The sequence below is a fragment of the Streptomyces sp. NPDC054813 genome (genome assembly GCF_053611365.1).
In genome coordinates this window covers 8,680-64,463 of the sequence record NZ_JBSHAF010000009.1, presented here as the reverse complement: position 1 = coordinate 64,463, position 55,784 = coordinate 8,680, and the positions used below count along the sequence as shown (strand labels likewise).

Genomic DNA, 55,784 nt, shown 5'->3' with positions numbered 1-55,784 from the left:
GCCAGTGCCGGGGCTGGTCGACATGGCCGTACATCATCGTGGACGAGGAGCGGATGCCCACCTCGTGGGCGGTCGTGACGACCTCGATCCAGGTGGCGGTGGGCAGCTTGCCCTTGGTCAGGACCCACCGCACCTCGTCGTCCAGGATCTCGGCGGCCGTCCCGGGGATGGTGTCCAGGCCCGCCTCCTTCGCCGCGGTCAGCCACTCCCGGATCGACATGCCGGTGCGCGTCGCGCCGTTCACGACCTCCATCGGCGAGAAGGCGTGCACGTGCATGCCGGGGACCCGCTCCTTCACCGCCTTCGCGATGTCGAAGTAGGCCGTGCCGGGCAGGTCCGGGTGGATGCCGCCCTGCATGCAGACCTCGACCGCGCCGACGTCCCACGCCTGCTGGGCCCGGTCGGCGACCTGGTCCAGGGAGAGGGTGTAGGCGTCGGCGTCCGTGCGGCGCTGGGCGAAGGCGCAGAACCGGCAGCCGGTGTAGCAGACGTTGGTGAAGTTGATGTTGCGGGTGACGATGTAGGTGACGTCGTCGCCGACCGCCGCCCTGCGGACGTCGTCGGCGATCCTGGTCAGCGCGTCCAGCGCCGGACCGTCCGCGTGGAACAGGGCGAGGGCCTCGGCGTCGGTCAGCTTCGTGGGGTCGTCGGCCGCGGTCGCCAGGGCCTGGCGGACGTCCGTGTCGATGCGCTCGGGCGCCATGCCGGGGGCGGCCGCCTCGCGCAGGGCGCCCCAGTCGCCGTACACCTCGTCGAAGTCGTCACGGCGGTCGCCGGTACGGCCCTCGGTGTCGATGGTGGTGTGCAGATCGGTGCGGCCGGTCGCGACGAAGACCTCCTCCGGCTCCTGCCACGGGCGACCCTCGACCACCGCGTCCGGGACCGCCAGGCCGGTCTCCGGGTCCGCCAGCGCGGCCACGTGCGGGCGCAGCCGCGGGTCCAGCCAGGGCTCGCCGCGGCGGACGAACTCCGGGTACACGCAGAGACGTTCCCGCAGCTCGAAGCCGGCGGCCGCCGATTTCGCCGTCAGTTCCTCGATCTGCGGCCAGGGGCGTTCCGGGTTGACGTGGTCGATGGTGAGCGGGGAGACCCCGCCCCAGTCGTCGATACCGGCCGCGATCAGCCGCTCGTACTCGCTGTCGACCAGGTTGGGCGGCGCCTGGATGTTGCCGGCCGGGCCCATGACGAGCCGGGCCACCGCGACCGCCGCGACCAGTTCGTCCAGTTCGGCGTCCGGCATCCCGCGCATCGCCGTGTCCGGCTTGGCGCGGAAGTTCTGGATGATCAGTTCCTGGACGCCGTGGTACGAGCGGGCGACGCGGCGCAGCGCGAAGAGGGACTCGGCCCGCTCCTCGTACGTCTCGCCGATGCCGATCAGGATCCCCGAGGTGAACGGCACCGAGGAACGGCCCGCGTCCTCCAGGACCCGCAGCCGGACGGCGGGTTCCTTGTCGGGGGAGCCGTGGTGCGGGCCGCCGGGCTCGGACCACAGGCGGGTCGCCGTCGTCTCCAGCATCATGCCCATGGACGGGGCGACCGGCTTCAGCCGCTGGAAGTCGGTCCAGGACAGCACGCCCGGGTTGAGGTGCGGCAGCAGGCCGGTCTCCTCCAGGATCCGGATGGAGATGGCCCGGACGTAGGCGATCGTGTCGTCGTAACCGTGCGCGTCGAGCCACTCGCGCGCCTCCGGCCAACGGTCCTCCGGCTTGTCGCCGAGGGTGATCAGGGCTTCCTTGCAGCCGAGGGCCGCGCCCTTACGGGCCACGTCGAGGACCTCGTCCGGGGACATGAACATCCCGTGCCCGGCCCGGCGGAGCTTGCCGGGGACGGTGACGAAGGTGCAGTAGTGGCACTTGTCACGGCACAGGCGGGTGAGGGGGATGAAGACGCTCTTCGAGTACGTGATGACGCCCGGGCGGCCCGCCTGTTCCAGACCGGCGTCGCGCACCCGGGCGGCCGACGCGGCGAGGTCGTCGAGTGCCGCGCCGCGCGCCTGGAGCAGCACGGCAGCCTCGGAGACGTCGAGGGCGACGCCGTCCCGGGCGCGTTTGAGGGCGCGACGCATGGAGTTCTCGGTGGGGCCGCCGGTTCCGGGAGTCGCGGAAGTCGTCATTCTTTGAGCATACGTAGGACTCCGCCGGTACAGCCGGGACGGGGGTTCCGGGGCTGGGCTGCGGTGCACGGCCGGGTGCGGGCGCGTTGCGGCTGGTCGCGCCCACGCGGCGGCAGCCGCAGATCGATACAGCCCCGACCCGCGGCCGCCCACCACCCCGCCCCGGCAGACAAGTCCGCACAACCCGCTCAGAGGTACTCCGCGTAACCGTCCAATGCCCCCAGTACTTCGGCCTCCCCCGCCGGAGGCAACTGCACCACGACCTCCTCGATGCCCAGTTCGGCGTAGTGCGCGAGCTTGCCAGGGGTCGGGAAGACGGCGTACGGGACGACCTGGAGCGCGGCCGCATCCCGCCCCGCGTCGGCCCACACACCCCGCAGGACCGGCATCGACTCCGACAGCCCGCGCCCCCCGATCGGCATCCACCCGTCCGCATACTCCGCGATGTGAGCGAACAGCTTCGGCCCCGCCGCCCCGCCGACCAGCGTGCGGGGACCGGCGACCGGACCGCGCGGCTTCTGGACGGGCTTGGGATACGCGGACGACGCCCGTACGCTCCCGAACTCCCCTTCGTAGGCGGTCGGTTCGTCCGCCCACAGCGCCCGCATCAATGCCATCCGGTCCCGGGACAGCTCCCTCCGTGTCCGCCAGGCCACGCGGTGATCCGCGGCCTCCTCGACGTTCCAGCCGAAGCCGACGCCGAGCGTGAAGCGGCCGCCGGACAGGTGGTCGAGGGTGGCGATCTGCTTGGCGAGGTCGATCGGGTCGTGCTGGGCGACCAGGGTGATGCCGGTGCCCAGGCCGAGGCGCCCGGTGACGGCGGCGGCCTGGCCGAGGGCGACGAAGGGGTCGAGGGTACGGCCGTACTCGCGGGGCAGGTCGCCGCCGGCCGGGTACGGGGTGGTCCGTTCGACCGGGATGTGCGTGTGCTCGGGCAGGTACAGCCCGGCGAAACCGCGTGCCTCCAGTTCACGGGCGAGCCGGACGGGGGTGATGGTCTCGTCGGTGAGGAAGATCGTGACGGCTATGCGCATGGGCCATCTGTACCGGGGGTGGCGCGATCTGTCCATACCGACCGGTCGGCATCATGCGCCCCATCTTTCACACAGCTATGCACATGACATAAGGATGCCTGTGGATTCCCTTTCCTTCCATGGGAGTTCACGTCGGGAGAGGAGAGTCACCGGCATGGGTGAGGACACGCACGGCATCGGCAGACGCGCACTGTTCGTGACGGGCGCGGCGGCAGCCCTTACGTTGGGAACCGTGAGCTTCGCAGCGGCGGACGGGCAGGGCCCGGGGACCCAGGAGACGAAGACGGTGAGCGGCACACTGCCGCCCGGCTGCCCGGACTTCGTGTACGTCCCGGTCGAGGTCCCCGCCGGCGTCCGCGAGATCAAGGTCTCCTACACCTACGACCGGCCGAGCGTCCCGGCCGGCACCGCGGGCAACGCCCTCGACATCGGCGTCTTCGACCAGCACGGCACCGAGCTGGGCGGCAAGGGCTTCCGGGGCTGGTCGGGCGGGGCGCGCACGGAGTTCTTCGTCCGCGCCGACGACGCGACCCCCGGCTACCTTCCCGGCCCGGTCCACGCCGGCACCTGGTATGTCGCCCTCGGCCCCTACACGGTGGCCCCGCAGGGCCTGACCTACGAGCTGACGATCACGCTGACGTACGGCGAGCCCGGCACCCCCGTCCGCCCGGTGTACCCGCCGGAGCGGGCCAAGGGCCGGGGCCGGGACTGGTACCGGGGCGACTGCCACCTGCACTCCTGGTACTCCGACGGCCGCCGCACCCCGGCCGAGATCGCGGCGCTGGCCCGCGCCGCCGGCCTGGACTTCATCAACTCCTCGGACCACAACACCCACTCCTCGCACGCGCACTGGGCGGACCAGGCCGGCGACGACCTGCTGATCATGCTCGGCGAGGAGATCACCACCCGCAACGGCCACGTCGTCGCCCTCGGCACGGACCCCGGGACCTTCGTCGACTGGCGCTACCGGGCCCGGGACAACCGGTTCGGGAAGTTCGCGCACCAGATCCACAAGGCCGGCGGTCTGGTCGTACCGGCGCATCCGCACGCCACGTGTGTGGGCTGCGCCTGGAAGTTCGGGTTCGGGGACGCGGACGCCGTCGAGGTGTGGAACGGCCCCTACACCCCCGACGACGAGGTGGCCCTGTCCGCCTGGGACGCCACGCTGGTCGCCTCGGTGCGCGACAACAAGGCGTGGCTGCCGGCGATGGGCAACAGCGACGCGCACCGCGACCCGGACCCCGTCGGCGTGCCCCAGACCGTCGTCCTCGCCGACGACCTGACCCGCGAGGCCGTCCAGGAGGGCCTGCGCGCGGGCCGCTCCTACGTCGCCGAGTCGAAGAACGTGCAGGTGAGCTTCACGGCGACGGGCGGGCGCGGCGAGCAGGCCGGGATCGGCGAGCGGCTGGAGGTGGCGGCCGACACCCGGGTGACCGTCCGCCTGGAGGCCTCCGGGGTGCCACGCTGCACGGTCCGCTTCATCACCGACGAGGGCGTCCTGCTGACCAGCGACCCGCTCCCGGTGACCGGCTCGGGCGTGGTCGAGTGGCAGACGACCCCGCAGTACGCGGCGTACGTGCGCGCGGAGCTGCGCCACGAGACGGCGGCCGGCCCGGTACCCGGCGCCCTGGCGGCCCTGACGAACCCGATCTTCCTGGGCCGGTGAGAGAGCACACCGACTTCAACGCGCTTTCAAAGCGCGACGGGCGGCGTTGACGACGTCGTGGGCACCGGGGCCGTCGTGAAAGACGGACGTGCAACCGCCTCCGCCTGAGGCACCGGGGGCAATGAACCGTGCACCCCGTCCGTGGCGTCTCAACTCACGTGACGTGCACAAGTCCCAGCGCAGGGACGGAAGTTGGGCACGCCAGCAGACACTCGGACTCATCCCCGCCGCACCCGCCCCCACCGCGCCTACGACCATCATGTCGATGGCGCCCTGAGAATCCCCCGGGTAGGTTGTCGATCTTCGGATGGCAGAAGCTGCCGGAGTCCCTGAATGCGAACGCCATGACGAACCCCGCCCAGCCCCCCGCACGACTTCACCTCGCTACCGCGCTTGACGGCCTGGCCGCGGCCTTCGGCGGCATGACGGCCCACCCCGACGAGCACAACTGCGAGTGCCACTGGGGCAGCCCCGAAGAACTCGCGCAGCTCAAGGTTCCGGACACGGAGCTGGACCCTGACCTCCTACGCCGCACCTGGCAGGCCCCCGACTGGAGCGACCACGCATCCGTACTACGCCGGATCCTGCCCCAGTTCGCCACGGCCCTCGTCGAAGGCTCCGTCGAGCCGCTCTTCGGCTTGGAGGAAGCCGGCCGCTCGTTCGCTCGCGGTCATTGGCAGCAGTGGCCCCCCGTGCAAGCCGCAGCGGTCAGGGACTTCCTGCACGCCTGGTGGGCCCACACACTCACCGATCCCGATCCCGCGGTACCCGCGTACGAGGTCCTGGCATTGATCACCGAGGCATCCGCCACGCTCACCCCGTGGCTCACCACATGGGAAGCACTGACCGGCCACCCCGCCGACGACCATCTGGCCGAGGCGGCGGCGAAGTGGGAGTACGACCTGCTCGGAGACCAACTCCCCTGGAGCTTCTGGGAGAACGAGAACGAGGAAGAGACACGCACCGAGCTGACCGGCTGGCTGGTCCGCAATGCCCCTGCCCGGCTCCGGGCCCACGGCGTATCAGGGGAGCTGCTCCACCGCATACGGCTGCTCGGCCTCACCGGTGACGATCGTTGGGAGGACCCACACTGGCCCGGCCACCGTTACTGATCCTCCGGACCGTGCGGTGCTCCCTGCCCTCAGCAGGGAACTGAGGCAACCCTGGTCACCCGGTGCCCCGCTGGGCGGACCACATCATCCCGAGGCCGACAACGGCCGTCATCGTGGTCACGGCCGTCATCACGGCCGGCCGACGGGCCCCGTGCGATCACGCTCAACGCGTCCCGCACCACTTCCCGCTCCCCCTCCGTCCTCACCGTCAGCGCCGAAGCCTTCGGCGCTCTTCTCCGTCTGCTGAAGTCAAACGCCGGACAGTGAGCCTGCACGGCTGCCCTCGGCCAGATCCGCGACGACCGCCGCATGGTCCGACGGCCACACCCCGTCGACCGGGCCGTCCCCGGCCCGTCGCACCCCCTTGATCGTCCCGATGCCGTCGGGGCCGGCCGGTGCGCCGACGTGGATGTAGTCGACGCGGACGCTGGGGCCGAGGCCCGGACTGACATACGGGTTGGCGTTGTCCCAGGTGGCGGAGGGGGCGGCCGGGTCGGCGTACTCCCAGGCGTCCAGGAAGACCTGGCCCGGTACGACAGGTGCGGTGCGGACCCCGCCGAACCGGCGGATCTCGTCGGAGTCCGGCCAGGCGTTGAAGTCACCGGTGACGACGGGCGGGAAGTCGGTGCCCGCACGGTGGGCGGCGACGAACTCGGCCAGAGCAGTGACCTGTTCGCCGCGTACGGCCGACAGGTGCAGTTGTGAGGTCAGGTGGACGGTGAAGAAGGGCACGTGGTGGGCGGGGGTGGCGAGGCGGGCGTAGAGAGCGAGGCGGCCGTCGTCGAGTTCCGGTGGCGCCGGCAGGTGCAGCACCGCACTCTCCACCACCGGCCAGCGGCTGAGCACCGCGTTGCCGATCTCGGTGCCCGGCTCCCCGATCCGCCGCTGCCAGCGCTCGGAGGCCGGGGAGGCGGCCCAGGCCCAGTGCAGACCGAGTTCACCGGCGAGCCACCCGGCAAGGTTCTCGCCGTCGGCCGCCCACACCTCCTGCAAGCCGACCACGTCCGGCCGCAGCTCACGCAGCACGGCGCGGATCGCCTTCTGCCGTTCCGCCCAGGGCCCGAAGCGCCACCACAGGTTCCAGGTCATGATCCGCACGGGCCACCGTCTCTCCTCGGGGAGGCGTAAGAGACATTGAAGAGGACACCGGCGTCGAAGGACGGCAGAAGAGAAAACCGAGGAACCGCGTCGGACCGGACCCCTTCCAGACCCTGCTGGAGACCACCGGCCGGGTCTCCGGGAGCCCCGGCGCATCCCGCTGGGTGCGGGTGCGGGTGCGGATCGGTGGGCGGTGGCACCACGGCACCGCCCACCTGCTGCCCGACGACGACCCGGTCGCCGGCTGCGCACCCTGCGCCGGGGCGACACCGCGGCCGTGAAAGCGCTGGGGACACGGCTGCTGACGATCCGGGTCGATCTCGGCGACTAGTGACCAGCGACCAGCGGCCAGGTCACACGGTCGCCTTGTAGAACGCGTACGTTGCCGAGTACGGCACCGACACCTGGTAGGTGCCGGTGCAGGCGGCGGCCGGGGCGACGCCGCCCTCCGTGTTCAGGCGCTGGACGTAGGTGACGCCCTCGAACGTACCGGCGCCGCGGGTGGCCGTGGCCTTCAGGAGCAGTTCGGGGATGGTGCCCTCCTTGGGGGAGGTGACGAGCGCCGAGGCGTTGACCGCACTGCCGTCGACCGTGGAGACCCAGACGGGGCCGCGGGAGTGCAGGGCGACCGGGCGGTGGGCGCGGTCCCTCTTGTCGGAGAGGGTGGCGGCGGGCTCCAGGAGCTTCCAGGCGCCGTCGGTGCAGGTGTAGGTCTGTACGCCGTGCGCGGAGTAGACGCCGGTCAGCTTGTTGCCGTCGGGCACCGCCAGCGCGACGGGGGCGTGCACCGCCGGGAGGGCGGCGGGCTTCGCGGACGAGGCCTGGACGGCCGTCGTGCCGAGCAGGGTGGCGGCGGCTGCGGCGGCGACGGCCGTGGTGGTCAGGGCGATTCTCTTGGCGTGCTTCATGGAGTGGTCTCCAAGGATTTCGTGCGTGGCAGAAGAACAGAAGAGGGGAGCGGCCGGACATCGACAAACCGGAAACCGGCCGTCCCCCTTGTCATGTCCGGATGCTACGGATCCGCCACCGCTTCCGGAGCCGATTGCCCGATCCCTGCCCGCGCGGGACGCCTCCTGGACCCCAAAGGGCAAGCAAACAGGCCTCGTTGGCACCTCACCCCGACCAGACCGAGGTGTGGCTCAGTTGCCCACGCGACGCAGGGAAGAAGACCCCGGAAGCCGAGGGCTAGTGCTGAACAAGGCGGGCGGGGGCCGTGTTGCTCACCTGCTGGAAAATGACCGACGTGCGAAAGCCGGTGATTTCACCGCGCTTGCTGAGCCGGTCGGTCAGGAAGGCGTGCAGGTGGTCGAGATCCTGCACCGCGACGTGAAGGAGGAAGTCGTCGCCTCCGGAGAGCACGAACACGTGCAGGACCTCCGGCAGACCGCTGGCGAAGTTCTTGAAGGCGTCGATGACAACGCGGCTGAGAGGACGTACCTGAACCGACACGAGCGCCTGAACGCCGCGATTGAGAGCCGCGGGGTCGATATCGGCGTGGTAGCCGCGGATGACGCCCCGTCGGTGGAGCGCCCGAACCCGCTCCAGGCAGGTCGAGGGGGCGATGCCGAGCCGCCGGGCGAGTTCGCGGTTGGACTGCCGTGCATCTGTCTGGAGAAGCCGGACAATCTCCGAATCAAGTTCGTCCATGGCCGACAACCGTAGCCCATTTTCACTCAGACGTTCGGTGTGATCGGTTTACGTTGAATCATTCGTGCAGCATGAACGCCGTCAGCCCGAACAGATGAAGGGACGGCAGGCTCATGCTCCATCACGAGCAGGTCGCGATCCACACCGGTCCGCGCTCGCGGCTTGCGGTGATCGTGGCTGTTCACTCCACAGCACTCGGTCCGGCAGCCGGTGGCCTCCGGTTCTGGCACTACCCCGATTGGCGGGACGGCCTCACCGACGCCCTTCGCCTGTCGGCCGCGATGACCTTCAAATTCGCCGTGGCCGGGCTGCCCAACGGCGGAGGGAAGGCCGTCGTGGTCCTGCCCGAGGAAATAAAACTTGATACTGGCCGACGTCGCGAGGTGCTGCGTGACGTGGCAGATGTCATCGACTCGCTCGGCGGGGCGTACGCCACCGGACCGGATGTCGGGACCGGCCCCGACGACATGGCACTGATCCGGGAAACCACCCCTTACGTGTTCTGCCGGCCGACGCATCTGGGCGGCAGCGGCGACTCGTCCCCGCACACCGCGCAGGGGACGCTCGCCGCGCTGCGGGCCGTCAGCCGACGTCTGTACGGCACCGCGCGTCTGGACGGCCGCAGGCTCGCCGTGGTCGGTCTGGGCCGCGTTGGCGCCGCCCTCGCCCGCCTCCTCGCCGCGGAGGGCGCCGCCCTGACGGTCACCGACATCGATCCCGAAAAGCGCAGCACCGCCGACGAGCTCGACGCTGTCTGGCGGTCGCCGGACGAGATCCTCGCCGCGAACGTGGACATCATGGTCCCTGCGGCCCTCGGCTCCGTCCTGAACAGGCAGACCGTGGCGGAGCTGCGCTGCCGCGCTGTGGTTGGGCCGGCGAACAACCAGCTCGCCACGCCCGATGTCGCAGACCTGCTGCACCACCGCAACATCATCTGGGTGCCGGACTATGTCGCGAGCGCAGGAGGAGTCATCAACGCCATCAGCACCGAACTCCACCAGGTCGGTGCCGACGAGGCCCACGCACGCGTCCGCGCCATCGAGGACACCGTCGACGACCTGCTGGACACCGCGCAACGCCACGGCCAGACCCCGGCGCAGGCGGCCGGCGAGCTGGCCATGCGCCGCCTGCGCGTCGCCTCGGCCCCGGTCGGCTCACCAACACCGAGCGGGCGCTGACCGCGGTGACGACCTCGCGGAGGGCCGCAGTCTTCGGCGAGGTTCCATCTCGGGCGGCGAACAGCAGGTGCGCAACGCCGCCCAGAAGCGATGGCAGACGGTTTCACGATGCGGTACGCGACCCTGGCGGTCACGGCCGCGCGCACCGGTGCGAACCGAAGGGCGGACATGAGCGACCCCACCAGAAGAGGCGGAACGGACGTCACCGCTGTCCAACCGCTCCATTCGCCGACCCGGCGCACCTATGGGTCACAGCACTAGCCGTCGGCCCACTTGCGCAGCAGCGCCTCGCGTTCCTCGCGGGGCGGGGTGCCGTCCGCGTGGTCCCGGCGCCATGCCAGCAGGTCGGCGACGGTCGTGCGGCCGTCGGCGAGCCTGGCCAAAAGGGTGCGGGAGAGGTCGTACTCGACCGGCTGGTAGATGCCGCCGGCGACGGCTGACAGGACGCTCACCTCGACGGTGTCCTCGGCGGTCTCCACGCGCACGGTGTAGGCGGGCGGAAGCTCGCCGTCGCCGGTCACCACCACGAGCAGCGAGTCGAGGGCCACGGACACCAGGCGCCGGCCGGCGGACCGCACGGGCACGTCACGGACGTCGATCCGCCGCACCTCGCTCCAGCTCCGGTACGTGCCGTGGCCCATCCCGAGGACTTCGACGCCGTCCTCCGTCAGCCGTACCCCGGACGCCGTACCGACGGGCTCGGCCCCCAGGTACACGGCGTCCTCGGTGATCCAGAACAGGCCGACCAGGGCCATCGGTGCCTCCAACAAAAGTGCCTGCTGTCGGCATGAGAGACGGCATCGGCGGCCACCAGGTTTCCCGATGCCGCAAGCACCTCGCGTGCGTGTCCGGGACCATGGAAGCAAAGGCAGCTACGGCAGCTACGGCAGCAACCATGAGGAGTCGCACGGACCATGCCCCGCCCCACCGACACCCGTTTCCGCGCCACCACCGCCTTCCAGCGTCATGTCGCCAATCCGCTGACCCGGCTCCTCCCCTTCCAGACCCTCCTGGAGACCACCGGGCGCACCTCCGGGCTGCCCCGCCGTACGCCGCTGGGCGGCCGGCGGGTCGGCGGCGTCTTCTGGCTGGTGTCGGAGTTCGGCGAGCACTCGCAGTACGTCCGCAACATCAAGGCCGACCCGAGGGTGCGGGTCCGCATCGGGGGGAAGTGGCACGCGGGGACGGCCCATCTCCTGCCCGACGACGACCCGGTGGCCCGGCTTCGCACGTTGCCCCGGGGCAACAGCGCGGCCGTACGGCTGCTCGGGACGAACCTGCTGACGGTGCGGGTGGACCTGGACGGCTGAGCGGGCCCGGGTGCCGGCCACCGGACCCGACCCGCTCTGCCGCCGCCCTGGCGTCTACCCCTGCCCTGCCCGCAGTCCGGGCGTGGCGTCGAGCAGGCTGTCGAAGCCCGACGGCGGGCGGCCCAGGAGTTCCGTCACGTCGTCGGTCGCCCGGTCGTAGCGGTTCTCCCCGTGCAGCCGGGCCATCGTGGCGATGTGGTCGACGAGATGCGGCGTCAGGCCCAGCGGCTTGAGGTCGTGCTCGACCCATTCGTCGTACGGCACGTCGACGTACGTCACGGTGCGGCCCAGCGCCTCGGAGATCTCGGCGGCGATCGCGGTCATGTCGCGGGCGGTGGCGCCGGTCAGTTCGTAGACCCGGCCGGCCTGCGGTGAAGGGTCGAGCAGCAGTCGGGCGACCACCGCGGCCACGTCGCCTGCGGCCACCGGCGAGGTGCGTGCGGTGCCGAAGGGGAGGCGGATGGTGTCGTCACGGCGGACGGAGGCCACGGCGAGCATGCCGAAGAGCGGGTTCTCCATGAAAACCGTCGGCCGGACGTGGACGACCGGCAGCCCGGACCAGTTGAGGACGTGTTCGCACAGCCAGTGCAGCCGCTGCTGGTGCGACTCCGCGGTGCTGGTGAGGGTCATCTGGGAGACGGTCATCTGCGACATGTGCACCAGCAGTTCGAGGTGCCCGCCCGCAAGGGCCGCCGCCGCCACGGTCGCCGTGGCCTCCAGGTAGTCGGGCGACGGGCTCATCCCGAAGTAGGCCCTGCGGCACCCCTCCAGGGCCGCCACCACGTCCGCCCCACGCGTGAGGTCCCCGACGACCACCTCGACGCCGTCGACGGCCCGCAGCGCGGTGGCACGGTCGTCGTCGTGGTGGACGAGGGCCCGGACCGGCAACCCGTGTCGGCGCAGCTGCGTGAGGACCCTCCCGCCCACACCCCCGACGCCGCCGGCGGCACCGGTGACCAGGATCGGATCAGTACTCGGCAAGACGTCCTCCCGCAGTCGGCAACCGGCCCCGCCTTTCTACGGCACGCCGACCGCCTCCCGGCGCACCGCACCGCGCGGACCACACGGCAGGAGCAGCGGCCATCACCGACGCGGTCCCCTCACCCCGGCCAGACGATCGCCTGCACCTCGCTGTAGGCGTGCAGGGCGTACGAGCCGACGTCCCGGCCCACCCCGCTCTTCTTGAACCCGCCGAAGGGGGCCTCCATGTTCCGCCCGACGGTGTTGATCCCGACGCCCCCCGCCCTCAGTCGCCGCGCCACCCGGAAGGCGCGGGCCACGTCCCCCGACCAGACGTAGTCGATGAGGCCGTAGTCGGAGTCGTTGGCCAGGGCGATGCCCTCTTCCTCCTCGTCGAAGGGGATGACGGCGACGACCGGGCCGAAGATCTCCTCGCGGGCGGCCCGCATGTCGTTACGGCAGTCGGCGAGCACCGCGGGCCTGAGATAGAACCCCCTTTCCAGGGAGGGTCGTTCGCCGCCCGTCACCACCGTCGCGCCCTCCTTCCCCGCGAGTTCGACGTACGACTCGACCCGCGCCCGGTGTTCGGCCGTGATCAGCGGTCCGACCACCGTGTCCGGTGCCGCCGGGTCGCCCACCGTCAACCGGTCCGCGAGGGCTGCGAGTTGCTCCACCAGCCGGTCGTACAGCGGCCGCTGCACCAGCACCCGGGTGGGTGCCGTGCAGATCTGTCCGCTGTAGAAGGAGAAGGTGGTGCCGATGCCCGCCACCGCCGAGCCGACGTCCGCGTCGGCGAAGACGACCGCCGCGCCCTTCCCGCCCAGCTCCATCAGCTGCCGTTTCATGTCCCGCCCGCAGACTTCGGCGATGCGCTGCCCGACGGCCGTGGACCCGGTGAAGCTCACCATGTCGACGTCGGGCGAGGCCACGGCGGTCTCGCCGACGCCGGCCGACCGGCCGGAGACGACGTTCACCACGCCCGGCGGGGCGCCCGCCGCCTCCAGTGCTTCCGCCATGCGGTAGACGGAGAGCGGGTCCTGCGGGGCCGGTTTCACCACCACCGTGTTGCCCATGGCCAGCGCGGGCGCGACCTTGCCCGCCGGGTTGGCCCAGGGGTTGTTGTACGACGTGATGCAGCTGACCACGCCCACCGGCTGGCGCACGGCCAGCGCGCCCATCACCCCGGCCCGGCCCATCGGCCCGGCCTCGTTGATCTGCGGCGGGATCGCCCACTCGGCGGGCTCGACGGTGGCGTACCGCCGGAACCGGGCCGCCGCCACCCCCACCTGCATCGCCCGGGCGGTCCCGGTGGTCGCGCCGGTCTCCGCCCGGGCCAGGTCGGCGTGCTCCTTCAGCCGGCCGCGGATGATGTCGGCGGCCCGCCCGAGAACCGCCGCCCGTTCCGCCGCCGGTGTCCGTGACCAGCCGTCGAAGGCCTCCCGGGCGGCCGCGCAGGCGGCCAGGACCTGCTCCCCGGAGGCCTCGGGAGCCCAGCCGACGGTCCCCTCGGTCGCCGGGTCGACGACCGCGTAGTGCCCGCCGTCGGGGTCCACCCAGCGCCCCCCGACGAACAGCCGCTGCCCGTCCGCCGCATCGCTCACCGGGTGCTCACCGTCCTGGTGTCCCGCCCGGACCGCAGCACCTTCCCGGGTACCGCCCCGCTGACCACGTCGTCGCGGATGGCCTCGACCCCGTTCACCCAGACCGCCCGTACCCCGATCGCCTTCGAATCCAGGCGGGGGCTGTCTCCCGGCAGGTCGTGCACCAGGGTGGCCTGGCCGGCGGCGATCCGCTCCGGGTCGAAGAGCACGAGGTCCGCATGCCAGCCCTCCGCGATCCGGCCCCGCTCCCGCAGCCCGAAGAGCCGGGCGGGATCGTCGGTCAGCATCTTCACCGCCTGTTCCAGGCCGAGCAGCTTCCGGCCGCGCAGACAGTCGCCGAGGAACCGGGTCGTGTACGGCGCCCCGCACATCCGGTCCAGATGCGCCCCCGCGTCGGACCCACCGAGCAGCACGTCCTCGTGCTGCCAGGTCTCGGCGCGCAGCGCCCAGGAGGCGGGGTCGTTGTCGGTGGGCATGGGCCACAGGACCGTACGGAGTCCGTCGGCGGCGCAGATCTCGACCAGGCAGTGGAAGGGGTCCAGCCCGCGCTCCGCCGCGATGTCCTTGACCACCCGGCCCGACAGCCCGGCGTTGGCCTCGCTGTAGGTGTCGCCGATGACGTACCGCCCGAAGTTCGCGAGCCGCCGGAAGACTCCGGCCTCCTTCGAGTGGGCGCGCTCCAGCATCTGGGCGCGTACGTCCGGGTCCCGGAGCTTCTCGATCCGCTCCGGGACCGGCAGCGCGAGGATCGGCCCCCACCCGGGGATCAGGTTCAGCGCGCAGAAGGTGCCCAGGGACATGTTCATCGGGGTGAGGATGGGCATGGTCAGCGCCACGACCCGGCCGCCCGCCTTCCGGGCCCGCTCACTGGCCTGGAGCTGCCGCGGCACCCGCTCCGGCACGGCGGCGTCGACGGTCAGCACGTTCCAGTTCAGGGGCCGCCCGGCCGCCGCGCTCATCTCGGCGAACAGCTCGATCTCGGCGTCGCTGAACTGGTCGAGGCAGCCGGCGACGATCGCCTCGATCTGCGTCCCCTCGTGCTCCCCGACGGCCCGCGAGAGGGCCAGCAGCTCCTCCGGACGGGCGTGCCGGGAGGCGACCGGCTGTCCGTCGCCGTCCGAGTGGGTGGAGGACTGGGTGGTGGAGAAGCCCCACGCACCCGCGTCCATGGCCTCGTGCAACAGCCGTACGATCTCGGCGAGTTGCTCCTCGCTGGGCTGCCCGCCGACCGCGTCCGGCCCCATCACGTACCGGCGCAGGGCACAGTGCCCGACCATGAACCCGGCGTTGACGGCGATCCGCCCTTCGAGCGCGTCCAGATACTCCCCGAAACCACGCCAGCTCCAGGGCGCCCCCTCCTCCAGCGCGACCAGCGACATCCCCTCGACCTTGGACATCATCCGGCGCGTGTAGTCGGCGTCCCCCGGTTTCAGCGGGGCGAGGGTGAACCCGCAGTTCCCGGCGGCGACCGTCGTGACCCCGTGGTTGAGGGAGGGCGTCGCGTACGGGTCCCAGAAGAGCTGCGCGTCGTAGTGGGTGTGGGGGTCGACGAAACCGGGGGCGAGCACGAGCCCGGCGGCGTCCTCGGCGGTACGGGACTCCTCAGTGACGGTTCCGACGACGGCGATACGGCCGTCGCGTATGCCGACGTCGGCCGTGTGGGCGGGCGCGCCGGTCCCGTCGACAACGGACGCACCCTTGATGACGTGATCGAGCATTCGGCTCACCTCTTGGTATGCGGCGGGACTGTTTGCCTAGGGGCGCGGGGCTGTATCGATTTGCGGCTCCGCCGCGTGAGCGCGGCCAGCCACACACGACGCGCACCCGCCTACGACGCTCAAGCCCCTTGGCGGAACCGCGAAGTCCGGTGCACCGGATCCGTGTCGATCTTCGGAATGACGTGCTCCCCGATCAGCCGGATCGTCTGCAGCGTCTCCTCCTTCGGTACCCCCACCGGCAACCCGAAGCTCAACTGGTCCGCCCCGGCCTGCTCCCACCGCTTGCACTGCCGCAGCACCTCGTCCGGATCCCCGCAGATCAGCAGCTCCTCCTCGACGAGCAGTTCCACGAACTCCGGCGTGTACTCCGGCAGCGTCTCCGGCCACACCGGGAAGCCCTCGGGCCGCGGGAACGTGTCGTGGTACCGGAACACCAACGACGGCAGGTAGTGCAACCCACCGGACGCGGCGATACGGATCGCCTCGTCGTGCGTCGGCGCACAGATCGCCGTCGTCGTCACCATCACGTTGTCGTTGACGAAGTCACCCACCGGCTCCGCGTTCACGATCGCCGTCTTGTACTGCTCGAGCACCCACTCCATGTCGGAGACCTTCTGGATGCTGAAGCCGAGGACCCCGAGCCCCTTCTTCGCCGCCATGGCGTACGACGGCGGTGACCCGGCCGCGTACCACATCGCCGGGTGGGACTTGCCGTACGGCTTCGGCAGGACCTTGCGCGGCGGCAGCTGCCAGTGCTTGCCCTGGAAGCCGGCGTACTCGTCCTGGAGCCACATCTTGGGGAACTCGGCGATGGTCTCCTCCCAGATCTCCTTGGTGTAGTTCATGTCGGTGATGCCCGGCAGGAACCCGAGGATCTCGTGCGACCCGGCTCCTCGCCCGCTGCCGAACTCGAAGCGGTTGCCGGTGAGGTGGTCGAGCATGGCGACCTTCTCGGCGACCTTCACGGGGTGGTTGACCTGGGCGAGCGGGTTGAAGATCCCGGAGCCGAGATGGATGCGGTCCGTCGCGTGCGCCAGGTACCCCAGGAAGACGTCGTTCGCCGACAGGTGCGAGTACTCGTCCAGGAAGTGGTGCTCGGAGGCCCAGGCGTACTTGAAGCCGGACTTGTCCGCCTGGATGACGTACTCGGTCTCCTCCATCAGTGCCTTGTGCTCGGCCAGCGGGTCGGTCTCGGCTCGCTTGCCCACGTATCCCTGTACAAAGAGCCCGAATTCCAAGGCGGTTCACCGTCCCATATTTCCTGACGCTCCGTCAGATACCGTTCGTTGGCCGACTGTCGCACCGGCCGCTGTCACCGTCAATAGCTGATGAGCCGTCAGATTACCGAGACCCCGGCCAGCCAGCCCCCGTCGATCACGAACGGCTGCCCGGTGATGTACGAGGAGTCGTCCGAGGTCAGGAAGAGCGCCAGCCTGGCCACCTCCTCCGCCCGCCCGATCCGGCCCAGCGGCACCAGCTTGCGGTACAGCTCGTCCAGGGCCCGGCTCATCTCCTCCGGGTCGGCGGTGGGGTCGAGCCGCGCCGGATTGGACATCGCGGTGTCGATGGCACCCGGGCAGATCGCGTTGACACGTATCCGCCGGTCGGCCAGTTCCAGCGCGGCGACCCGGGTGAGCCCGAGCACCGCGTGCTTGGTCGCGGCGTACGTCCCCACCGCGGCCATCCCCGTCAGAGCCGTGTAGGACGCCGTGTTGACGATGGTCCCGCCGTCGGCCAGCTCCGGCGCCACCGTCTTCATGCCCAGGAAGCAGCCGACCTGGTTGACCTGTACGACCTGCATGAACTCGTCGAGTGGCGTGTCCACGAGCGCGTTGAACCGCAGGATGCCCGCGTTGTTCACCAGCCCGTCGAGCCGGCCGTACGCCTGCTTCGTGGCGACGACGGCGGCCTGCCACTCCTCCTCCACACCCACGTCCAGGTGGACGTAGCGCGCCCCGATCTCCTTGGCGAGCGCCTCGCCCAGGTCGTCCAGCACATCCGCCACGACCACGCTCGCGCCCTCCTCGACGAAGAGCCGCGCCTCCTGCTCGCCCTGTCCGCGCGCCGCCCCGGTAACGATGACGACCCGCCCGTCCAGCTTGCCCATGCCACCCGCTCCTCAGCTCAGCCGGGGCGCGACGTCCGCCCCGAACACGCCTATCTGGTCGATGAGTTCGGCCCGGCTCCGGCTGCGGAACCGTACCTGGACCTGGTGCACGCCCATCTCGCCGTAGGCCCGCAGCGACTCGGCGAGGGCCTCCGGGGTGCCTGTGAGGGTGCGGCGGCCCACCTCCCACCGCGGTGTGCCGACGTACAGCGGCTCGGCGATCGCGCCGACCGTGATCGGCTCCGTCACCCCGGCCTCCTCGCGCAGCCGCCGCAGCCGGGTGATCTGGGCGGGCAGCCGGTCCCTCGGGTCGCCCTGCGGCAGCCAGCCGTCGCCCTTGAGCGCGGCCCGTCGTACGGCGGCCGGTGACGAGCCGCCGACCCATACCGGCACCCGGCGCTGCGCGGGCCGGGGCCGCTGCCCGAGCCCCTCGAAGTCGTAGAACTTCCCGTGGTGGGCGGGGAACTCGTCCGGGCCGAGGGCGGCCCGCAGCGCGTCGATCGCCTCGTCGAGGACCGCGCCCCGCTGCCCGAAGTCCACCCCCAGCACCTCGAACTCCTCCCGCACGTGCCCCGCCCCGACGCCGAGGATCAGCCGGCCGCCGGAAAGGTGGTCGAGGGTCGCGTACTGCTTGGCGGAGAGCAGGGGGTGCCGCAGCCCGACGACGGCGACATGGCTGAGCAGCCGTACCCGCTCGGTGACGGCGGCCAGGTGGGCGAGGGTCGCCACCGGGTCGTACCAGACCGTGCTCATCGCGTCGGCGAGCCGGTGCGGGATCGCCACGTGGTCGCAGACGGCGAGGTAGGCGAAGCCGGCCCGGTCCACCGCGCGGGCGATCTCGACCAGGTCCGCGGCGCCCGCGCCCGCCTCCCACTCCTCGGCGTAGATCGTGGACTGGGACTGGACGGGGAGCTGGATGCCGTAGTCGGTCACTTCGTACCGCCCCACAGGCCCTCCGGGGTGAGGCCCAGCAGCTCGATCGAGTTGCCGCGGACGATGCGTTCGATCACGTCCGGGGCGAGGTGGCCCATCTGTGCCTCGCCGACCTCCCGTGACTTCGGCCAGGTGGAGTCGGAGTGCGGGTAGTCGGTCTCGTAGAGGACGTTGCCGAGGCCGATGGCGTCGAGGTTCTGCAGGCCGAAGGCGTCGTCGAAGAAACAGCCGTAGACGTGCTCGGCGAAGAGTTCGGAGGGCGGCCGGGTGACCTTGTCGGCGACACCGCCCCAGGCGCGGTTCTCCTCCCAGACGACGTCGGCGCGTTCCAGGATGTAGGGGATCCAGCCGATCTGGCCCTCCGCGTACATCACCTTCAGGTTCGGGAAGCGCTCGAACTTGCCGCTCATCAGCCAGTCGACCATCGAGAAGCAGCAGTTGGCGAAAGTGATCGTGGAGCCGACGGCCGGCGGGGCGTCGGCGGAGGTGGAGGGCATCCGGCTGCTGGAGCCGATGTGCATCGCGACGACCGTGCCGGTCTCGTCGCAGGCGGCGAGGAACGGGTCCCAGTCGTCGGTGTGGACGGAGGGCAGCCCGAGGTGCGGGGGGATCTCGGAGAAGGCGACGGCGCGGACGCCCCGGGCGGCGTTGCGGCGGACCTCCATGGCCGCCAGTCCGGCATCCCACAGAGGGATGAGGATCAGGGGTATCAGCCGGCCCTGCGCCAGCGGGCCGCACCACTCCTCCACCATCCAGTCGTTGTAGGCCTGGACGCAGAGCAGGGCCAGTTCGCGGTCCTTGGCCTCGGTGAAGGTCTGCCCGCAGAACCGGGGGAAGGTCGGGAAGCAGAGGGCGGACTGGACGTGGTTGACGTCCATGTCGGCGAGCCGCTGTGGGACGTCGTACGAACCCGCCCGCATCTGCTCGTACGTGATCACCTCCAGCTTGATCTCGTCCCGGCTGTAGCCGACCGCGGTGTCGAGGCGGGTGAGGGGGCGGCGCAGGTCCTCGTAGATCCACCAGTCGCCTATGGGGCCGTCCTCCCCCGGCCTGCCCATGACGGGCTTGAACCGGCCGCCGAGGAAGCTCATCTCCTTCAGCGGGGCGCGGACTATCCGCGGCCCGGTGTCCAGGTACTTCTTCGGGAGGCGGGACTGCCAGACGTCCGGCGGCTCCACGGTGTGGTCGTCGACGGAGATGATCAGCGGAAAGGTGCCGTCCTGGGTGTCCATGGCGCTCACGGTAGCGCCGATCTGACGAACCGTCAGCTGTCACGATGACGGTTCGTCAGGCGTTCACAGGCCACATGCCCGGCCAGGACGGCCAGGCCCTGGTCCCCTTGGCACCAGGACGCGGACCTGTCGGCTGAATCGTTCCGCCATGAACTGGCCCTGGTCACAGAGGCCACTGCGGTGTGAAGGGTATGTGGACCACCGCGTGTCGCCCTGTGATCGGCGTCTCGCCCGGCTGACGCAACTCGCCCGAACAAGGCAGACTGACGGGGTGAATCGGGATGTCTAGGGGGACGGACATGGACGGTGGACCGCGGGTACCGGAGCAGCGGCGCCCCTCCTCCTCGGCGGAGGCGGCGGCGTTGCGCTTCAGCGTGCTCGGTCCGGTGCGCGCCTGGCGCGAGGAGGAGCCGCTCAGCACCGGCTCCCCCCAGCAACGCGCTCTGTTGGCCGCCCTGTTGCTGCGCGAGGGCCGCACGGCGACCGCGGCCGAGCTGATCGACGCGCTGTGGGGCCCCGAGCCGCCGTCACAGGCGCTCGCGGCGGTACGGACGTACGCGTCCCGGCTGCGGAAGATCCTGGACCCCGGAGTCCTGGTCAGCGAGTCCGGCGGCTACGCGGTACGCGGCCTCGGCGAGGGCGCCCTGGACCTGGCGACGGCGCAGGACCTGGCGGCGGAGGCGGAGAAGGCACGCGGCAGCGGGGATCTGCGCCATGCGCGGGAGCTGCTCGGGCGTGCACTGTCCCTGTGGGACGGCGAACCGCTGGCCGGCGTCCCCGGCCCGTACGCCGACGCCCACCGGGTCCGCCTGGAGGAGTGGCGGCTCCAGTTGCTGGAGTCCCGGCTGGACATGGACCTGGAGCAGGGCTGCCACGCGGAGGCCGTCTCCGAACTGACGGCCCTCACGGCCGCCCACCCTCTCCGCGAGCGCCTTCGCGAACTGCTGATGCTGGCCCTGTACCGCAGCGGCCGCCAGGCGGAGGCCCTCGCGGTGTACGCCGACACCCGCCGCCTGCTGGCCGAGGAACTCGGCGTGGACCCGCGGCCGGGTCTGCGCGAACTCCAGCAGCGCATCCTCCAGGCCGACCCGGCCCTGGCGGAACCCTCCTCCCCCGCCGCGGAGCCCCCGTCCGCCCCGGTTCGCCCCGCCCAACTCCCGGCCACAGTGCGGGACTTCACGGGCCGCGCCGCTTTCGTCACCGAGCTGAGCGAGGTGCTGGCGTCGGCGGAGGGCCGGGTGATGGCCGTATCGGCGCTGGCGGGCATCGGGGGCGTCGGGAAGACGACTCTCGCGGTGCATGTGGCCCACCAGGCCCGGTCGGCCTTCCCGGACGGCCAGTTGTACGTGGACCTCCAGGGCGCCGGCCCGCGGGCGGCAGAGCCGGAGACGGTCCTGGGCTCCTTCCTGCGCGCCCTGGGCACACCGGACTCGTCCATCCCCGACTCGCTGGACGACCGGGCGGCCCTGTACCGCTCGGTCCTGGATGGCCGCCGGGTGCTGGTCCTCCTGGACAACGCGAAGGACGCGGCGCAGGTACGTCCGCTGCTGCCGGGCACGGAGGGCTGCGCGGCCCTGGTCACTTCCCGCGTGCGGATGGTCGACCTGGCGGGCGCGCACCTGGTCGACCTGGACGTGATGTCCCCCGACGAGGCGCTTTCGCTGTTCACGAAAATCGTCGGCGAGGAGCGAGTGTCCTCCGAGCGCGAGGCAGCCCTGGACGTGGTCGCGGCCTGCGGCTTCCTCCCTCTCGCCATCCGCATAGCAGCGTCCCGCCTGGCGGCCCGCCGCACCTGGACGGTCTCGGTGCTGGCGGCGAAGCTCGCCGACGAACGCCGCCGCCTGGACGAACTCCAGGCCGGCGACCTGGCGGTGAAGGCGACCTTCGAGCTGGGGTACGGGGCGTTGGATCCGGCCCAGGCCCGGACGTTCCGCCTCCTCGGCCTGGCGGACGGCCCGGACGTCTCGCTGGCGGCGGCCGCGGCCGTACTCGCTCTGCCGCTGGAGGCGACCGAGGACCTGCTGGAGGCCCTGGTCGACACGTCGTTGCTGGAATCGGCGGCCCCCGGCCGCTACCGCTTCCACGACCTGGTCCGGCTCTACGCGCGTGCGTGCGCGGAACGCGACGAACAGCCGCCGAGCGAGCGGGAGGCGGCGCTGTCGCGGCTGCTGGACTTCTATCTGGCGACGGCGGCGGGGGTGTACGCGATCGAGCGGCCGGGGGAACGCGTCCTGGACCACCTGATCCGGAGCACCTACCCGGGCCTCTCCTTCACCGACCGGGACAAGGCGCTGGACTGGCTGTTCACCGAGGCGAGCGGCCTGCTGGCGGCCGTGCAGCAGGCCGGTACGGCGGGCAGGCTGCGCCGGGCGGCCGACCTCCTCGTCGCGGCCGTCGACCTCGGGGAGTCCGGGATCGGCGCCCGCCAGTACGTCCGGGCGGCCGGCGCGGTGATCTCGGCCGCCCAGCAGCACGGCGACGCCTACGCCGAGGGCCGCGCCCGCCTCATGCACAGTCATCTCCTCGGTGTCTCGGGCCAGTTCACGGAGTCGGACCGGGAGGCGGGCGAGGCACTCCGGCTCGGACTTGCCGCCGGGGATCCCGTCGTGTGTGCCCAGGCGCCCAACCAGCAGGGCATCATCGCCCTCTACAACGGGCGGCACGACGAGGCCGAGCAGCACCTCACGCAGGCCCTGGCCGCCTTCCGGGCCGACCGGAACACGCCGGGTGAGGCCAGCGCCCTGTGCAATCTGTCGCGGGTCCACCTGGCGACCGGCCGTACCGAGAGCGCGGTCTCCCTGGCCCGCCAGGGGGTCACCATCTACGCACGCGACGACACCGGCATGGCCCTGCGCCTGGCCAACGGCAAGTACGCGCTGGGGCTCGCGCTGACCAGCGCGGGAGAGACGCGGCTGGCTCTGGAGACCCTCACCGACGCCCTGAGCATGTTCCAGGACGCGCGACAGCAACTGTGGCACGGCATGACGCTCTTCCGGATCGCCGAACTCCATCTGGCCGACCACAGCTCCGCGCAGGCCGCGGCCTGCGCGGAGCAGGCGCTGGCCGTACTGCACGGCATCGGCGGGGAGTGGCGCCGCGCCAACATCCTCACGGCCCTGGGCCGCGGTCTGCACGGCATCGGCCAGACCGACCGCGCGAAGGTCTGCTGGCAGGAGGCGCTGTCGGTCTTCGAGGCGTCGGGATCACCGGAGGCGGCGGACGTACGGGGACTGCTGGCGTCCACCCCCGTGGGCTAGGGCCGCTCCAGAACCCGTAAGGCCCCTAGCCGCGTTCATCGTTCGTTTATCGCCGCCCGGCACTCTCAGTGGTGCCGGACCGTCGTGTCGGGGGGCAGACGGCTCGGTGCGATGGCCGCACCACTAAGGTGAACGGCCTTGCGATGCCCGCCCGGTGACACTCGGGGGAGTGACCGGGCGGGCATCTCCCACCTCGAACCATCCTGTTCTCTAGGAGTCACCCATGGCCGACAACACCGGGACCGTCAAGCCCGACGACTTCCACGCCACGAGCGAGCCGGCCGACGCCGCCGCCGCTCTCATCGTCGACCCGAAGCCGGACTTCGACCCGGCGGCCGTTCCGGCCGCCGCCACGAAGCCGGCCACGGACACCGCGACCGCCCCGGCCACCGCCCAGGGCGACATCGCCAGCAAGGACTTCCACGCCACGTCGGAGCCTCTGAACTCGCCCGACGACTTCCACGCGACGGACGAGAAGGCCTGACAGACCACACCCGGACGGGGACGGCCGCGGCGGCGCGGGGGGGAAGCCGCCGCGGCCGAGGTGTGTCCGGGCGAGCCCGCCTAGGCGGGCCGGCGCCCCCGTAGCTCGCCCTTCAGCACCTTGCCGCTCGCGTTCCGCGGCAGTTCCGCCACGAACTCCACCGCCCGCGGCACCTTGTAGTTCGCCATCTCCCGCCGGGCCCAGGCGATCAGGTCGTCCCCGGTCAGCACCGAGCCCCGGCGGCGCACCACGAACGCCCTGCCGACCTCGCCCAGCCGCCCGTCCGGTACGCCGATCACCGCCACGTCCGCCACATCCGGGTGCAGGCCGAGCAGTTGCTCGATCTCCGCCGGGTAGGCGTTGAAGCCGCCGACGATGAACATGTCCTTCAGGCGGTCGGTGATCCGGAGGTTGCCGACCGGGTCGAGGACGCCGATGTCGCCCGTGCGCAGCCAGCCGTCCGCCGTCAGCGTCTCGGCGGTCGCGGTCGCGTCCTCGTAGTAGCCGCGCATCACGTTGAAGCCCCGGACCAGGACCTCGCCCGGTTCGCCCGGCGCCGCGTCCACCCGTATCTCCGTGCCGGGGATCGCCCGCCCCGACGTCGACGCGATCACCGAAGGGGGGTCTCCGCGGCGGCACATCGTCACGATGCCGCTCGCCTCGGAGAGGCCGTAGGCGGTCAGGACCGTCTCGACGCCCAGCTCGCCGCGCAGGCGCTCGACGAGGAGCAGGGGCACGACCGCCGCTCCGGTCACCACCAGGCGCAGGGCGGAGAGGTCATGGGTGTCGCGCGCCGGGTGGTCGAGGAGCGACTGGTGGAGGGTCGGGGGACCGGGCAGTACCGAGACCCGTTCCGCCGCGACGTTCGCCAGCACCGTCTCCACGTCGAACACCGGCTGCGGGATCATCGTCGCGCCCCGCATCAGGCACGCGATCACCCCGGCCTTGTAGCCGAAGGTGTGGAAGAAGGGGTTCACGATCAGGTACCGGTCACCGGTGCGCAGGCCCGCCAGGTCCGCCCAGATCTCGTACGCCCGCAGGGTCTGCGCGTGCGTGATCATCGCGCCCTTGGGACGGCCCGTCGTACCGGAGGTGAAGACGATGTCGGAGAGCGAGTCACCGGCCAACCCGGCCGCGCGGGCGGCGACTTCGCCGGCCGCCACGCCCTCCCCGGCCGCCAGGAAGTCCTTCCAGGTACGGAAGTCCGCCGGTGCGTCGTCGGACAGCACCACCACGTCCCGCAGCAGCGGCAGCCCCGGCAGCGGGCCCGGGGAGTCCCCCTCCCCGGCCGCCCGCCTGAGTGCGGCCACGTACGACGTGCCCAGGAACGTCCCCGTCACGAACAGCAGACGCGCCCCGCTCCGCCGCAGCACGTCCGCCGCCTCGGCGCCCTTGAAGCGGGTGTTCAGCGGGACCAGCACCCCGCCCGCCGACACCGCGCCCAGCGCCGCGACGATCCAGTCCAGGGAGTTGGGCGCCCAGACGGCCACCCGGTCGCCGGCCTCGACGCCGGCGGCCAGGCAGGCGGCCGCCGCCCGTTCCACCCGGTCGCCCAGCTCGGCGTAGGTGATCCGGGTACGGCCGTCCACCACCGCCTCGGTGTCCGCGTACCGCCGGGCCGCCGACCGCACCAGTCCCGGCACGGTCCCCCACTCCATGTCACCGCGCACAACGGCCTCCCCAAGCGAGAGCACAGAACGCATAGCTGACGGTACGTCAGATTAGCTGTAGCCTGACGGACTGTCAGCAGCCCTTCAGCAGCTCGCGGAGGTGTGCACATGGCCGGGATCCGGGATGCCACCGCCATCGTCGGGATCGGACAGACCCCCTTCGCCAAGCGGCTCGCCGAGGACGAGCGGACCCTCGCCTGCCGTGCCGTCCTCGCCGCCCTCGACGACGCCGGGATCGCCCCCGGCGAGGTCGACGCCCTCGCCTCCTTCACCATGGAGGAGACCGACGAGGTGGAGCTGGCCAAGGCGGTCGGTTTCGGGGACCTGACCTTCTTCAGCAAGGTGGGGTACGGGGGCGGGGGCTCCTGCGCCACCGTCGCCCACCTCGCCACGGCCATCGCCTCCGGGCAGGCCACGGTCGGAGTCGCCTGGCGATCGCGGAAGCGGGGCTCCGGACCCCGCCCCTGGACGAACACCACCGTCCAGCTGCCCACCCCGGCCCAGTGGACCCGGCCCTTCGGGCTGCTCCGGCCCGCCGACGAGATAGCCATGCTCACCCGCCGCTACATGCACGAGTACGGCGCCACCCGCGACCACCTCTTCAACGTCGCCCTCGCCTGCCGCAACCGCGCCAACCAGAACCCCGCCGCCGTCATGTACGACCGCCCCCTGACCCGCGAGATGTACATGACCTCCCGGTGGATCAGCGAGCCTCTGTGCCTCTTCGACAACTGCCTGGAGACCGACGGGGCATTGGCGTGCGTGGTGGTCAGCAGGGAGCGCGCCCGCGACTGCGCCGGGCGGCCCGTCTACGTCCACTCCGCCGCCCAGGGCCTGCCCGCCCAGCACCACGGCATGGTCAACTACTGGAACGACGACCCGCTCACCGGGCCCGCCTGGACCGCCGCCCGGCACCTGTGGAAGCACGCCGACTTCACCCCGGAGGACGTCGACGTCGCCCAGATCTACGACGCCTTCAGCGCGCTGATCCCGCTCTCCCTGGAGGGGTACGGCTTCTGCGGGCGGGGGGAGGGCGGGGCGTTCACCGAGGGCGGCGCGCTGGAGATCGGCGGGCGGCTGCCCGTCAACACCGGGGGCGGCGGGCTCAGCGAGGCCTACGTCCACGGCTTCAACCTCATCACCGAGGGCGTCAAGCAGCTGCGCGGCACCAGCACCGCCCAGGTCCCCGGCGCCACCACCTGCCTGGTCACCGCGGGCGAGGGCGTGCCGACCTCCGCCCTCCTCCTCACCAACCGGAGCTGAGATGCTGCGACCGGCCATCGACACCGACGGCGCCCCCTTCTGGGAGTACGCGGCGCTCGGCGAACTCCGCGTCCAGGCCTGTGCCGACTGCGACGAGCCCCGGTTCCCGCCCCGCCCGTGCTGCCCGCACTGCCAGTCCTTCGCGAGCGAGTGGCGGCCGACGAGCGGCCGGGGGCGGATCTGGTCGTACGTCGTCCCGCATCCGCCGCTCCTCCCGGACTACGCGGCCCAGGCCCCGTACAACGTGGTGGTCGTGGAGCTGGCCGACGCACCGCGCATCCGCCTGGTGGGAAACCTGGTCAGTGCGGCGGGGGCACCGCTCGACTCCTACTCCCCCGACCGGATCCGGATCGACGCCCGGGTGCAGGCGGTGTTCACGGACGGTCTTCCGCAGTGGGTCCTGGAGCGGCCGTGAGCCTGCGCGTCGACACGGACAAGGACACCGGGGTCGCCGTCGTCACCCTGGACCGTCCCGAGAAGCTGAACGCCATCGACCTGGAGACCGCCGCCGAACTCGCCGCCGCCTGGCAGGCGTTGCGCTTCGACGACACGGTACGGGCCGTTGTCCTCACCGGGGCCGGCGGGCGCGCCTTCAGCACCGGGCTCGACCGGGACGCGGTCGTGCCGCAGCCCTCCTCGCCGTACATGCAGGACGATCCGCTGATCGCCGTCGGCCCGAAGTCGAACGACCTGTGGAAGCCGGTGATCGCCGCCGTGGCCGGGATGGCCTGCGGGGGCGCCTTCTATCTCCTCGGGGAGTCGGACTTCGTCGTCGCCGACGAGACGGCCGCCTTCTTCGACCCGCACACCTCCTACGGCATGGTCAGCGCCTACGAGTCGGTGCTGATGGCGCAGCGCATGCCGTACGGGGAGGTGGCCCGGCTGGTCCTCATGGGCAACGCCGAGCGCGTCTCCGCCCGGCGGGCGTACGAGGTGGGGCTGGTGTCCGAAGTGACCGTGCCGGGGGAGGCGTTGGCGGCGGCCGTGCGGTGCGCGACCGTGATCGCCGGGTATCCGGCCGAGGGGGTGCAGGGGAGCGTGCGGGCGCTGTGGGCGGCGAAGGAGGCGGCGCGGGAGCGGGGGTACGGGCAGGCGCCGTATCTGATCGCACTGGGGAACCTGCCGGACGACCGGCAGGCCGAGCTGTTCGGGAACCGGCCACGGACCGCGCACCCTCGTATCCGCTGAGACTGCCCCGCGGCGCCGCGGGGGCTGGTCGCGCAGTTCCCCGTGCCCCTGAGGGGCGCGAGAGCAGCACGCCTGCCTTTAGGGGCGCGGGGAACTGCGCAATCGGCCACGACGGCGCCACAGCCGCCCGTCAAAGGATCGCGCCCCTCACGCGGTGCGTGCGGTCCCGGTTCCCTTCTCCGCGTCCAGCGCGTAGACGCACCGGTCCTTGCTGCACGCGTACACCACCCCGTCCCGCACCACCGGCGACCCGGTGATCTCGCCGCCGGTCGCCAGCTTCCACCGCAGCCGGCCGTCGTCGGCCTTCAGGGTGTAGAGGAGATGGTCGGTGGAGCCGAAGTGGATCCGGCCCTCCGCCACCGCCGGCGACCCCACCACGTCGCCGCCCGCCTGGAAGCGCCACTTGGGCGTCCCGGTGACCGCGTCCAGGGTGTACAGCCCCTTGCCGCTGCCGACATGGACATGGCCCGCGGCCACCAGCACCGGCTCGATCGACGCCCGGGCCTCCGTCGCGATGCGCCAGCGGTCGCGGCCGTCGGTGGCGTCGAGGGCGTACACGGTCCCGAGGTAGTCGGCGAGGTAGACGCCACCGCCGGTGACCGCGGGGCCGGGCACGAAGGCGGGCGGGGAGAGGAAGACGGCCGGCGCCTCGAAGTGCCAGCGGACGCGCCCCGTCGCGGCGTCGAGGGCGATGACGCGGCTGCCCGCCGAGGCGTACAGGAAGCCGTCGGGGGCGTGGGTGAGGCGGACCGGGACGCCGCCGCAGGAGGCCGCGTCACCGATGGGGTAGGACCAGCGCTCGTCGCCGGTCCGGGCGTCCAGCGCGCGCAGCCGGGCGTCCTGCCAGACGAAGACCGTGCCCTCGTGCAGGGAGGGCCCGGACTCGGGGGCCTCGAAGTCGGTCTGGGCGCCGGACAGCTCCCAGAGTTTCTGCCCGTTGGAGGCCTCCCAGGCCTGGACGCCGCCGCCCCGGGTGCCGGTGACGAGGGTGCCCCGGTCGGCCTTGAGGGCGTACACCCAGGCGTCGGTGGACAGCCGCCACAGGTCGCCGCCCTCGCGGGCTTCGAGCGCGAACAGGGTGGGGCCGTCGGAGGCGTGGATACGGCCGTCCGCCACCGCCATGGACCAGGCGACGTCCCTCGTCTTGAAGCGCCGTCGGCCGGTGGCGACGTCGAGGGCGTGCACCTCGAAGGAGGTGACGTAGACGAGGTCGCCGTCGACGGCCGGGGTGCCCCAGACGTCGTTGGACATCCGGAACCGCCAGGGCCGCCAGCCGGACGCCGTCTCCGGGGGCTGGGCGGGCACGGGCGGTACGGCGGGGTCGACGCCGTTGACGCCGGGGCGCGGCCGGGACCAGTTGGCCACCAGGCCGGCCTCGGGCGGGGGTGCCTTGACGGCGGCGGCGCGGGCGTCGGCGACCCGTGGGCCGGGGCCGATCGGCACCTGGGCGCCGGCCAGCCGGACCGGGCCGGCGTCGGGAGCGCCGACCGGGACCGGGGCCGGGACGACGGGGTCGTAGGAGGGCGGCGGAGGGACGGCGAGCCGGCCGCCGCTGCGGGCGCCGGAAGGGTTGGCGGAGGGTTTCACGGCCGGGCGGCCGCCGCGGCGGGACTCGATCAGCGCGACCGCCTTCTCGGGCAGCCACGCGGACGCCGTACCGCTGTCGTCGGAGCCGGAGCCGAAGAGATGGGGGGCCAGCTGGGCCTGGAGGTCGGCCGGGTTGGGGCGGCCGACGGCCTCCATCTGCATGCAGGACTCGATGAGGGGGCGGAGTTCCTCCGGGAGGCCTTCGAGGTCCGGGCCCTCGCGCAGCAGCATGAAGACGGTCTCGACCGGGTTGGCGCCGTGGAAGGGCGGGTGGCCGGTGGCGGCGAAGACGAGCATGGAGCCGAGGGAGAAGACGTCACTGGCGCCGGTGACGCTGCGGGAGTCCTTGGCCTGCTCGGGGGACATGTAGGCGGGGGTGCCGACGGCGACGTTCGTCATCGTCAAACGGGTGTTCGAGACGCCGGAGGCGATACCGAAGTCGATGACCCGGGGGCCGTCCTCCACGACGAGGACGTTCGACGGTTTCAGGTCCCGGTGCACGAGCCCGGCGCCGTGGATGGACTGGAGCGCCTCCGCGACGCCCGCCGCGAGCCAGCGGACCGCCTGGGCCGGGAGCGGCCCGCAGTCGTTCACTATCTCTTCGAGGGAGGGCGCGGGAACGTACGCGGTCGCCAGCCACGGCACCGCCGCGCGCGGGTCGGCGTCGACCACGGCCGCCGTGTAGAAGCCGGAGACCGCGCGGGCCGCCTCCACCTCACGGGTGAAGCGGACCCGGAACAACTGGTCCTCGGCGAGCTCGGTCCGGACCGTCTTGATCGCCACGCGCCGGCCGGACGCCGAGCGCGCGAGATAGACCAGCCCCATGCCGCCGGCCCCCAGCCGTCCCAGCACCTCGAACGGCCCGATCCGCCGCGGATCGTGCTGCGTCAGCTGATCCACCACTTGCCTGCCACCTCCCCGTACGGGCCACGTCCACCCACATATGTACGCGACCCCGTGCAGCGTCTCACCACCGCACCGCCATGGCGGCACGCACCCCGATTCTTCCTGGCCCGGGCACAGGTTGCGAACCCGGCGACCAATCGGGGTGTCACATGACAAAGTGAGACATTTATCCGCCGAGAGCCGTCCGTTTCCGGCCTCAGCGTTGCAGCAGCGCGAAGGACGCCCCCTGATTGTCGGTCACGACGGCCACTTTTCCGTACGACGTCTCGAAGGGCGGTGCCTGGACCCGGCCACCCAGCTGGCGAACCGCCCCGACCGCGGCCTCCACGTCCCCGGTGCGGAAGTGCACGACGAACTGCGGCGGCATCCCGGCGTAGAACACGTCGGAGAGGGGGGCGCGGCCGAAGTCCGGGTCGGCGGCGGCACCGAACAGGGCGTCGGCGAAGAGGTGGCCGTAGAAGGCGTTGGCCGCGTCGGTGTCGCTGGTGTAGAGCTGCGCCCAGGCGAAGGTGCCGGGGGCGTGCCGGACGCCGAAGCCCGGGTGGCTCGCCGCCTGCCAGAGGCCGAAGACGGCACCCTGGGGGTCGGCGACCAGGGCGGCGGTGCCGAGGTCACGGACGGGGACCGGGTCGTTCACGATCTGCCCGCCGGCGGCCAGGACCCGCCGGGCGAGGTTCCGGGCGTCCGGGGTCGCGAAGTACACCGTCCAGACGGTGGGCATCCGGCCGTCCCGCTTCCGCGCCAGCCTGGCGACGGCCGCGCCGTCCAGCCGGGCCCACACGGCCCCGGGTCCGGCGTCCTCGAAGGTCCACCCGAAGAGCCCGCCGTAGAACCGCTTGCCCGCCTCGACGTCGGGAAGCTGCACGTCCACCCAGCACGGAACGCCCTCTGTGTATCCGGATGCCCTGTTTTCGGCCATGTCGTCAAAGTAACCGCCCGGCCCGCACCCCGCAGACCAGCCGCACCACCTGGGATGGCGCCCCCCACTCACCCCCCATACACCCGTGCACCCCATTTGCAGTCGGCCGAATCGCGCTCCGATCACCCCTCGGTAAGCTGACGGCATGACAGGACAAGTGCGTACCGTCGACGGCCGCGTGGCCGGTCGGCGTGGGCAGGCGACCCGGCAGAAGCTGCTCGACTGCCTAAGCGAGATGCTCAGCTCCTCCCCTTACCGGGATGTCAAGGTCATCGATGTCGCCCGGAAGGCGGGTACTTCGCCCGCGACCTTCTACCAGTACTTCCCGGACGTCGAGGGCGCCGTCCTGGAGATCGCCGAGCAAATGGCCACCGAGGGCGGCCAGTTGACCGAGCTGCTGGCAGGGCGCTCCTGGGTCGGCAAGGCCGGCTGGGCGACCGCGCAGGAACTCGTGGACGGTTTCCTGGAGTTCTGGCGCAAGAACGACGCGATCCTGCGCGTGGTCGACCTCGGCGCGGCCGAAGGGGACAAACGGTTCTACAAGATCCGTATGAAGATCCTGAACTCGGTGAACAACTCCCTGACCGACTCCATCGCGGAGTTGCAGTCCAAGGGCAAGGTCGACAAGGACGTGAACCCGGCGGCCATGGCCGGCTCGCTGGTCGCGATGCTCGCGGCGGTCGCCTCGCACCAGAAGGGCTTCCAGTCCTGGGGTGTGAAGCAGGCCGAACTCAAGCCGAACCTCGCGCTGTTGGTGCATCTGGGCGTGACCGGGAAGAAGCCCACGAAGTAGTCCGCGCCCTGGATCCTGTCTGGCAGGCGGTGGTTCACCGGAGGTGGGCCACCGCCTGTTGCGCTATGCCGGGAGGGGCCGGTCCCGGACCACGTGCTTCATCACCAGGGTCGAGGTGAGACGCTGCACGCCCGGGAGGGTCGCGAGCCGTTCGTCGTAGAGCCGTTGGAAGGCGGCGAGGTCGGCGGTGGCCACCCGCAGCAGGTAGTCGGGCTCGCCGAACAGCCGCTGTGCGTCCAGCACATGGGGGATCTCCGCGAGCGCCCGCTCGAAGTCGGCGACCGTGTCCCGGTCCTCCTGCCGCATGGACACGAAGACCAGCGCCTCGAAGGTCAGCCCCACGGCGGCCGGGTCCACCACCGCCCGGTACCCGCTGATCGCCCCCGCCCGCTCCAGCTCGCGCAGCCGCCGGTGGCACGGCGAGACACTCAGCCGCACCCGCCCGGCCAGCTCGGTCACGGTCAGCCGCCCGTCCTGCTGAAGCTCGGCAAGAATTTTCCGGTCCACGTCGTCCATGGGGAAGATTCTCCCCCGGAACAGCTGGTCCCGAGCAAATTTCGACAACACTTTCGGGCCGTTCGCGCCTAATGTCCCTGCCATGGACACCGGACCCCTGATTTCCTTCCTCGCCGTGGACCTGCTGCTGGTGTGCGTGCCGGGCGCCGACTGGGCGTTCGTGATCGCCGCCGGGGTGCGCGGCCGCTCGGTGCCGCGCGCGGTGGCGGGCCTGGTCGCCGGGTACGCGCTGCACACGGCGCTCGCTGTCGCGGGACTCGCGGTGCTGGTGGCGAGCTCGCCCACGCTGCTCACCGCGCTGACGGTGGCCGGAGCCGCGTATCTGGTGTGGCTGGGGTGGAGCGTGCTGCGGCGCCCGGCGGTACCGGTGGAGAAGGAAGAGGCGACGGCCGGACTGGGCTTCTGGCGGGGCGCGGCGATCAGCGGCCTCAACCCCAAGGGCCTGCTGCTCTACCTCTCCGTGCTCCCCCAGTTCCTGGTGACGAAGGGTGACCACACCCCGGTCGCCGTCCAGACGGCCGTACTCGGCGCCCTCCACATGGCGGCCTGCGCAGCCGTCTACCTCGCCGTCGGCACCCTGGCCCGCCGCCTGCTGTCGGCCCGCCCGCGGGCGGCCCGGGCGGTCACCCGCACCTCGGGAGCGGCGATGCTGGGCATCGGCGCCCTGCTGCTGGCCCAGCACGCGCTGTGAAAGCCGCGCCTTGGCAAACCCCCGCGGCACCCGCCGTGAGAGCCACACCCTGGCGATCCCCCGCGGCACCCGCCCTGAGAGCCACGCCCCGGCGATCCCCCGCGGCACCCGCTAGGACGCGGTGAGCCGGAAAACCCGTAGCTCCCTGTCCACCCGCTCCTGGTAGGTCGCGTACGGCGGCCAGAACTCCAGGAGTTCACGCCAGGCGGCGGCTCGTTCCGCGCCCGTCAGCAGCCGGGCGGTGACCGGTATGTCCCGGCCCTTCCAGCTGATCTCGGCGGCGGGATGCTTGAGGAGGTTGTAGGTCCAGGCGGGGTGGTCGGTCCGGCCGTAGTTGGAGCCGACGAGCAGCCAGCCGTCCTCCTGGGGCATGCACGCGAGCGGCGTACGCCGGGGCAGCCCGCTGCGCGCGCCGGTGGACGTCAGGATCGCCCCCGGCAGCATCTGCGCGCTGAGCAGCACCCGGCCCCCGCTGAGCCGGTGCACGGCCCGGTCCAGGGCCGGGACCACATACGGGGCGATCTTCAGGAACCCCCGGGCGGCCGCCACCCTCCGCACCAGGCGTTCGCCGATCACACCGCCACCCCCCGTCCCCCGAACAGCCCCGCCGCGTCGGCGGCCTGCGCGCGCAGCCGGTGCACGGGCCCGAAGAGCAGCTCGTCCCCGGCGGCCCGCTTGAAGGACAGGTGCGCCTCGTGCTCCCAGGTGAACCCGATCCCGCCGTGCAGCTGGATCCCCTCCGCGGCGGCCATCCGCAGCGCCTCCAGCGCCTGGGCGAGGGCCAGTTGGCCCGCCGGCTCCCCGTGGGCCGTCGCCCAGGCCGCGTAGTAGGCCGCCGACCGGGCCGCCCGTACCGCCACATGCACATCGGCCAGCCGGTGCTTGACGGCCTGGAACGACCCGATCGCCCGCCCGAACTGCTCCCGCTGCTTCACGTACTCCACGGTGCGCTCCAGCGCCCGGTCCGCGGCCCCCACCTCCTCGCCCGCGAGCACCGCGGCCACGGAGTCACCGAGGGCGGCGAGAGCGGGCCGGACGTCGGTGTCCTCGTCGCCCAGCGGTTCCGCGGCCACTTGGCGCAGCTGGACCCTGGCCTGGGGGCGGGTCGGGTCGAGGGCGGTGCGCCGGGTCCGTACGACGCCGTCGGCGTCCCCCGCCACCAGGAAGAGCAGGACGCGCGAGCGGGCGTACCCGCCGGCGTGCGCCGGGACCAGCAGCAGTCCGGCGCTGTGCCCGTCCAGCACCTGGTCGGCCTCCCCGTACAGCTGCCACCGGTCCCCCCGGTGCCGTGCCTGGACGCCGCCGGCCCGTCCGCCGCCGGCCCAGTCGCCGCCGCCGGGGCCGGTGAGCGCGAGGGCGGTGCCGAGATGGACGCCGGGGACGGCGAGGGCGGCGGTGAGCCGGCCGTCGGCGATCCTCGGGAGCAGCTCGGCGCGTTGGGCGTCGGTGCCGAGGGCGAGCAGGAGCGGGGCGGCGAGGACGGCGGTAGCGAGGAAGGGGGAGGGGGCGAGGGCGCGCCCCACCTCCTCCGCGGCGAGGGCGACTTCGGTGACGGAGCAGCCGGTGCCGCCGTATGCCTCGGGCAGCGCGAGTCCGGGCAGGCCGAGTTGTTCGCCGAGGGCGGTCCACAGGGCGGGGTCGTACCCCTCCGGCCTGTCGACGGCGGCCCGTACGTCCTCCGTCCCGCATCGCTTGTGGAGCAGTTCACGCAGGGCGCGCCTGATCTCGTCCTGCTCGTCGGTGAAGCGGGCGTCCATGGCCGGACCTCCTGACGATCTGACGGCCCGTCATGCTAGGGGCAGTGGATGCAGATGCACAGGGGCGGAGTCGAGCGGATCTGATGTACCGTCAGATTCATGACCGGACTCCGCAAGGTCGCCGTGGTCGGCGTGGCCCTGTCCGACTGCGGTCGCGTGGACGACGCCACCGCCTACGCCCTGCACGCCCAGGCGGCCCGCCGCGCGCTCGCCGACGCGGGCCTCGGCCGGGAGGTGGTCGACGGCTTCGCCTCCGCGGGCCTGGGCACCCTGGCCCCGGTGGAGGTGGCCGAGTACCTGGGCCTGCGCCCCACCTGGGCCGACTCCACCTCGGTCGGCGGCTCCACCTGGGAGGTCATGGCGGCGCACGCGGCGGACGCGATCTCGGCCGGCCACGCCAACGCGGTCCTGCTGGTCTACGGCTCGACGGCCCGCGCCGACATCAAGGCGGGCCGCAGGACCGGCAACCTCTCCTTCGGCGCCGGGGGCCCGCTCCAGTTCGAGGTCCCCTACGGCCACACGCTGATCGCCAAGTACGCGATGGCGGCCCGCCGGCACATGATCGAATGCGGTACGACGATCGAGCAGTTGGCACAGGTGGCGGTCCAGGCACGGGCGAACGCGGCACTCAACCCGGAGGCGATGTTCCGCACCCCGGTCACGGTCGACGAGGTCCTGTCCGGCCCGATGATCGCCGACCCCTTCACCAAGCTGCACTGCTGCATCCGCTCCGACGGCGGCGCGGCGGTGCTGCTGGCGGCCGAGGAGTACGTACGGGACTGCCGTACCGCGCCGGTCTGGGTGCTGGGCACGGGCGAGTGCGTCTCGCACGCGACCATGTCGGAGTGGGCGGACTTCACGGTGTCCCCGGCGGCGGTCAGCGGCGAACTGGCCTTCCGGCGGGCGGGCGTCCGGCCCTCGGAGGTGGACTTCGCCGAGATCTACGACGCCTTCACCTACATGACGCTGGTGACCCTGGAGGACCTGGGCTTCTGCGCGAAGGGCGAGGGCGGGGCGTTCGTGGAGAAGGGGCGGCTGCGGGTCGAGGGCGGCGAGCTTCCGGTGAACACGGACGGGGGCGGGCTGTCGGCCCAACACCCCGGGATGCGGGGGCTGTTCCTGCTGGTGGAGGCGGTACGGCAGCTGCGCGGCGAGGCCGGTGACCGGCAGGTGCGCCGCGCGGCCGGGGGGCTGCCGGAGCTGGCGGTGGCGTCGGGGACGGGGGGCTGGTTCTGCTCCTCGGGGACGGTGGTGCTGGGGCGGGAGTGACATCGGGGGGGCCGGGGACCGGCGTGACACCGGGGGCCGGGGAGGACGGCGGCAACCTTTCGGACCGCGGCGGCGACTGCGTACCGGAAGCTTCGACGTTCAGAATCAGACGTTCGAAGGACGTGCACCGCCGAACCACGTAAGGATCGCTCCGTGGCCTCCTCCTCACATCGCCGACGCCCGCGTCCGGACCGGAACTTCGAGTGGCGGCCGGTCCGCGGCCCCCTGCTCGCGGTGGCCGCCGTGGCCGCCGTCGCCCTGGTCATGACCCTGGTCGTGGCCTTTCGTCCCGGCGACGCGGCCGGCACCGGGCAGGGGGCCGCTGACCGGGCGGTGTCCGCGGCCTCGGCCTCGTCGTCCTCCTCGCCGGAAGCCGAGGGGGGCGCGGCGTCAAGGGAGACGGCCTCGCCGGCGCCCTCGAAGAGGTCCTCCGCGTCGTCGAAGCCCACGGCGGGCGCACGGACCACGCCGACGGCGTCCGCGGCTCCGTCCGCCACCCCGGCCCGGCGCACGGCGGCCGGCGCCGCCCGCACCCCGTCCACCACCACGGCCCCCGCGGCCGGCCGGATCCGCCCCGGCGCCTCCTACCAGGGGGTCGCCACCTCCTACGACGTCGGCAACGGCGACGGCGCCTGCTCGTACGGCCCGACCGACGACGTCATGACCGCGGCGATGAACACCGCGGACTACGAGACGGCGAAGGCGTGCGGGGCGTACGTCTCGGTCCGCGCGGCGAGCGGCACGTCCCTCACCGTACGCATCACCAACGAGTGCCCGGCGCCGTGCGCGGTCGGCCAACTCGACCTGAGCCACCAGGCGTTCGCGAAGCTCGCACCGCTCTCGGCGGGCCGGATCGCGATCACCTGGAGTCTGCTGAGCCCGGCCACCTCGGACACGGTGTCGATCCGCTACAAGACCGGTTCCACCCGGTACTGGTGCGGGATCCAGGCGATCGGCCACCGCAACCCGCTGGCCCGCCTGGAGGTCCGCACCGGCGGCGGCTGGCTGGCGCTGACCCGCACCGGGTACAACTACTTCCTCTCCGAACAGGGCACCGGCTGCGGCGGCGAGCTCCGCCTCACCGACATCTACGGGGAACAGCTCACCGTGCCCGCGCTCCCGGTACGCCCGGACACGGTCCAGCGGACCGGGGTCCAGTTCGCCCGGCACTGAGGGGGTGCCTCAGCCGCGCACCGGCACGATGCGGTGGCCGCGGCGGGGACCGGGGGTGTCGACGAGGGTGACGCCGACGTGGTTGCGGGCGATCGCCCAGGCGGCGGACGTGATGATCAGGGTCACGACGGCCGCGGCCACGCTGACCGGGAGGAGCAGCGGCGGCGACTGCCCGGCCGGGAGGGTCCGGCCGCCCTCGTGGGCGGCGTAGGCCAGCGAGGCGGCGAACAGGGCCAGGGCCACCAGGGAGACCGCGCCCCAGGTCAGGCGGACGCGCCGGGTACGGGCGTGGTCGCGGACCTCGGCGAGGAGCGCGGCCGAGCAGACCGGGCACTCCAGCTCGACGCGGTCCCGGCCCACGGCCGGGCGGACCAGCCGGAAGTCACGCGCGGCCCAGGTGGCGGTCCGCGCCCTGGGCCGTCCGGCGTCGCCGAGTACGTGGCGTACGGCCACTCGCACGGTCCTGGGTCCCCTCATGCCGGACAGTGTGCGGCCGGGGCACAGGTGTTCGCAGGGATTTGCTCGGTTGTGCCCGAAAGTCCGGCACCCCCGCACCCCCGGGCACGCCGGGCCGCCGTACGACGTCCTGCTGGTGCGGCTGTCCAGGGTCCCCGAGTGATACTCGGCACATGGCAGCAACGGATCTTCACACGCTCCTGAAGTCGCTCCGGGTCTGGTCCCCCGAGACCACGGAGCTACGGCCGTTCGACCCGGCGTCGGCACCCGACGCCCCGCTCCCCCTCTTCACGACATGGTTCGCGGAGGCGGTGGCGGCCGGGCAGCCGGAGCCGCACACCGTGTCGCTGGCGACGGCGGACGAGGAGGGCCGGGCGGACGTACGGATCGTGATGCTGCACGGCGCGGGCCCGGACGGCTGGTCCTTCGCGTCGCACCTGACCAGCCGCAAGGGGCACCAGCTGGACGCCCGCCCCTACGCGGCGCTGGCCTTCTACTGGCCGGTGCTGGGCCGCCAGGTACGGCTCCGCGGGCCGGTCACCGCGGCCCCGTCGGAGGAGGGCCAGGCGGACCTGCACGCCCGCTCGACGGGCGCCCTGGCGGCGGCGCTCACCGGCACGCAGAGCGGGATCCTGTCCTCGCTGGAGGAGTTGCGCAAGGAGTCGGAGGCGGCCTGGGAACGGGCCCGCGCGGACCCGGCCGCCCCCTCCCCCACCTGGACCCTCTACCGGCTGCGCCCGGAGGAGGCCGAGTTCTTCCAGGGCGACCCGGAGCGGCGGCACGTCCGGCTCCGGTACGTCGCGGAGGAGGACGGCACTTGGCGCAGGCAACTGCTGTGGCCGTAGGCGCCCGGCCCGCTACGCCCGCTCCCCGAAGCCGTACACCGCCCAGTCGGCCACCTGCCGGTAGCCGATGCGCTGGTAGAGCGCGTTGCTCGTCGGGTTCGCCAGGTCGGTGAAGAGGAGGACCTCGCCGACGCCCCGGGCCAGGGTCGCCCGGCTGACCTCCGCCGTCACCGCGCCGGCGTAGCCGCGGCCGCGCAGCTCGCGCGGGGTGTAGACGGGCGCGATCCGGGCCTGCCCGGCGACCGTCGGGGTCACACCGGCCATGGACACCGGGGTGCCGTCGGGGGTCTCCCAGAGCGTGACGCCTCCGTAGGAGAGCCGGAAGTCGGCCCAGTCCCCGGCGTCCCGGCCGCCCGGCAGGCCCGCGTCGGCGACGAAGCCGTCGTACCAGCGGATCAGCAGCTCCCGGTCCGACGGCCCGGCCACCCTCGCCCGGCCCTCCGGCACCGGAGTGGGGACCGTCAACTCGTCCAGCCGGTAGAGCCGTTCGAGGTCCTGGAGCTTCCCGGGCGTCCCGGTCCGCCGTTCCCAGGCCGCCACGAACGCCTCCGCCGTGGCGCGTTCGGCGCCGAATCCGGTGACCGGGTGGCCGAGGGCGAGGAGCCGGGAGGCCAGCGTCTCGCACTCCCCGGCCGTGAGGCGGGTGGTGCGCAGGGCGTACGGCGGGGTGTGCAGCAGCGCCGCGCCCACGCTGCCGTCGCCACGGGTCAGGAAGCCGAGGAACGGTGGCCGGTCGCCGTTCGCCGACGGGCCGCTGTGCCGCAGCCGCTGGGTCACCGTCAGGTGGACGGTGTGCAGGTCCGGGCGGGAGCCGAGGAAGTCCTGGGCGTGGGCGAGGAATTCGTCCACGTCGGAGGTGAAGTACCAGTCGGACGCTTCGGATGCACCGGCCGCTTCGGATGCGGGGGAGACTTCGGACGCGAGGGGCGCTTCGGATGCAGGTGTCTCGGGGGCCATGCTCGATGGTCGCGGTCGGCCGCCGCACCCCGCACGTGAATTAATCCAGGGACGGCTCCGGGTCCGAGGCGAGGCGGGCGTGCAGATGGGCGTCCCGGAACGCGTTCGGCCGGCCCGCCTCGAACATCGCGCCCCGCAGTGTCCCCTCGTAGGGGAAGCCGCACGTCTGCGCTATCCGGCAGGACGCCTCGTGGCCGAGGGCGTGCCCCAGTTCCAGGCGGTAGAGGCCCAGTTCGGTGAAGGTCCAGCGGGCGGCCAGGGCCAGGGCGTAGGTGGCGACCCGGCGGCCCCGTGCCTCGGGGAGCACCCAGTAGCCGACCCGGGCCGAGCGGGACACCCGGTCGATCATGTTGATGCCGATGTGCCCGAGGGTCGTACCGCTCCGCGCGTCCGCGATCCGGAACGGCGCGGAGCCGCCGGCGGCCGCCTGCTCCTGCTGCCTCAGCAGGGCGGCACGGGCCCCGGCGAGGTCGATGTCCGGCTGGAGGGGGGTGTTCCAGCGCAGGAAGTCCAGGTCGGTACGGCCGCGCAGCCAGGCCTCGGTGTGGGCCCGCGAGTCCGGGTTCCAGTGGTCGAGGCGCAGGTCGTGACCGTGCGGGGGGACGTCGGGGCGGCGGGCGGCGGGCTGTTCGTCGATCTGGGCCATGGGGTCATTGAAACCTCTGTGCCGGGTGGCGGCCCAGCCCGTTCCGGCGCGCCCCTGTTTTCACCGGCTCTTTCACCGGCTCCCCTTTCAGCGTGTCGCGGCGCGGAACACCGGCACGCCCGCCCGGAAGGCGACCTCCAGCTCCAGTCCGGCGCGCGGCTCGGGCGTGTCCACCAGCTCGGTCATCATGCGCGGGCCCTCCGCCAGGTCGACCACGGCGGCGACGTAGGGGACGCGGTCGCCGAAGGGCGGGAGGTCGTTGCGGTGCACGACGGACCAGGTGTAGAGGACCGCGCGGCCGGTCGCGGGCTCCCAGGTGACGTCCTCGCTCCAGCAGTGCGGGCAGAACTCCCGGGGGTAGTGGTGGGCCCGGCCGCAGGAGCGGCAGCGGCGGAGCAGGAGCCGGCCCTCGGCCGCCGCCTCCCAGTAGGGGCGGGTGAAGGCGTCCGGTTCGGGGAGGTCGTACCGCCGGGCGGCCGGACGGGCCGGGTCGGCGTTCGTCGCGGTCGGCGCACTCGTCGCATCCATGAATCTGACGTTATGTCAGATGGGTGCGGGGGCCCAGAGGGCGCTGGGCAAAAGCTGTGTGATTCCCATGGGGCTGTGGGTCCACCGTGAATCCCGGCAGATTGTTGACGATTTTGTCGGTGCCGAATTACGTTCGCATGCGCAAGGCCAAGGAGCCCGCACACGAGAGGCAGCAAGGTGAAGCACAGGGCAGTGAAGCGCAGGACCGTGGTCATGGGCATCGGCGCCACGGCCGGTGTCGCAGCAGTCGGCGGCATCGCCCTCAGCGCACAGGCGTCGAGCGACTCCTCGTCGGGCTCCTCGGACTCCCTGAAGTTCGACCCGGACGCGTACACGAAGCTGACGACGACCGTCACGGACACGGACGGCGCCGACCACTCGGTGACCTACCACTTCTGGAAGGCGATCACCTACGTCGCCAACCCGGTGGACGAGACCTACCAGTCGCTCGTCGTCAGCGCCCCGGTCGAGATCGACGGCGAGACGGTCGACCCGACGAACGCGCCGATCCTGTTCGCCAACTCCGTCGGCGGGTACATGCCCTCCTCCGTGGCGGACGCCACCGGTGTCGGCGCCGGCGGCATGAGCGCCGGCGGCGGCGCCCCGAGCGGTGCCCCCACCGGCAGTGCCGCACCCGGCGCGTCGGCCTCCACCACCTCCAACGCGAACGGCAACACCAACGCCACCGGCGGCGCCACCGCCTCCAACCAGCTGCTGGCGCTGCTCGCCGGTTACGTCGTCGTGGAGCCCGGCGCCCGCGGCCGTACCCTCAAGAACTCCGACGGCGAGTACTACGGGACCGCTCCCGCCGCGATCGTCGACCTCAAGGCGGCCGTCCGGTACGTGAAGGCCAACCGCGGCCTCGTCCCCGGCGACGTCGACCGGATCGTGTCGGCCGGCACCAGCGCCGGCGGCGCCCTGTCCTCGCTGCTCGGCGCGTCCGGCGACAGCCCGATCTACGACAAGTACCTCAAGGAGATCGGCGCGGCCGACGCATCGGACGCGATCTTCGCGACCGGCGCCTGGTGCCCGATCACCGACCTGGAGCACGCCGACGGCGCCTACGAGTGGAACTGGGGCTCCAACGCCACCCAGTCCACCGGCAAGGTCGTCGACCAGGCGGTGTCGAAGGACCTGCGGGCCCAGTTCGCCGAGTACCAGGCGACCCTGAAACTGCGCGGCCTGGACGGCTTCGGCCCGCTGACCGCCCGCAACTACGACGAGTACCTGCTCAAGCAGTACCTGGAGCCGTCCGCCACCACCTATCTGGCCGCGCTGTCGGACTCGGACCGTGAGACCTACCTGGCCGCCAACACCTTCATCACCTGGTCCGGCGGCAGGGCCACCTTCGACTGGGACGGCTACCTCACGCACGTCGGCGCCCGAAAGAAGACCACCCCCGCCTTCGACGCCTTCGACCTGTCGGCCGGCGAAAACAATGAGTTCGGAGCGGGTACGACCGAAAGCCGTCACTTCACGGCGTACGGCGCGAAGAATGACTCCACCGGTCTCAGCACCAAGCGGGTCGCGAGCGACATCCCCGAGAAGCTGAACCTGATGAACCCGATGTTCCACCTGGTGGAAAAGGTCAACGCGCGGCGTTCGAAGCACTGGTGGATCCGTCTCGGCACCAATGACACCGACACCTCGCACGTCATCTCCGCGAACCTGGCGGCCCGCCTGGGCAATCTCGGCGACGACGTGAACCACCTCTACTACTGGGACCAGGGCCATGGCGCCAACACCGACCCGGGCGACTTCATCACCTGGATCGCCGAGGTGACGGGCTTCGGCAAGGGCAAGGGAAACAGCAACGCCAAGAAGGGCGAGCAGGGCTGAGAAACCACCGCGGAAGTAAGAACCTCTCACAATCGAGATAGGCCCCTCACGACCGCGATAGCCTCCCCGAACGCGGCGTCCTTTCCCGTCTGTCCAAGGACACCGCCCACCCGCGCCGTCGGGCTCCCGCGCACCGGAGCCCGGCGGCGCGGGCCTTTTCCCGCCCCTTCTCTTTCGTTTCCGTTCAGATGAAGTGGGCTACGTCACAAGTCCCACCCACTTCCCCTACGGGTGTGATCAATCCGCAACCAATTCCGGTCTTGACCGAGACCCATCAACCTGTCGCGTGATTACGCTCCCGCCCATGGCCGTGTTTCCCCCCACTGTTTCGCCCGTCTACGTCATCGGCGCCGGCCCCGGAGGGCTCGCCGCCGCGTACGCGCTGCGAGCCCGGGGCATCCGCGCCGTCGTCCTGGAGAAGTCCGACGACGTCGGCGCGTCCTGGCGCCGGCACTACGACCGCCTCCGGCTGCACACCACCCGCCGCCTCTCCGCGCTGCCCGGGCTGCCCATGCCGCGCCGCTTCGGCCGCTGGGTCTCCCGCGACGACGTGGTGCGCTATCTGGAGAAGTACGCCGAGCACCACGAACTGGAGATCGTCACCGGTGTCGAGGTCTCCCGGGTGGAGCGCTCGCCCGAGGGTGACGGCTGGCTGCTGCACGCCTCCGGCGGCCGGGAACTGACCGGCTCCGCGGTGGTGGTCGCCACCGGCTTCAACCACACCCCGCGCATCCCCGGCTGGCCCGGCCTGGACACGTACGGCGGCCGGTTCCTGCACGCCGGTGAGTACCGGAACCCCGAGCCCTTCTCCGGCCAGGACGTACTGGTCGTCGGCGTCGGCAACACCGGCGCCGAGATCGCCGTCGACCTGGCGGAGGGCGGCGTCTCCCGGGTACGGCTCGCCGTCCGCACGGTCCCGCACATCGTGCGCCGCTCCACCGCCGGCTGGGCCGCCCAGTACAACTCGATCCTGGTACGACGCCTCCCGGTGTCCCTCGTCGACCGGCTGGCCCGCACGATGGCCAAGGTCAGCGTGCCCGACCTGGCCGCCCAGGGCCTGCCCCGCCCCGACACCGGCCTCTACAGCCGGGTCGGGCAGGGCGCCATCCCGGTCCTGGACGTCGGTCTCGTCGACGCGGTACAGGAGGGCAAGGTCGAGATCGTGGCCGCCGTGGACGGCTTCGAGGACGGCAAGGTCACCCTCGCCGACGGCACCCTCGTCTCCCCCGACACGGTGATCGCCGCGACCGGATACACGCGCGCACTGGAGAGCCTGGTCGGCCACCTCGACGTCCTCGACGACCGCGGCCACCCGGTCACCCACGGCCCCCGCACCCCGAAGAACGCTCCCGGCCTCTACTTCACCGGCTACACCAACCCCATCAGCGGCATGTTCCGGGAGATGGCGATCGACGCGGAGAAGATCGCGAAGGCGGTCGCCAAGCGACAGCGGACGGCGTAGGCCGCCGCCCCGGACAGGCCCTACGCCGACCACCCCGGGGACAAGGCCGGATCTCCCGCCTCCTGCGCGCGGCGACGCTGGGACAATGAGGGTTTCCCGCGCGGCGGTGCGGTGCGGCCGGGCGATGGGGGCCGCAGGGGGGTGGCAGCCGCCTCCGGCCGGCGGTGACGGGAGAGGCGAGGAGCGCTTTCGGCCTCAACTTTGCGTGCAGACCAGTTCCTGACGCAGCGTCAGTTCAGTAATCTGACACTACGTCAGTTAATTGTGCTGTCACACAGGAGCGGGCGGAACGATGCTTGGATCAACCCACGGCACCCTCACCACCGACTCCCGCCGGGCCCGGGTCATCGCCTGCGGTGAGCAGCGACCCGGGCCCGCCGTCCACGGCCGGACGGCCGACGCGGACGAGCAGGACGTCAGCGGACGGCCGCTGTACGCGGACGTACCGGATCTGGACAGGTTCTTCCGGCCCGAGTCCGTCGCCGTGATCGGCGCCTCGGACGCCGAAGGACGGCCCAACACCGGTATCACCCGGCAGATACTCGACTGGGCCGAGCGGGTCGGGGCCCGGGTGCACCCGGTGCATCCGACCCGGCCGTCGGTCTTCGGCATCGCCTGCGCTCCTTCCGTCGCCGACCTGCCCGAGCAGGTCGACCTCGCCGTACTCCTGGTCGCCGACCCCCTTCCGGTGATCGAGGAACTGGCCGAGGCCAAGGTGAAGTTCGCCGTCGCCTTCGCCTCCGGGTTCGCCGAGACCGGCGAGGAGGGGGCGGCGGCCCAGGTCCGGCTCGCGGCCGCCGTACGCCGCTCCGGGCTGCGGCTGCTCGGCCCGAACACCAACCTGAACGCCTTCGAGCGGTTCCGGGACGACCTGGACGGACCGGCGATCGCGCTGATCACCCAGTCGGGGCACCAGGGCCGGCCCGTGTTCGCCGCCCAGGAACTCGGCATCCGCCTCTCGCACTGGGCGCCCACCGGCAACGAGGCCGACCTGGAGACCGCCGACTTCATCTCCTACTTCGCCGAACGCCCCGAGGTCGGCGCCATCGCCTGTTACGTCGAAGGCCTCAAGGACGGCCGCGCCTTCCTGCTGGCCGCCGACCGCGCGGCCCGCCGCAAGGTGCCGGTGGTCGCCGTGAAGGTCGGCCGCACCGAGGCCGGCGCCCGCACCGCCGCCTCCCACACCGGCAAGCTGACCGGCGCGGACGACGTGATCGACGCGGCGCTGCGCCAGTACGGGGTGATCCGCGTCGACGGCCTCGACGAACTCCATGACACCGCCGCCCTGCTGGCCCGGGCGCGGGCGCCGCGCGCCGACGGGGTGGTCGTCTACTCGATCTCGGGCGGCACGGGCGCGCACGTCGCCGACCTCGCCTCCGGCTTGGGACTGAAGCTGCCGGTGCTGTCCGAGGCGCTCCAGGCCGAGCTGCACCAGTGGATACCGGAGTACCTGAGCGTGGCCAACCCGGTCGACAACGGCGGTCACCCGGTGGGCGACTGGCGCGGCCGGAAGATCATCGACGCGATCCTCGCCGACCCCGAGGTCGGGGTGCTGATCTGCCCGATCACCGGCCCCTTCCCGCCGCTCAGCGACCGGCTGGTGCGGGACCTGGTCGACGCGGCCGAGGCGACCGACAAGCTGGTGTGCGTGGTGTGGGGCTCGCCGGTCGGCACCGAACCCGCCTACCGTGAGGTCCTGTTGGGCTCCTCCCGGGTGGCCACCTTCCGCACGGTCGGCAACTGTCTCACCGCCGTCCGCGCCTACCTCGACCACCACCGCTTCGTCCGCGCCTACCACTCCCCCTTCGACGAGGCCCCGCGCACGCCCTCGCCCTCGTACCGCAAGGCGCTCGCGCTGATGCAGCCGGGGCAGCAGCTGAGCGAGCACGCGGCGAAGCAGCTGCTGCGCGCGTACGGCATACGGGTGCCGCGCGAGCAGCTGGTGACCAGCGCGGCCGCCGCCGTGCGCGCGGCGGGGCTGGTCGGCTACCCGGTGGTGATGAAGGCGTCCGGCGCGCAGATCGCCCACAAGACCGAGCTGGGCCTGGTGAAGGTCGGGCTGACCTCCGCCAGCCAGGTCAGGGACGCCTACCGGGAGCTGACCGACATCGCCCGCTACGAGGGCGTCACCCTCGACGGTGTGCTGGTCTGCCAGATGGTCGAGCGGGGCGTGGAGATGGTGGTCGGGGTCACGCACGACGCCCTGTTCGGGCCGACGGTGACCGTCGGGCTGGGCGGGGTCCTGGTCGAGGTCCTGCACGACGCCGCCGTGCGGGTGCCGCCGTTCGGTGAGGAGCAAGCCCGCGACATGCTCGCCGAACTGCGCGGGCGGGCCCTGCTGGACGGGGTCCGGGGGCGGCCGCCGGCCGACGTCGAAGCGCTCGTCGAGGTGATCCTGCGGGTCCAGCGGATGGCCCTGGAGCTCGGCGACCAGCTCGCCGAGCTCGACATCAACCCCCTGATGGTGCTGCCCGAGGGCCAGGGCGCGGTGGCGCTGGACGCGCTGGCGGTGTGCCGCTGAGATGAACATGCCCAATTCCCCCCGTGAGCGCGCAAAGAATGACGAGCCGGAAATTTCCGTTGAGTCATTGGTACTGCACGCCACTGACAACCAGGTCGCGCAGATCACCCTCAACCGCCCCGAGGCCCTCAACGCCATCACCCCTGACCAGCGGGAACGCATCATCCAACTGCTTTCCGAAGCCTCCGCGGACCCCTCGGTACGGGCCGTGGTCGTCACCGGGACCGGCCGAGGTTTCTGCGCGGGCGCCGACCTGCGCGGCGGCGCCACGGCCGAACGTCTCCCCGGCGACGTGGCCCGCACCATCCGGCTGGGCGCCCAGCGCCTGGTCGGCGCCGTCCTCGACTGCGAGAAGCCGGTGATCGCGGCGGTCAACGGCACCGCCGCCGGGCTCGGCGCCCATCTCGCGCTCGCCTGCGACCTGGTCCTGGCCGCCGAATCCGCCCGTTTCATCGAGGCGTTCGTCCGCCGCGCCCTGGTCCCCGACGGCGGCGGCGCCTATCTGCTGCCCCGCCTGGTCGGCCCGCACCGCGCCAAGGAGCTGATGTTCTTCGGCGACGCCCTCGCCGCCCCGGAGGCCGAGCGCCTCGGCCTGGTCAACCGGGTCGTACCGGACGAGGAGCTGGCCAAGACGGCGCGGGACTGGGCCGCCCGGCTCGCCACCGGTCCGACCCGCGCCCTCGCCCTGACCAAGCAGCTGGTCAACGCGTCCCTGGACAGCGACCGGGCAGCGGCCTTCGCGGCCGAGTCCGCCGCCCAGGAGATCAACATGACGACGCGGGACGCCCAGGAGGGTCTGCGGGCCTTCGTGGAGCGCAGAAGCCCGGAGTTCCGGGGCCGGTGAGGCCCACCGGCCGGCCGTACGGCTCGATCAACACACCGCCGCGCCAGGTCCACTCCCGGTGCCGTAGTCGTCGCAGATGGAGCGGGCGGAGTGGGCGGAGCGTACGAAGCGGCCGTACGGCGTCCGGCACCGGACTTCCCATCTGACGCGTCGTCAGCTTCAATGAAGGTGTGATGGGACACGCAGGGGCGGCCGCGGCCGCCGTCCGCTACCTCAGGTCGGCCCCCGCACCGGGGCCCCTGGAGGCATTGCCGCGTCCGGAGTTGCGGTGTGTGCGCGCCGACGAACGGGCGCCGGTCGACCCGGCGGAGTTCCGGCGCGTGCTGGGGAACTTCGCGACCGGGGTGACCGTTGTCACCGCACCGGCCGCCGAGGGCGAACCCTCCCCCGCCGGTTTCGCCTGCCAGTCCTTCTCCTCCCTCTCCCTCGACCCGCCCCTGATCTGTTTCATGGTCGGCCGTACGTCGGCCACCTGGCCGCGCATCGCCCGCGCGGGCGTCTTCTGCGTCAACGTCCTCGGCGCGGGCCAGGGCGAGCTGTGCCGCGCCTTCGCGGTGAGCGGCGCGGACAAGTTCGCGGGGGTCGCCTACGACACGGCCCCGGTGTCGGGTGCGCCCCGCCTGACCGGCGCCGCCGCCTGGATCGACTGCGCCATCCACGCCGTCCACACGGGCGGCGACCACCTGATCGTGGTGGGGCGGGTGAACGCACTGGGCGCGGCCGAGCCCGCCGACGGACCGCTGCTGTTCCACCGGGGGCGGTTCACCGGGCTAGGAGCGGACGGCCAGGACAGGTCCGGCCGATCAAGTGGCCGAGGCGGATGAAGACGGCGGTCCTGCCTGCTTGCCGAGGAGTTACCGAGAGGAGTCACAGAGGCGCCGACTCCACCCTGCCCGTGAACCGCCCACCCACTTGATCGGCGAGCCAATGCACGCGGGTTGTCTGGTCACCGTTCCGGTCCCGGACGTGCACGTGGACGGTGTGGTCCTGCGACGGCTCGTCCTGGTAGAGGTCCCGGGAATTCACGGTCAGCGTGAGGTACGCGTACTTCTGCGAGATCGCCTCCAGTCCCGCTTCGGGAACCGCAGGCCAGGCGTCCAGATCCCAGCGAACAGCCGCGGGATCCGGTCCCAGAGCGGCGATGAAGGGCTCAGCGCGGTCCAGCGGACGACCCCAGTCGAACACTTGGATCGGCAGGCAGTCCGCGGGGTCGTCGCCGGCCTCCGCCGAACCGTGCTCCTTGCCGGCGGACGCCCACCATACGAGGTCGGGCAGTACTTGACGTACCTGCGCCAGGACATCCGGCGACCTGATCACGGCTTCGAAGTCGACCTCTCCCTGATCGATGTCCGCCATGGCCAACAAGGTACGCACCGCACGTATCGCTTCCGGCAGGTCGGCGGTGGTGAGGACAGCGGCCGCGGCAGAGTTACTCATCCCGGAACCATAAGGCGCCACTCCACACCGGCCCGAGCGGGTCCCGGACGGCTCCTGGCGGTCTCCCTCTAGACGGCCAGGGCGGGCACAACGGCCGCCGGCCGGCGCCGGATCACCAGGGCCATCAGGGCCGCCGCCGCGCACAGCGCTCCGGAGGCGTACCAGACCATGTCGTAGGTGCCGAAGACGTCGCGGGCGACACCGCCGAGGAAGGCGACGAGGGCCGCGCCGATCTGGTGGGAGGCGAGGACCCAGCCGAAGACGATGGCGCTGTCCTCGCCGTAGTGCTCCCGGCACAGGGCCAGGGTGGGCGGGACGGTGGCCACCCAGTCGAGGCCGTAGAAGACGATGAAGAAGATCATCGGGGGGTGGATGGCGGGGCCCAGCAGCATCGGCAGGAAGAGCAGGGAGAGGCCGCGCAGGGCGTAGTAGACGGCGAGCAGCCGGCGGGGTTCGAAGCGGTCGGTGAACCAGCCGGAGGCGATCGTGCCGACGACGTCGAAGACACCGATGACCGCGAGCAGCGAGGCCGCCGTGGTGACCGGCAGGCCGTGGTCGTGGGCGGCGGGCACGAAGTGGGTCTGGACCAGGCCGTTGGTGGAGGCGCCGCAGATCGCGAAGGTGCCGGCGAGCAGCCAGAAGGGCCCGGTGCGGACGGCGGAGAGCAGCACCCCGATCGTCCGGCGCGCGGCTCCGGTGACCGGCGCCGGCTTCGGTACGAAGTCCGGTGCGCCGTACGGCTTCAGGCCCACGTCGGCAGGGTGGTCGCGCAGCAGCAGCCAGACGAAGGGGACGACCGCGAGGGCGGCGAGCGCGACGGTGACGGCGGCCGGGCGCCAGTCGTACCGCTCGACCATCCAGGACAGCAGCGGCAGGAAGATCAGCTGACCGGAGGCCGAGCCGGCGGTGAGGATGCCGCTGACCAGGCCGCGCCGGGTGGTGAACCAGCGGTTGGTGACCGTGGCGGCGAAGGCGAGGGCCATCGAGCCGGAGCCCAGCCCGACCAGCAGGCCCCAGCACAGCATCAGTTGCCAGGCCGCCGTCATCCACACGGTCAGGCCCGAGCCGATCGCGATCACGGTCAGGGCCACGGCGACCACCCGGCGGATGCCGAAACGATCCATCAGAGCGGCCGCGAACGGCGCGGTGAGCCCGTACAGCGCGAGGTTGACGGAGACGGCCGCGCCGATCGTGCCGCGCGACCAGCCGAACTCCTGGTGCAGGGGGTCGATGAGCAGACCGGGCAGGGAGCGGAAGGCGGCCGCGCCGACGATCGTGACGAAGGTGACGGCGGCGACGAACCAGGCACGGTTGACGCGAGGTGAGCGGGTCGGCTTCGAGTCCTCGGCGAGGGCGACTGCGGCTTCGCTTGTCTGGGTCACGCCATAAAGCTTCGGCCAGCGGATTCACTCCATCGAGTGGCCCGGAGGACAGTATTCGCTAGGATCGGGCCATGAGCAGTGACCCCGGCTTCCGCCCGCACCGAGTCGTCGTCCTCGCCCTGGACGGTCTGCTCCCCTTCGAACTGGGCATCCCGCACCGCATCTTCGGCCGGCCCAAGGACGAGCGGGGACGGCACCTGTACGAGGTCGTGACCTGCTCGGTCCGGCCGCCGGGGCAGGTCGAGACCGACGCCGACTTCACGGTCCACGTGCCGCACGGCCCGGAGGCGCTGGCCACCGCCGACACGGTGGTCATCCCGGCGTCGTACGAGCTGGGCCCGGTCTTCGAGCAGGGTGTCCTCACCCCCGAACTGGCTGCCGCGCTCGCCCTCATCCGCCCCGGCACCCGGCTCGCCTCCATCTGCACCGGGGTCTACGTGCTGGCCGCCGCCGGTTACCTGGACGGCCGCCCGGCGACCACGCACTGGGCCGAAGCGGACCATCTCCAGCGGCTGTTCCCGCGGGTCAAGGTGGACGCGGACGTCCTGTTCATCGACGACGGGGAGGTGCTGACCTCCGCCGGGGTGGCGGCCGGCATCGACCTGTGCCTGCACATGGTCCGCCGCGACCACGGCACGGCCGTCGCCAACGAGGTGGCCCGCCGTACGGTCGTCCCCCCGCACCGGGACGGCGGCCAGGCCCAGTACATCCACCGCCCGGTCCCCGACCCGCAGGTCGCCGGCACCACGGGCGCCCGCGCCTGGGCCCTCGCGCGGCTGCACGAGCCCATCCAGCTGCGGGACATGGCCGAGCAGGAGGCCATGTCGGTACGGACCTTCACGCGCCGCTTCCGTGAGGAGACCGGCATCAGCCCCGGCCAGTGGCTCACCCAGCAGCGCGTCGAACGCGCCCGGCACCTCCTGGAGTCCACCGAGCTCTCGATGGACCAGGTGGCCCGGGACGCCGGCTTCGGCACGGCCCAGTCGATGCGCCAGCACCTGCAGACGGCGCTCGGCGTCACCCCGACCGCCTACCGCCGGACCTTCCGGTCCGGCGCCGGCGAAGCCCGGCACCCCGGCGGCGTCGGCGTCGGCGTCGGCGTCCGGCACTGACCTCCCGGGCCGCCCCGGTTCGCTAGAACACGAGCACCCCCCGAGCCACCCGTCCCGCCTCCGCGTCGGCGCGGGCCTTCTCGAAGTCCTCCACCGGGTAGGTGGCGGTGACCAGTTCGTCGAGCATCAGGCGCCCCTGGCGGTACAGCTCGGCGTACAGGGCGATGTCCCGCTGGGGGCGGGAGGAGCCGTAGCGGCAGCCGAGGATGGACTTGTCGAGGAACATCGAGGCGACGACGAAGGACGCCTCGGCGGTGGCGGCGGGTGTGCCGAGGAGGACGGCCTGGCCGTGCCGGTCCAGGAGGTCGACGGCCTGCCGGACCAGCTCGACCCGGCCGACGCACTCGAACGCGTGGTCCACCCCGGTCGGCAGCAGGTCCTTGACGCCGTCCGTCGAGGTCAGGAAGTCGGTCGCGCCGAACTGCCGGGCCACCTCCTCCTTGGCCGGGTTGGCGTCCACGGCCACGATCCGCAGCGCTCCCGCGATCCGGGCGCCCTGGATGACGTTGAGCCCGATCCCACCGGTGCCGATGACCAGCACGGTGTCGCCGCGGTCGACGCGGGCGCGGTTCAGTACGGCGCCCACCCCGGTCAGTACGCCGCAGCCGATGAGGGCGGCCGAGGTCAGCGGGATGTCCTTCGGGATCCGTACCGCCTGCACGGCCTTGACGACCGTCCGTTCCGTGAAGGCCGAGTTGGACGCGAACTGGTAGACGGCCCGGCCGCCGCGCGTGAACGGCTTCTGCGGCCGCCCTATGGCCTTGCGGCACATGGTGGGCCGCCCACGGTCACAGTCGGCGCAGGCACCGCAGTTGGCGAGCGTGGACAGCGCGACATGGTCCCCGGGCGCGACATGGCTGACCCCCACACCGATCGCCTCCACCACCCCGGCACCCTCATGTCCCAGCACCACAGGAACAGGGAAGGGTATGGTCCCGTCCACCACGGACAGATCGCTGTGGCACAGCCCGGCCGCCGCGACGGAGACCAGCACCTCCCCGGCCCCCGGCTCCCGTACGTCCAGATCGTCGACGACCTGCACCTGTTTCCCGTCGAACACCACTCCACGCATCACGACTCGACCCCCTTCGGTTCCCTCGGCAGACCGAGCACGCGCTCGGCGATGATCGTGCGCTGCACCTGGTCCGAGCCGCCGTAGACGGTGTCGGCCCGGGAGAAGAGGAACAGGTGCTGGGCGGCGTCCAGTTGGTACGGCGCCGCGGCCGACCAGTCGGCCGGGCCGACGCTCGCGCCGGCGCCCCGCACCAGCACGGCGAGTTCCCCGAGCCGCTGGTGCCAGCCGGCCCACAGCAGCTTGGCCACGCTGGGCGCGCCGGGCTCGGCGGCCGAACCGCCCAGCGTGCGCAGGGCGTTCCAGCGCATGACCCGCAGCTCGGCCCACTGCCGCACGAGCCGCGCCCGTACGACGGGGTCGTCGGCGGCGCCGGTCGACACGGCGTCCCGCACCACCCGTCCCAGTTCCTCGGCGAACCCGATCTGCTGGGCGAGGGTGGACACCCCGCGCTCGAAGCCGAGCAGGCTCATGGCCACGCGCCAGCCGTTGCCCTCGCCGCCGACGACATGCTCCACGCGCGCGTGCGCCCCGTCGAAGAAGACCTCGTTGAAGTCGCTGGTGCCGGTCATCTGGCGGATGGGGCGGACCTCTATGCGGCCCGGCTGGTCCATGGGCACGAGCAGGAAGCTCAGTCCGTGGTGGCGCCGCGAGCCGGGCTCGGTCCGCGCGAGCACGAAACACCAGTCGGCCTCGTGCGCGAGCGAGGTCCAGATCTTCTGCCCGGTGACGCGGTAGCCGTCCGCCTCGCGTACGGCCGCGGTCCGCACACCGGCGAGGTCGGAACCGGCGCCGGGCTCGCTGTACCCCTGGCACCACAGCTCCTCGCCGGCGGCGACGGCGGGCAGGAAGCGTGCCTTCTGCTCGTCGCTGCCGTGGGCGATGAGCGTCGGGGCGAGCAGGTTCTCCCCGATGTGCCCGGAGCGCGGGGGCGCGGCCGACCGGGCGTACTCCTCGGCCCAGGCGACCTGCTGGGTGAGCGTGGCGGTCCGGTTCCCGTACCCGCCCTCCGCCCACCCGAGCCCGATCCATCCGGCGGCCCCGAGCGTGCGCTCCCAGCCGCGCCGGTCCGCATCGGCTTTGACGTGCGTGTCGAGCCAGGCGCGGACTTCGCGGCGAAACGCGTCGTCCTCCGGCGCGAAGCCGAACTCCACGGTGACCTCCAGAAAAATGTCGGGGCTACGGCCGTACGAGAACCGCCGGAGACCGCCTCTTGGCCGATCGCCGTCGCGGCGGAGAGAAGTCAGGGGCCGACAGGATGCGTGGACCGCGGAAACGGGTGAGCTGATGGGCGACCCGGCGGGCGGGTACCGTGAACGCCGGTGTGGACAGCCAGCTCAGGAGCGCTGGGGGTACCCCCGGCCGAAGGCTGGGGGAGGAACTGCGCGAGCAACCACGACGGCGCCGCACTCGCACAACGCACCGCACCCCGCCCCCTTCACGCGTTCGGCCGCTCCCCGGCCCGCGCGGCGGACTCCATCGCCGTCAGGCGTGCCAGCATCGGCATCGGGTCCACCCCCACGCTCCCCGGCAGGAACTCGGCGATCCGTTCCGGCGTCCAGGACCCTTCCGAGGCGTACGCGGCGCGCAACTCCCTCGGCTGGGCCCAGACCGCGATCTTCGGCCCGGCCACCGTGTACACCTGCCCGGTGATGTCCGCGTCCCGTGCCGCGTCCGACAGCAGGTAGACCACGAACGCCGCGACGTCCTCCGGTTCACCGATCTCGGTCAGTTCCGTCGGCACCCCCGCCGACATCCGGGTCCGGGCCACCGGCGCCACCGCGTTCGCGGTCACCCCGTACTTGTGCAGGCCCAGCGCGGCGCTGCGCACCAGCGAGATGATCCCGCCCTTGGCCGCGCTGTAGTTGGCCTGCGAGACCGAGCCCTGGTGGTTGCCGCTGGTGAAGCCGATCAGCGTGCCGGCGCGCTGGGTGCGCATCACCGCCGACGCCGCCCGGAACACCGTGAACGTGCCCTTGAGGTGGGTGGCGACCACCGGGTCCCACTCCTCCTCGGACATGTTGAACAGCATCCGCTCGCGCAGGATCCCGGCCACGCACACGACCCCGTCGAGGCGGCCGTACGACGACAGCGCCGTCTCCACGACCCGCCGGCCGCCCGCCATCGTGGAGATGTCGTCGGCGACCGCGACCGCGTCGCCGCCGGCCGCCTCGATCTCCTTGACGACGGCCTCGGCGATCTCGCTGGTGGGCGATCCGCCGTCGACCGAGACGCCGTAGTCGTTGACGACGACCTTCGCCCCTTCGGCCGCTGCCGCCAGCGCGACCGCCCGTCCGATCCCGCGCCCCGCACCCGTCACGGCGACGACCTTGCCTGCCAAGAAGTTCCCCACGCCCGGCCCCTTCCCGCGGTTTCTGACGGTCCGTTAGATTCTATGGCGCGCCGGATGCACGGACACAAGCCCCGGGGAGAAACCGGATGTCACTGCCTGCCGAGTTCCACGACATCGCCAAGCGCGTCAACAACTGGGGCCGCTGGGGTGCCGACGACGAGATCGGGACGCTGAACCTGATCACCGACGAGGTGGTGCGGGAGGCGGTGGCGACCGTCCGGACCGGCCGCCGCGTCCCGCTCGCCCTCCCGCTCCGGCAGGACGGTGTACAGACCGGCATGATCCCGGGGCGGGTCAACCCCCTGCACGTCATGGTGCAGATCAACCAGGAGCTCTTCGGCCCGGGGACGGTCGCCTGCAGCGACGACGCGGTGACCATGGGGCTGCAGGCCGGCACCCACTGGGACGCGCTCACCCATGTCTCGCACTCGGGGAAGGTGTACAACGGCCGCCCGGCACACACCGTGACCGCGCACGGCGGTGCCGAGTTCGGCGGCATCGACAAGGCGCCGCACATCGTCTCGCGCGGGGTGCTGCTGGACGTGGCACGCGCGCATGGCGTGGACCGGCTGGCGGGCGGCCACACGGTCACGCCCGAGGATCTCGAAGCGGCCGAGGAGCTGGCCGGGACCACGGTCCGCGCCGGTGACATCGTGCTGGTGCGGACCGGGCAGGTGCAGGTGTACCTCGCCGGGGACAAGCACGGGTACGGCTATCCGTCGCCGGGGCTGTCGGTGCGCACCCCGGAGTGGTTCCACGCGCGCGATGTGGCCGCCGTCGCCAATGACACCCTGACGTTCGAGATCTTCCCGCCCGAGATCGAGGACCTGTGGCTGCCCGTGCACGCCCTGGACCTGGTGGAGATGGGGATGCTGCAGGGCCAGAACTGGAATCTCGAAAAGTTGTCCACAGCCTGTGGAGAAACCGGACGGTACGCGTTCCTGCTGTCCGCGATGCCGGAGCCGTTCGTCGGGGCGACGGGCACGCCGGTCGCCCCCGTGGCCGTGCTCTGAGGTCCGCGCGGAATCGCCGCCCGAGGTCGGTGGGGACCCCCGGCCCGCCGGGCACCCCCCCGCCCCCCAACCCCCCCGCCCCCCACACACACCCCCAGGACCCCCCACACCCACCCGGCCACGGCAAAAACACAG

The 55,784-nt window shown here is 72.2% G+C and carries 49 protein-coding genes and 1 pseudogene (1 of these 50 running past the window's edge); 22 read left to right on the top strand and 28 right to left on the bottom strand.

The annotated features are described in order from the left end of the window. A protein-coding gene (locus ACWGJB_RS19565) for a bifunctional FO biosynthesis protein CofGH (RefSeq protein WP_453381412.1) crosses the window boundary here: on the bottom strand, positions 1-2,113 show its 5' portion. It extends 476 nt beyond the left edge of the window; 2,113 of the gene's 2,589 nt are visible here — the first part of the coding sequence; its start codon is at positions 2,111-2,113; its stop codon lies off the left edge, out of view. 188 nt (positions 2,114-2,301) lie between these two features. Next, positions 2,302-3,147 carry an LLM class F420-dependent oxidoreductase gene (locus ACWGJB_RS19560; protein WP_453381411.1) on the bottom strand — a complete coding sequence of 282 codons (846 nt, stop codon included), beginning with the start codon at positions 3,145-3,147 and terminating at the stop codon, positions 2,302-2,304. Between the two features lie 154 nt (positions 3,148-3,301). Between ACWGJB_RS19560 and ACWGJB_RS19555 the strand changes: the two genes are divergently transcribed. Further along, positions 3,302-4,813: a CehA/McbA family metallohydrolase gene (locus tag ACWGJB_RS19555; RefSeq protein ID WP_453381410.1), complete on the top strand. Its 1,512-nt coding sequence runs from the start codon at positions 3,302-3,304 to the stop codon at positions 4,811-4,813. 344 nt (positions 4,814-5,157) lie between these two features. Further along, a complete protein-coding gene (locus ACWGJB_RS19550) occupies positions 5,158-5,925 on the top strand; it encodes a hypothetical protein (protein WP_453381409.1) in 768 nt (255 codons plus the stop codon). A 249-nt stretch (positions 5,926-6,174) separates the two neighbouring features. Here ACWGJB_RS19550 and ACWGJB_RS19545 read toward each other — a convergent pair whose 3' ends face one another. Further along, complete coding sequence (locus ACWGJB_RS19545; protein ID WP_453381650.1) at positions 6,175-7,014, bottom strand: endonuclease/exonuclease/phosphatase family protein; 840 nt, start codon at positions 7,012-7,014, stop codon at positions 6,175-6,177. A gap of 110 nt (positions 7,015-7,124) precedes the next feature. Here ACWGJB_RS19545 and ACWGJB_RS19540 point away from each other — a divergent pair. Further along, positions 7,125-7,354, top strand: a pseudogene (locus ACWGJB_RS19540) (nitroreductase/quinone reductase family protein); the annotation flags it as partial. A gap of 22 nt (positions 7,355-7,376) precedes the next feature. Here ACWGJB_RS19540 and ACWGJB_RS19535 read toward each other — a convergent pair. Next, positions 7,377-7,931: a DUF3455 domain-containing protein gene (locus tag ACWGJB_RS19535; RefSeq protein WP_453381408.1), complete on the bottom strand. Its 555-nt coding sequence runs from the start codon at positions 7,929-7,931 to the stop codon at positions 7,377-7,379. Between the two features lie 277 nt (positions 7,932-8,208). Next, complete coding sequence (locus tag ACWGJB_RS19530) at positions 8,209-8,670, bottom strand: Lrp/AsnC family transcriptional regulator (protein WP_453381407.1); 462 nt, start codon at positions 8,668-8,670, stop codon at positions 8,209-8,211. Positions 8,671-8,783: 113 nt separating this feature from the next. Here ACWGJB_RS19530 and ACWGJB_RS19525 point away from each other — a divergent pair, with 113 nt between their 5' ends. Further along, complete coding sequence (locus tag ACWGJB_RS19525) at positions 8,784-9,848, top strand: Glu/Leu/Phe/Val dehydrogenase dimerization domain-containing protein (protein WP_453381406.1); 1,065 nt, start codon at positions 8,784-8,786, stop codon at positions 9,846-9,848. A 257-nt stretch (positions 9,849-10,105) separates the two neighbouring features. Here the strand turns inward: ACWGJB_RS19525 and ACWGJB_RS19520 are convergent, their stop codons facing one another. Then, positions 10,106-10,603, bottom strand: a complete 498-nt coding sequence (locus tag ACWGJB_RS19520) for a hypothetical protein (protein WP_453381405.1) — start codon at positions 10,601-10,603, stop codon at positions 10,106-10,108. A 159-nt stretch (positions 10,604-10,762) separates the two neighbouring features. On the opposite strand from ACWGJB_RS19520, the gene ACWGJB_RS19515 reads away from it, so the two are divergent. Further along, a complete protein-coding gene (locus ACWGJB_RS19515) occupies positions 10,763-11,158 on the top strand; it encodes a nitroreductase/quinone reductase family protein (protein ID WP_453381404.1) in 396 nt (131 codons plus the stop codon). A gap of 54 nt (positions 11,159-11,212) precedes the next feature. Here the strand turns inward: ACWGJB_RS19515 and ACWGJB_RS19510 are convergent, their stop codons facing one another. From ACWGJB_RS19510 to ACWGJB_RS19480, 7 genes are all read right to left on the bottom strand, one after another. Further along, a complete protein-coding gene (locus tag ACWGJB_RS19510; RefSeq protein ID WP_453381403.1) occupies positions 11,213-12,139 on the bottom strand; it encodes an NmrA family NAD(P)-binding protein in 927 nt (308 codons plus the stop codon). Between the two features lie 119 nt (positions 12,140-12,258). Beyond that, positions 12,259-13,719: an aldehyde dehydrogenase family protein gene (locus tag ACWGJB_RS19505; RefSeq protein WP_453381402.1), complete on the bottom strand. Its 1,461-nt coding sequence runs from the start codon at positions 13,717-13,719 to the stop codon at positions 12,259-12,261. Continuing rightward, complete coding sequence (locus ACWGJB_RS19500) at positions 13,716-15,437, bottom strand: N-acyl-D-amino-acid deacylase family protein (RefSeq protein ID WP_453381401.1); 1,722 nt, start codon at positions 15,435-15,437, stop codon at positions 13,716-13,718. Before ACWGJB_RS19500 ends, ACWGJB_RS19505 begins: the two co-directional genes overlap by 4 nt. Before the next feature lie 119 nt (positions 15,438-15,556). Beyond that, the gene (locus tag ACWGJB_RS19495) at positions 15,557-16,675 is read right to left on the bottom strand and encodes an LLM class flavin-dependent oxidoreductase (RefSeq protein WP_453381400.1); all 1,119 of its coding nucleotides are present in this window, start codon (positions 16,673-16,675) and stop codon (positions 15,557-15,559) included. Between the two features lie 98 nt (positions 16,676-16,773). Further along, the gene (locus ACWGJB_RS19490; protein WP_453381399.1) at positions 16,774-17,544 is read right to left on the bottom strand and encodes an SDR family NAD(P)-dependent oxidoreductase; all 771 of its coding nucleotides are present in this window, start codon (positions 17,542-17,544) and stop codon (positions 16,774-16,776) included. Between the two features lie 12 nt (positions 17,545-17,556). Further along, positions 17,557-18,492, bottom strand: coding sequence for an LLM class F420-dependent oxidoreductase (locus ACWGJB_RS19485; protein ID WP_453381398.1), 936 nt, complete (start codon positions 18,490-18,492; stop codon positions 17,557-17,559). Continuing rightward, complete coding sequence (locus ACWGJB_RS19480) at positions 18,474-19,709, bottom strand: amidohydrolase family protein (protein WP_453381397.1); 1,236 nt, start codon at positions 19,707-19,709, stop codon at positions 18,474-18,476. The genes ACWGJB_RS19485 and ACWGJB_RS19480 overlap by 19 nt, the downstream gene beginning before the upstream one ends. Positions 19,710-20,008: 299 nt before the next feature. On the opposite strand from ACWGJB_RS19480, the gene ACWGJB_RS19475 reads away from it, so the two are divergent. Further along, complete coding sequence (locus ACWGJB_RS19475; protein WP_453381396.1) at positions 20,009-22,966, top strand: BTAD domain-containing putative transcriptional regulator; 2,958 nt, start codon at positions 20,009-20,011, stop codon at positions 22,964-22,966. 223 nt (positions 22,967-23,189) lie between these two features. Beyond that, positions 23,190-23,450: a hypothetical protein gene (locus ACWGJB_RS19470; RefSeq protein WP_453381395.1), complete on the top strand. Its 261-nt coding sequence runs from the start codon at positions 23,190-23,192 to the stop codon at positions 23,448-23,450. 80 nt (positions 23,451-23,530) lie between these two features. On the opposite strand, the gene ACWGJB_RS19465 is transcribed toward ACWGJB_RS19470, so the two are convergent. After that, entirely contained in the window at positions 23,531-25,108 is a 1,578-nt protein-coding gene (locus tag ACWGJB_RS19465; protein WP_453381649.1) for a FadD3 family acyl-CoA ligase, read from the bottom strand. A gap of 120 nt (positions 25,109-25,228) precedes the next feature. Between ACWGJB_RS19465 and ACWGJB_RS19460 the strand changes: the two genes are divergently transcribed. Genes ACWGJB_RS19460 through ACWGJB_RS19450 form a run of 3 tightly spaced genes read left to right on the top strand, consistent with a single transcriptional unit; the run spans position 25,229 to position 27,571 of the window. After that, positions 25,229-26,383, top strand: coding sequence for a lipid-transfer protein (locus ACWGJB_RS19460; RefSeq protein WP_453381394.1), 1,155 nt, complete (start codon positions 25,229-25,231; stop codon positions 26,381-26,383). A gap of 1 nt (position 26,384) precedes the next feature. Beyond that, positions 26,385-26,798: a Zn-ribbon domain-containing OB-fold protein gene (locus ACWGJB_RS19455; protein ID WP_453381393.1), complete on the top strand. Its 414-nt coding sequence runs from the start codon at positions 26,385-26,387 to the stop codon at positions 26,796-26,798. Continuing rightward, a complete protein-coding gene (locus ACWGJB_RS19450) occupies positions 26,795-27,571 on the top strand; it encodes an enoyl-CoA hydratase/isomerase family protein (RefSeq protein ID WP_453381392.1) in 777 nt (258 codons plus the stop codon). Before ACWGJB_RS19455 ends, ACWGJB_RS19450 begins: the two co-directional genes overlap by 4 nt. A 147-nt stretch (positions 27,572-27,718) precedes the next feature. On the opposite strand, the gene ACWGJB_RS19445 is transcribed toward ACWGJB_RS19450, so the two are convergent. Continuing rightward, positions 27,719-30,061 carry an outer membrane protein assembly factor BamB family protein gene (locus ACWGJB_RS19445; RefSeq protein ID WP_453381391.1) on the bottom strand — a complete coding sequence of 781 codons (2,343 nt, stop codon included), beginning with the start codon at positions 30,059-30,061 and terminating at the stop codon, positions 27,719-27,721. 199 nt (positions 30,062-30,260) lie between these two features. Beyond that, positions 30,261-30,983 (bottom strand): VOC family protein, encoded by a 723-nt coding sequence (locus ACWGJB_RS19440; RefSeq protein ID WP_453381390.1) that lies wholly within the window; start codon positions 30,981-30,983, stop codon positions 30,261-30,263. A 145-nt stretch (positions 30,984-31,128) separates the two neighbouring features. Here ACWGJB_RS19440 and ACWGJB_RS19435 point away from each other — a divergent pair, with 145 nt between their 5' ends. Continuing rightward, positions 31,129-31,776, top strand: coding sequence for a TetR family transcriptional regulator (locus ACWGJB_RS19435; RefSeq protein ID WP_453381389.1), 648 nt, complete (start codon positions 31,129-31,131; stop codon positions 31,774-31,776). Between the two features lie 63 nt (positions 31,777-31,839). Here ACWGJB_RS19435 and ACWGJB_RS19430 read toward each other — a convergent pair whose 3' ends face one another. Then, entirely contained in the window at positions 31,840-32,292 is a 453-nt protein-coding gene (locus ACWGJB_RS19430; protein ID WP_351957098.1) for an Lrp/AsnC family transcriptional regulator, read from the bottom strand. Between the two features lie 82 nt (positions 32,293-32,374). Between ACWGJB_RS19430 and ACWGJB_RS19425 the strand changes: the two genes are divergently transcribed. Then, positions 32,375-32,983 carry a LysE family translocator gene (locus ACWGJB_RS19425; RefSeq protein WP_453381388.1) on the top strand — a complete coding sequence of 203 codons (609 nt, stop codon included), beginning with the start codon at positions 32,375-32,377 and terminating at the stop codon, positions 32,981-32,983. 111 nt (positions 32,984-33,094) lie between these two features. Here ACWGJB_RS19425 and ACWGJB_RS19420 read toward each other — a convergent pair whose 3' ends face one another. Further along, positions 33,095-33,559, bottom strand: coding sequence for a nitroreductase family deazaflavin-dependent oxidoreductase (locus ACWGJB_RS19420; RefSeq protein WP_453381387.1), 465 nt, complete (start codon positions 33,557-33,559; stop codon positions 33,095-33,097). Further along, positions 33,556-34,740 carry an acyl-CoA dehydrogenase family protein gene (locus tag ACWGJB_RS19415; RefSeq protein WP_453381386.1) on the bottom strand — a complete coding sequence of 395 codons (1,185 nt, stop codon included), beginning with the start codon at positions 34,738-34,740 and terminating at the stop codon, positions 33,556-33,558. Before ACWGJB_RS19415 ends, ACWGJB_RS19420 begins: the two co-directional genes overlap by 4 nt. A gap of 99 nt (positions 34,741-34,839) precedes the next feature. On the opposite strand from ACWGJB_RS19415, the gene ACWGJB_RS19410 reads away from it, so the two are divergent. Together ACWGJB_RS19410 and ACWGJB_RS19405 are read left to right on the top strand one after the other, a co-directional pair. Beyond that, on the top strand, positions 34,840-36,009 hold the full coding sequence (locus tag ACWGJB_RS19410; protein WP_453381385.1) for a thiolase C-terminal domain-containing protein: 1,170 nt from the start codon (positions 34,840-34,842) through the stop codon (positions 36,007-36,009). Positions 36,010-36,162: 153 nt separating this feature from the next. After that, a complete protein-coding gene (locus tag ACWGJB_RS19405; RefSeq protein WP_453381384.1) occupies positions 36,163-37,182 on the top strand; it encodes an expansin EXLX1 family cellulose-binding protein in 1,020 nt (339 codons plus the stop codon). 9 nt (positions 37,183-37,191) lie between these two features. On the opposite strand, the gene ACWGJB_RS19400 is transcribed toward ACWGJB_RS19405, so the two are convergent. After that, positions 37,192-37,659 (bottom strand): hypothetical protein, encoded by a 468-nt coding sequence (locus ACWGJB_RS19400; protein ID WP_453381383.1) that lies wholly within the window; start codon positions 37,657-37,659, stop codon positions 37,192-37,194. A gap of 152 nt (positions 37,660-37,811) precedes the next feature. Between ACWGJB_RS19400 and ACWGJB_RS19395 the strand changes: the two genes are divergently transcribed. Beyond that, a complete protein-coding gene (locus ACWGJB_RS19395) occupies positions 37,812-38,483 on the top strand; it encodes a pyridoxine/pyridoxamine 5'-phosphate oxidase (protein ID WP_453381382.1) in 672 nt (223 codons plus the stop codon). Between the two features lie 12 nt (positions 38,484-38,495). On the opposite strand, the gene ACWGJB_RS19390 is transcribed toward ACWGJB_RS19395, so the two are convergent. The 3 genes from ACWGJB_RS19390 to ACWGJB_RS19380 all read right to left on the bottom strand — a co-directional run bounded on the left by ACWGJB_RS19390 (position 38,496) and on the right by ACWGJB_RS19380 (position 40,614). Next, a complete protein-coding gene (locus tag ACWGJB_RS19390; RefSeq protein ID WP_453381381.1) occupies positions 38,496-39,332 on the bottom strand; it encodes a GNAT family N-acetyltransferase in 837 nt (278 codons plus the stop codon). 148 nt (positions 39,333-39,480) lie between these two features. Continuing rightward, the gene (locus ACWGJB_RS19385) at positions 39,481-40,086 is read right to left on the bottom strand and encodes a GNAT family N-acetyltransferase (protein ID WP_453381380.1); all 606 of its coding nucleotides are present in this window, start codon (positions 40,084-40,086) and stop codon (positions 39,481-39,483) included. An 87-nt stretch (positions 40,087-40,173) separates the two neighbouring features. Then, the gene (locus ACWGJB_RS19380) at positions 40,174-40,614 is read right to left on the bottom strand and encodes a Zn-ribbon domain-containing OB-fold protein (RefSeq protein WP_453381379.1); all 441 of its coding nucleotides are present in this window, start codon (positions 40,612-40,614) and stop codon (positions 40,174-40,176) included. 213 nt (positions 40,615-40,827) lie between these two features. Between ACWGJB_RS19380 and ACWGJB_RS19375 the strand changes: the two genes are divergently transcribed. The 5 genes from ACWGJB_RS19375 to ACWGJB_RS19355 all read left to right on the top strand — a co-directional run bounded on the left by ACWGJB_RS19375 (position 40,828) and on the right by ACWGJB_RS19355 (position 48,104). Then, positions 40,828-42,453 carry a subtype B tannase gene (locus ACWGJB_RS19375; RefSeq protein ID WP_453381648.1) on the top strand — a complete coding sequence of 542 codons (1,626 nt, stop codon included), beginning with the start codon at positions 40,828-40,830 and terminating at the stop codon, positions 42,451-42,453. A 304-nt stretch (positions 42,454-42,757) separates the two neighbouring features. After that, the gene (locus tag ACWGJB_RS19370) at positions 42,758-43,915 is read left to right on the top strand and encodes a flavin-containing monooxygenase (RefSeq protein WP_453381378.1); all 1,158 of its coding nucleotides are present in this window, start codon (positions 42,758-42,760) and stop codon (positions 43,913-43,915) included. Between the two features lie 292 nt (positions 43,916-44,207). Next, positions 44,208-46,436, top strand: a complete 2,229-nt coding sequence (locus ACWGJB_RS19365; RefSeq protein ID WP_453381377.1) for an acetate--CoA ligase family protein — start codon at positions 44,208-44,210, stop codon at positions 46,434-46,436. Between the two features lie 7 nt (positions 46,437-46,443). Then, complete coding sequence (locus ACWGJB_RS19360; protein WP_453381376.1) at positions 46,444-47,280, top strand: enoyl-CoA hydratase/isomerase family protein; 837 nt, start codon at positions 46,444-46,446, stop codon at positions 47,278-47,280. A gap of 173 nt (positions 47,281-47,453) precedes the next feature. Beyond that, complete coding sequence (locus ACWGJB_RS19355) at positions 47,454-48,104, top strand: flavin reductase family protein (protein WP_453381375.1); 651 nt, start codon at positions 47,454-47,456, stop codon at positions 48,102-48,104. 43 nt (positions 48,105-48,147) lie between these two features. Here the strand turns inward: ACWGJB_RS19355 and ACWGJB_RS19350 are convergent, their stop codons facing one another. Together ACWGJB_RS19350 and ACWGJB_RS19345 are read right to left on the bottom strand one after the other, a co-directional pair. Further along, complete coding sequence (locus ACWGJB_RS19350) at positions 48,148-48,717, bottom strand: hypothetical protein (protein WP_453381374.1); 570 nt, start codon at positions 48,715-48,717, stop codon at positions 48,148-48,150. 68 nt (positions 48,718-48,785) lie between these two features. Next, positions 48,786-50,099, bottom strand: coding sequence for an MFS transporter (locus ACWGJB_RS19345; protein WP_453381373.1), 1,314 nt, complete (start codon positions 50,097-50,099; stop codon positions 48,786-48,788). Positions 50,100-50,170: 71 nt separating this feature from the next. On the opposite strand from ACWGJB_RS19345, the gene ACWGJB_RS19340 reads away from it, so the two are divergent. Continuing rightward, a complete protein-coding gene (locus ACWGJB_RS19340) occupies positions 50,171-51,211 on the top strand; it encodes a GlxA family transcriptional regulator (RefSeq protein WP_453381372.1) in 1,041 nt (346 codons plus the stop codon). A gap of 22 nt (positions 51,212-51,233) precedes the next feature. On the opposite strand, the gene ACWGJB_RS19335 is transcribed toward ACWGJB_RS19340, so the two are convergent. The 3 genes from ACWGJB_RS19335 to ACWGJB_RS19325 form a co-directional block, all read right to left on the bottom strand. Further along, positions 51,234-52,283, bottom strand: a complete 1,050-nt coding sequence (locus tag ACWGJB_RS19335; protein ID WP_453381647.1) for a Zn-dependent alcohol dehydrogenase — start codon at positions 52,281-52,283, stop codon at positions 51,234-51,236. Next, entirely contained in the window at positions 52,283-53,437 is a 1,155-nt protein-coding gene (locus ACWGJB_RS19330; protein ID WP_453381371.1) for an acyl-CoA dehydrogenase family protein, read from the bottom strand. Before ACWGJB_RS19330 ends, ACWGJB_RS19335 begins: the two co-directional genes overlap by 1 nt. A 284-nt stretch (positions 53,438-53,721) precedes the next feature. Continuing rightward, on the bottom strand, positions 53,722-54,636 hold the full coding sequence (locus tag ACWGJB_RS19325; protein WP_453381370.1) for an SDR family NAD(P)-dependent oxidoreductase: 915 nt from the start codon (positions 54,634-54,636) through the stop codon (positions 53,722-53,724). A gap of 86 nt (positions 54,637-54,722) precedes the next feature. Here ACWGJB_RS19325 and ACWGJB_RS19320 point away from each other — a divergent pair, with 86 nt between their 5' ends. Further along, positions 54,723-55,649, top strand: a complete 927-nt coding sequence (locus tag ACWGJB_RS19320) for a cyclase family protein (protein WP_453381369.1) — start codon at positions 54,723-54,725, stop codon at positions 55,647-55,649. Positions 55,650-55,784 lie beyond the last annotated feature (135 nt).

What these genes read in the sequence shown, in the direction of transcription:
- ACWGJB_RS19460 (WP_453381394.1), top strand. Translation starts at nt 25,229, where the DNA reads ATGGCCGGGATCCGGGATGCCACCGCCATCGTCGGGATCGGACAGACC.
- ACWGJB_RS19555 (WP_453381410.1), top strand. Translation starts at nt 3,302, where the DNA reads ATGGGTGAGGACACGCACGGCATCGGCAGACGCGCACTGTTCGTGACG.
- ACWGJB_RS19400 (WP_453381383.1), bottom strand. Translation starts at nt 37,659, where the DNA reads ATGAGGGGACCCAGGACCGTGCGAGTGGCCGTACGCCACGTACTCGGC.
- ACWGJB_RS19435 (WP_453381389.1), top strand. Translation starts at nt 31,129, where the DNA reads ATGACAGGACAAGTGCGTACCGTCGACGGCCGCGTGGCCGGTCGGCGT.
- ACWGJB_RS19430 (WP_351957098.1), bottom strand. Translation starts at nt 32,292, where the DNA reads ATGGACGACGTGGACCGGAAAATTCTTGCCGAGCTTCAGCAGGACGGG.
- ACWGJB_RS19320 (WP_453381369.1), top strand. Translation starts at nt 54,723, where the DNA reads ATGTCACTGCCTGCCGAGTTCCACGACATCGCCAAGCGCGTCAACAAC.
- ACWGJB_RS19335 (WP_453381647.1), bottom strand. Translation starts at nt 52,283, where the DNA reads ATGCGTGGAGTGGTGTTCGACGGGAAACAGGTGCAGGTCGTCGACGAT.
- ACWGJB_RS19470 (WP_453381395.1), top strand. Translation starts at nt 23,190, where the DNA reads ATGGCCGACAACACCGGGACCGTCAAGCCCGACGACTTCCACGCCACG.
- ACWGJB_RS19375 (WP_453381648.1), top strand. Translation starts at nt 40,828, where the DNA reads ATGGGCATCGGCGCCACGGCCGGTGTCGCAGCAGTCGGCGGCATCGCC.
- ACWGJB_RS19355 (WP_453381375.1), top strand. Translation starts at nt 47,454, where the DNA reads ATGGGACACGCAGGGGCGGCCGCGGCCGCCGTCCGCTACCTCAGGTCG.
- ACWGJB_RS19365 (WP_453381377.1), top strand. Translation starts at nt 44,208, where the DNA reads ATGCTTGGATCAACCCACGGCACCCTCACCACCGACTCCCGCCGGGCC.
- ACWGJB_RS19385 (WP_453381380.1), bottom strand. Translation starts at nt 40,086, where the DNA reads ATGGCCCAGATCGACGAACAGCCCGCCGCCCGCCGCCCCGACGTCCCC.
- ACWGJB_RS19475 (WP_453381396.1), top strand. Translation starts at nt 20,009, where the DNA reads ATGGACGGTGGACCGCGGGTACCGGAGCAGCGGCGCCCCTCCTCCTCG.
- ACWGJB_RS19525 (WP_453381406.1), top strand. Translation starts at nt 8,784, where the DNA reads ATGCTCCATCACGAGCAGGTCGCGATCCACACCGGTCCGCGCTCGCGG.
- ACWGJB_RS19455 (WP_453381393.1), top strand. Translation starts at nt 26,385, where the DNA reads ATGCTGCGACCGGCCATCGACACCGACGGCGCCCCCTTCTGGGAGTAC.
- ACWGJB_RS19480 (WP_453381397.1), bottom strand. Translation starts at nt 19,709, where the DNA reads ATGGACACCCAGGACGGCACCTTTCCGCTGATCATCTCCGTCGACGAC.
- ACWGJB_RS19515 (WP_453381404.1), top strand. Translation starts at nt 10,763, where the DNA reads ATGCCCCGCCCCACCGACACCCGTTTCCGCGCCACCACCGCCTTCCAG.
- ACWGJB_RS19370 (WP_453381378.1), top strand. Translation starts at nt 42,758, where the DNA reads ATGGCCGTGTTTCCCCCCACTGTTTCGCCCGTCTACGTCATCGGCGCC.
- ACWGJB_RS19440 (WP_453381390.1), bottom strand. Translation starts at nt 30,983, where the DNA reads ATGGCCGAAAACAGGGCATCCGGATACACAGAGGGCGTTCCGTGCTGG.
- ACWGJB_RS19340 (WP_453381372.1), top strand. Translation starts at nt 50,171, where the DNA reads ATGAGCAGTGACCCCGGCTTCCGCCCGCACCGAGTCGTCGTCCTCGCC.
- ACWGJB_RS19500 (WP_453381401.1), bottom strand. Translation starts at nt 15,437, where the DNA reads ATGCTCGATCACGTCATCAAGGGTGCGTCCGTTGTCGACGGGACCGGC.
- ACWGJB_RS19520 (WP_453381405.1), bottom strand. Translation starts at nt 10,603, where the DNA reads ATGGCCCTGGTCGGCCTGTTCTGGATCACCGAGGACGCCGTGTACCTG.
- ACWGJB_RS19530 (WP_453381407.1), bottom strand. Translation starts at nt 8,670, where the DNA reads ATGGACGAACTTGATTCGGAGATTGTCCGGCTTCTCCAGACAGATGCA.
- ACWGJB_RS19490 (WP_453381399.1), bottom strand. Translation starts at nt 17,544, where the DNA reads ATGGGCAAGCTGGACGGGCGGGTCGTCATCGTTACCGGGGCGGCGCGC.
- ACWGJB_RS19425 (WP_453381388.1), top strand. Translation starts at nt 32,375, where the DNA reads ATGGACACCGGACCCCTGATTTCCTTCCTCGCCGTGGACCTGCTGCTG.
- ACWGJB_RS19545 (WP_453381650.1), bottom strand. Translation starts at nt 7,014, where the DNA reads ATGACCTGGAACCTGTGGTGGCGCTTCGGGCCCTGGGCGGAACGGCAG.
- ACWGJB_RS19465 (WP_453381649.1), bottom strand. Translation starts at nt 25,108, where the DNA reads ATGGAGTGGGGGACCGTGCCGGGACTGGTGCGGTCGGCGGCCCGGCGG.
- ACWGJB_RS19560 (WP_453381411.1), bottom strand. Translation starts at nt 3,147, where the DNA reads ATGCGCATAGCCGTCACGATCTTCCTCACCGACGAGACCATCACCCCC.
- ACWGJB_RS19395 (WP_453381382.1), top strand. Translation starts at nt 37,812, where the DNA reads ATGGCAGCAACGGATCTTCACACGCTCCTGAAGTCGCTCCGGGTCTGG.
- ACWGJB_RS19535 (WP_453381408.1), bottom strand. Translation starts at nt 7,931, where the DNA reads ATGAAGCACGCCAAGAGAATCGCCCTGACCACCACGGCCGTCGCCGCC.
- ACWGJB_RS19550 (WP_453381409.1), top strand. Translation starts at nt 5,158, where the DNA reads ATGACGAACCCCGCCCAGCCCCCCGCACGACTTCACCTCGCTACCGCG.
- ACWGJB_RS19415 (WP_453381386.1), bottom strand. Translation starts at nt 34,740, where the DNA reads ATGGACGCCCGCTTCACCGACGAGCAGGACGAGATCAGGCGCGCCCTG.
- ACWGJB_RS19350 (WP_453381374.1), bottom strand. Translation starts at nt 48,717, where the DNA reads ATGAGTAACTCTGCCGCGGCCGCTGTCCTCACCACCGCCGACCTGCCG.
- ACWGJB_RS19380 (WP_453381379.1), bottom strand. Translation starts at nt 40,614, where the DNA reads ATGGATGCGACGAGTGCGCCGACCGCGACGAACGCCGACCCGGCCCGT.
- ACWGJB_RS19410 (WP_453381385.1), top strand. Translation starts at nt 34,840, where the DNA reads ATGACCGGACTCCGCAAGGTCGCCGTGGTCGGCGTGGCCCTGTCCGAC.
- ACWGJB_RS19360 (WP_453381376.1), top strand. Translation starts at nt 46,444, where the DNA reads ATGCCCAATTCCCCCCGTGAGCGCGCAAAGAATGACGAGCCGGAAATT.